Raw genomic sequence first — 57,671 nt, 5'->3', positions numbered from 1 at the left:
TCCTGCATCTGACGGGTGGTCCGGATCTGCCGCACGAAGGGCTTGTACAGCAGCGCCCTCAGGGTAAAAACCAGGAACATCACCGACAGCGCCCACGCGAAGAAGTTCGACGGTCCCAGCATCGAGGCGAACAGCTTGTACCAAGCCCACATGATCCACGACACCGGGTAGTAGACGAAGTCGAGGCTAAAGAAATCAAACAAGAGTTCCACTCTCCCCTCGCGCCGCCGGGCGGGCCCAAGCGTCGCTGGCATCTTCGAAGTTCACGTGACATCCCGAGCGCTCCGGTATCGGATCCCATCCGCCCCGATGCCATGGTCCGCACTTGGCAAGCCTGACCGCAGCCAACCAACTCCCCCGCATCAAGCCGTACTCGGTCAGCGCGTCGACCGCATACTGGCTGCACGTCGGCACGAAGCGACATGTCGCTGGCCGCAGGGGCGAAACCATGTGCCGGTACAGCTGGATCAGAGAGATCAGGCCCCGCACGGTTGCCGCGCCCAGCGTATGGATGGCGGCACGCGCCGGCGCGGTCACCCTTGCCGTCCCGCCGACTCGAGCGCCCGTCGCAAACCTCGGCGCAATTCCTGTGCCAACCGCTCCGACGACGCGGTCCGGCTGCCGGGCAGCGCCCGGATGACCAGCTGGTCGGAATCTTGGAGGTCACCCAAAGCGGATCGCGCCACATGCCGCAGCCGGCGTGATACTCGATGGCGTTCCACGGCCGAGCCCACCGACTTGCCGACAATCAATCCGACCCTCGGAGCCGTCGTCACATCGTGATCGCCCGCCCGCCGGACGTGGACCACGATGTCGGGCTGCGAGGCGCGGGCGCCGTGTTTCACCGTCGCGTCAAACTCCGTTGACCGCCTCATGCGGTTGCGTGCGGAAAGCACCGCCGAAAAACCTGACGTTGCGATCAGGCAGATAGCGCGCGGCGCCCCTTACGGCGCCGGCTCGACACAATCGAGCGTCCGGCGCGGGTTCGCATGCGCAACCGGAAGCCATGCACGCGGGCTCGGCGCCGGTTGTTCGGCTGGAAGGTCCGCTTGCCCTTGGCCACGACGTTCTCCTCGTTGTGTCTCGCATTTCCATCCGGCCGGCCAGACGTCTCGCTCAGGTTCGTCTGCGGGTCGGTCGGAGGTAATCTTGCTGCTGGCCGGCGCGGTCCCCAGGCAGACCTGGGTCGCAGCCGCATCGCCGACTTTCGGGCGACTGTTTGAGGGTACTGACCACGCTTCGCCTGGTCAAACCTGGCCTGCCCCAACGCACCCCCCGGTCGCGAGCGGCACCGGGCCCAAGCGACCCTAAACAACCCGATTGGAATGCAGCAGAACGGTTGGCAGCCGCACGGAAAACTGTTAGCTTCTGCCAGTGTCGTTTTAGACTGCAACGGCGCTCCACAACGAAGCAAGGATGGTGGGTCGACTAGCTGCCTAGACAGCCGTCAACGGTTTTCTTCCAGCGCGGAGATCGCAAGCCGTCGCCGGTAGGTTCGGGTTCGCATACGCTCATCCTGTCCACACCTGTGTATAACTATGTGGACAGTCGCTTTGTCACCAAGCGTGGTTGTAGCTTGACCCGGGATGCTCGAGAACCAGGGGGATGCGTCGTTGACCGATGACCCCGGTTCAGGTTTCACGACCGTGTGGAACGCGGTTGTTTCCGAACTCACCGGCGAATCCACCCCCGACGGGATAGCCGCCAACCGCACCACGCTGATTACTCCCCTGACACCACAGCAACGGGCCTGGCTGAACCTGGTGCAGCCGTTGACCATCGTCGAGGGATTCGCGCTGCTGTCGGTGCCGAGCAGTTTCGTCCAGAACGAAATCGAGCGTCATCTCCGCGCCCCCATCACCGACGCCCTCAGCCGCCGCCTCGGACAGCAGATCCAGCTCGGGGTGCGCATCGCGCCGCCCGACGACGACGCCGACGATGTTGTGATTCCGCAAGGTGAACCATTTCCCCAAGCCGAAGCGTCGTTCGCGGAAGACGACGCCATCGACACCGATGAGGCAGAGGAGAACGGCGACGGGGCCGAGGGTGCGCCGCAGAGTTGGCCGAACTACTTCACCGAGCGTCCGCATTCCGCCGATCCGGCGGTAGCCGGCGGTACGAGCCTGAACCGCCGCTACACCTTCGACACCTTCGTCATCGGAGCCTCCAATCGCTTCGCGCACGCCGCGGCTCTGGCCATCGCCGAGGCACCGGCGCGCGCTTACAACCCACTCTTCATCTGGGGTGAATCCGGTCTGGGGAAGACCCACCTGCTGCATGCCGCAGGGAACTACGCGCAGCGGTTGTTCCCCGGCATGCGGGTCAAATACGTCTCCACCGAGGAATTCACCAACGACTTCATCAACTCGCTGCGCGACGACCGCAAGGTCGCATTCAAGCGCAGCTACCGCGACGTCGACGTGCTGCTCGTCGATGACATTCAGTTCATCGAGGGCAAGGAAGGTATCCAGGAAGAGTTCTTCCATACCTTCAACACCCTGCATAACGCCAACAAGCAGATCGTCATCTCCTCGGACCGCCCCCCCAAACAACTCGCCACCCTCGAAGACCGCCTCCGCACCCGGTTCGAGTGGGGCTTGATCACCGACGTCCAGCCTCCCGAACTCGAGACCCGCATCGCCATCTTGCGTAAGAAGGCACAGATGGAGCGGCTCGCGGTTCCCGACGACGTCCTGGAGCTCATCGCCAGCAGCATCGAACGCAACATCCGCGAACTCGAGGGCGCCCTCATCCGCGTTACCGCGTTCGCCTCGTTGAACAAGACGCCGATCGATAAGGCGCTGGCCGAGATCGTGCTGCGCGATCTCATCGCCGATGCCAGCACGATGCAGATCAGCGCGGCGACCATCATGGCGGCGACGGCCGAATACTTCGACACCACCGTGGAAGAACTACGCGGCCCCGGCAAGACCCGCGCGCTGGCGCAGTCACGCCAGATCGCGATGTACCTGTGCCGGGAGCTCACCGACCTGTCGCTGCCCAAGATCGGCCAGGCATTCGGTCGTGACCACACCACGGTGATGTACGCGCAGCGCAAGATCTTGTCCGAGATGGCCGAGCGGCGTGAGGTCTTCGATCACGTCAAAGAGCTCACCACTCGCATCCGGCAACGCTCCAAGCGCTGACGCCGGGGCTCTCTGCGCCCTGCCCGCGCAATTAATTCCAAAAAACTTCTCGCACGTCTGTCACACCCGACACACCCACGGGTTGTGCGCAGGACTGTGCACAACGCAATCAAACACCCGTGTACTAAGCGGCGCCGCGTGCACAGCCGTCCTTCCTCCCCAGCGGCCCAACACTCGACACACAGTTGTCCACGCGGTGATGCACAGCCCGATCCCCTGCCCTAGCTGCATCAAACCGTCGCTGTCCCCAGTCTGCACAGGCCTTATTACTAGTACTGAGATCTCTTCGTCATTTCTTCTTTGAAATACAGCGTTGAGGACGCGTGCTCGAATGCCCGTCGAGGATCCGCCGGTAACCCAGCTTGTCGGGCTTCGCGATTAGCTTTCAAGATGGCCCCAGACGATCTACGGTTGTTCTTCGACTGCCGTTGCGGTCGCCGGTGGCATGACATGTCAGTGGCGTTCGTGGCGGAGCCCCAAGCTAGCGGGGAGAGGCTAGCCACTGACTTTTAAACGCTCGGCAGGTGAAGGGACGCTATGGACGCGGCGACGACAAGAGCTGGCCTCAGCGACTTGAAGTTTCGTTTGGTGCGGGAGTCCTTCGCCGACGCGGTGTCGTGGGTGGCGAAGAATCTGCCGACCCGGCCGGCGGTGCCGGTGCTGTCGGGAGTGTTGTTATCCGGGTCCGATGAGGGCTTGACCATCTCCGGATTCGACTACGAAGTTTCCGCCGAAGCGCAGGTTGCAGCGGAAATCGCTTCTCCCGGAAGTGTTTTGGTATCCGGACGGTTGTTGTCAGACATCACCCGGGCGTTGCCGAACAAGCCCGTTGACTTTTACGTCGACGGTAATCGCGTCGCCCTGAACTGCGGCAGCGCCAGATTCTCGCTGCCGACGATGGCTGTCGAGGATTACCCGACGCTGCCGGGCTTGCCGGAAGAGACGGGGATGCTGCCCGCTGAGCTCTTCGCGGAGGCGATCAGTCAAGTGGCCATTGCGGCCGGCCGCGACGACACGCTGCCGATGCTGACCGGGATCCGGGTCGAGATCTCGGGTAACACGGTGGTTTTGGCCGCCACCGATCGGTTCCGCCTCGCGGTGCGCGAGCTGACCTGGTCTGCGTCGTCGCCCGACATCGAAGCGGCCGTCCTGGTACCGGCGAAGACGTTGGCCGAGGCGGCGAGAGCGGGCGCTGACGGTGCCGAGGTCCGTTTGTCGCTGGGAGCAGGCAGTGGGGTCGGCAAAGACGGTCTGCTCGGCATCAGCGGGAACGGCAAGCGGAGTACGACGCGGCTCCTCGATGCGGAGTTCCCGAAGTTCCGCCAGCTGTTGCCGGCCGAGCACACGGCGGTGGCCACCATCAACGTGGCCGAGTTGACCGAGGCGATCAAGCTGGTTGCGTTGGTGGCCGATCGGGGCGCCCAGGTGCGGATGGAATTCTCCGAGGGCTCGCTGCGGCTGTCCGCGGGCGCCGACGATGTCGGCCGGGCTGAGGAGGATCTTGCGGTCGATTTCGTCGGCGAGCCGTTAACGATTGCGTTCAACCCGACGTACCTCACCGATGGCCTCGCGGCCGTTCATTCGGAGCGGGTGTCGTTCGGTTTCACGACGCCGGGTAAGCCGGCGTTGCTGCGGCCGGCTTCGGCCGACGACAGTCCGCCCACCGGCAACGGGCCCTTCGGGGCGTTGCCGACGGATTATGTCTATCTGTTGATGCCAGTTCGGTTGCCCGGATAGGTGTACGTCCGGCATTTGGGACTGCGCGATTTCCGGTCCTGGGCGCACGCCGACCTCGAACTGCAGCCGGGCCGGACGGTGTTCATCGGATCTAATGGATTCGGTAAGACGAATCTCATTGAGGCGCTGTGGTTTTCGACAACATTGGGTTCGCATCGAGTAGGCACCGATACACCGCTGATCCGGGTGGGTGCCGACCGCGCGGTGGTGTCGACGATCGTGGTCAACGAGGGCAGGGAATGCGCGATCGACCTGGAGATCGCGGCTGGGCGGGCCAACAAGGCGCGGTTGAATCGCTCACCGGTGCGTAGCACGCGCGAGGTGCTCGGAGTTTTACGCGCCGTGCTGTTTGCTCCCGAAGACTTGGCCTTGGTGCGCGGGGATCCCGCGGAGCGGCGCCGCTACCTGGATGACCTGGCGACGGTCCGGCGGCCGGCGGTGGCGGCGGTGCGCGCGGATTACGAGAAGGTTCTGCGCCAGCGCACCGCATTGCTGAAGTCCGCTGCCGGAATCCGGCACCGGGGTGACCGCGGCGCCCTGGACACCCTCGACGTGTGGGACAGCCGGTTGGCGGAGCACGGCGCGGAGTTGATGGCCGCGCGCATCGACCTGGTCAACCAGCTGGCGCCGGAGGTGGAGAAGGCTTATCAGTTGTTGGCCCCGGCGTCGCGGCCGGCGGCGATCGCGTATCGCACCAGCCTCGGCGGACACGCGGCGGCGGACGGGGGCGGCAACGACCGCGAGTTTCTGGAGGCGGCCCTGTTGGCCGCGCTGGCCGAACGCCGCGACGCGGAGTTGGATCGCGGAATGTGTCTGGTCGGGCCGCATCGCGACGATCTGGAGCTGTGGCTGGGTGATCAACCCGCGAAAGGCTTTGCCAGCCATGGGGAATCGTGGTCTTTCGCGGTGGCGCTGCGGTTGGCGTCGTACGAATTGCTGCGAGCCGACGGGAGTGAACCGGTGTTGCTGCTCGACGATGTGTTCGCCGAACTCGACGCGGCCCGCCGTCGAGCATTGGCGACGGTCGCGGAATCGGCGGAGCAGGTCCTGGTGACCGCCGCGGTGCTGGAAGACATTCCAGCGGACTGGGACACCACGCGGGTGCACATCGACTTGCGCGACGACGACCTCGGTCGGGTCTCGGTGGTGCGGTCGTGACCGACAGCGAGGAACAAAGTTCCGGCACCGCACATCCCGGTCCGTTGCGGGGCATCGATTTGGTCAGGCGCACCCTCGAGGAAGCCCGCGCCGCGGCCCGTGCGCAAGGGAAGGACGCCGGGCGGGGACGGTCGACCCCGCCGGCGACCCGACGGGTCGCGGGTCAGCGACGACGCTGGTCGGGCCCTGGGCCCGACGCCCGGGATCCCCAGCCGCTGGGCAGGTTGGCGCGCGACTTGGCGAAGAAGCGCGGTTGGTCGACGCAGGTCGCCGAGGGGACGGTGTTGGGCAACTGGTCGTCGGTAGTGGGCCAGCAGATCGCCGACCATGCGACGGCGACGGCGTTGAATGACGGGGTGCTGAGCGTGACCGCCGAATCCACGGCGTGGGCCACCCAGCTGCGGATGGTTCAGTCGCAGCTGTTGGCCAAGATCGCCGCGGCGGTCGGCAACGGGGTCGTGACGTCGCTGAAAATCACCGGCCCGGCCGCGCCGTCGTGGCGCAAGGGGCCCCGTCATATCGCCGGGAGGGGTCCGCGCGACACCTACGGCTAGCGCCTCGACCGGCGCCGACGATCCCCAGACACCGCTTTATCAACTGGCCGCTCAAAGCCGCCAGGACGACGTGAAGTGCCTTGACGCACGTCGGGACGCGGCGGGAATAGAGAAATCGTCCGCACGGCGCGGTTAGCTGGGTAGAAACGCGCCCAGAGAATCGGTGCGGACGGCCCATCACGGTAGACTGGTGGCATGCGGCTGATGCGGTGACTGGAACCGCCCGCATGAAACCCCAAGGAGAGCATTCCGACCGTGGCTGCCCAGAAGAAGAAGGCGCAAGACGAATACGGCGCTTCAGCGATCACCGTGCTCGAAGGGCTGGAGGCCGTCCGCAAACGCCCCGGCATGTACATCGGGTCCACCGGTGAGCGCGGGCTGCACCACCTCATCTGGGAGGTGGTCGACAACTCGGTCGACGAGGCGATGGCCGGTTACGCCAGCAAGGTCGATGTGCGGCTGCTCGATGACGGCAGCGTGGAGGTGACCGACGACGGGCGCGGCATTCCGGTGGCCATGCACGCCACCGGGGCCCCCACCGTTGACGTGGTGATGACCCAGCTGCACGCCGGCGGCAAGTTCGGTGGCGAGAACAGTGGCTACACCGTCAGTGGGGGGTTGCACGGCGTCGGCGTCTCGGTGGTCAACGCGCTGTCCACCCGCCTGGAAGTCAGCATCAAACGTGACGGCCACGAGTGGTTCCAGTACTACGACCGCGCCGTGCCCGGCACGCTCAAGCAAGGCGAGGCCACCAAGAAGACCGGCACCACGATCAGGTTCTGGGCCGATTCCGAGATCTTCGAGACCACGCAGTACGACTTCGAGACCGTGGCGCGGCGCCTCCAGGAGATGGCCTTCCTCAATAAAGGTCTCACGATCAATCTCACCGACGAACGAGTAGAGCAGGACGAGGTCGTCGACGAGGTGGTCAGCGACACCGCCGAGGCGCCCAAGTCCGCCGAGGAGAAGGCGGCGGAATCGACTGCGCCGCACAAGGTCAAGCACCGCACATTCCACTACCCGGGTGGGCTGGTCGATTTCGTCAAGCACATCAACCGCACCAAGAGCCCGATCCAGCAGAGCGTGATCGACTTCGACGGAAAAGGCCCGGGCCACGAAGTCGAAATCGCCATGCAGTGGAACGGCGGCTACTCGGAGTCGGTGCACACCTTCGCCAACACCATCAACACTCACGAGGGAGGAACCCACGAAGAGGGCTTCCGGAGCGCCTTGACCTCGGTGGTGAACAAATACGCGAAAGACAAGAAGCTGCTCAAGGACAAGGACCCCAACCTCACCGGCGACGACATCCGGGAAGGCTTGGCGGCGGTCATCTCGGTCAAGGTGGCCGAGCCCCAGTTCGAGGGCCAGACCAAGACGAAACTGGGCAACACCGAGGTCAAGTCGTTCGTGCAGAGGGTATGCAACGAACAGCTGACGCACTGGTTCGAGGCCAATCCCTCGGAGGCCAAAACCGTTGTGAACAAGGCGGTGTCGTCGGCGCAGGCGCGCATCGCGGCCCGTAAGGCACGAGAGCTGGTGCGCCGCAAGAGCGCCACCGACCTCGGCGGGCTGCCCGGCAAGCTCGCCGACTGCCGCTCCACCGACCCGCGCAAGTCGGAACTCTATGTGGTGGAGGGTGATTCGGCCGGCGGCTCGGCGAAGAGCGGTCGCGACTCGATGTTCCAGGCGATCCTTCCGTTGCGCGGCAAGATCATCAACGTCGAAAAGGCACGCATCGACCGGGTGCTGAAGAACACCGAAGTCCAGGCGATCATCACCGCGCTGGGTACCGGGATTCACGACGAGTTCGACCTCACCAAGCTGCGCTACCACAAGATCGTGCTGATGGCCGACGCAGACGTGGACGGCCAGCACATCTCGACCCTCCTGCTGACGCTGCTGTTCCGGTTTATGCGGCCGCTCATCGAGAACGGGCACGTGTTCTTGGCGCAGCCGCCGCTCTACAAGTTGAAGTGGCAGCGCACCGAACCCGAATTCGCCTACTCCGACCGCGAGCGCGATGGCCTGCTGGAGGCGGGACTGAAGTCCGGAAAGAAGATCAACAAAGAGGACGGCATCCAGCGGTACAAGGGTCTCGGTGAAATGGACGCGAAGGAGTTGTGGGAAACCACGATGGACCCGTCGGTGCGGGTGCTGCGTCAAGTCACCCTGGACGACGCCGCGGCGGCCGACGAGCTGTTCTCGATCCTGATGGGCGAAGACGTCGACGCGCGCCGCAGCTTCATCACCCGCAACGCCAAAGACGTTCGCTTCCTGGATGTCTGACCTTCCTAGCTGCCGAGTCAGGCACGCCAACCCACAAAGGGGAATAGATGACTGACACCACGCTGCCACCCGGCGACGAGGCGGGCGACCGCATCGAACCGGTCGACATTCAGCAGGAGATGCAGCGCAGCTACATCGATTACGCGATGAGCGTGATCGTGGGGCGCGCCCTGCCGGAGGTACGCGACGGTCTCAAGCCGGTACACCGGCGCGTGCTGTATGCGATGTACGACTCCGGATTCCGCCCGGACCGCAGCCACGCCAAGTCGGCCCGGTCGGTCGCCGAAACGATGGGCAACTACCACCCCCACGGTGACGCGTCGATCTACGACACCCTGGTCCGGATGGCGCAGCCCTGGTCGCTGCGGTACCCACTCGTCGACGGCCAGGGCAACTTCGGCTCACCGGGCAACGACCCGCCGGCCGCGATGCGGTACACCGAGGCGCGGCTGACCCCGCTGGCCATGGAGATGCTGCGTGAAATCGACGAGGAGACAGTCGATTTCATCCCGAACTACGACGGCCGGGTGCAGGAACCGACGGTGCTGCCCAGCCGGTTCCCCAACTTGCTGGCCAACGGCTCCGGCGGCATCGCGGTCGGCATGGCCACCAACATCCCACCGCACAACCTGCGCGAGCTCGCCGAGGCCGTCTTCTGGTGCCTGGAGAACCACGAGGCCGATGAGGAGGCCACGCTGGCCGCGGTGATGGAGCGGGTCAAAGGCCCCGACTTCCCCACCTACGGATTGATCGTGGGCAACCAGGGGATCTCCGACGCCTACAAGACCGGCCGCGGCTCCATCAGGATGCGCGGAGTCGTGGAGGTGGAAGAGGATTCACGCGGCCGAACTTCGCTGGTGATCACCGAGTTGCCGTATCAGGTCAACCACGACAACTTCATCACCTCGATCGCCGAGCAGGTGCGCGACGGCCGACTCGCGGGCATCGCCAACATCGAAGACCAGAGCAGCGATCGGGTGGGGCTGCGCATTGTCGTCGAGATCAAACGCGACGCGGTGGCCAAGGTGGTGCTCAACAATCTCTACAAGCACACCCAGCTGCAGACCAGCTTCGGCGCCAACATGTTGTCCATCGTCGACGGGGTTCCGCGCACCCTGCGGCTCGACCAGATGATCCGCCATTACGTCGCGCACCAGCTCGACGTCATCGTCCGCCGCACCACCTATCGGCTGCGCAAGGCCAACGAACGCGCCCACATCCTGCGCGGTCTCGTCAAGGCGCTCGACGCGCTGGACGAGGTCATCGCGCTGATCCGGGCGTCGGAAACGGTCGACATCGCCCGGGCCGGGCTGATCGAGTTGCTCGACATCGACGAGATCCAGGCCCAGGCGATCCTCGACATGCAGCTGCGTCGCCTGGCCGCCCTGGAGCGCCAGCGCATCGTCGACGACCTGGCCAAGATCGAGGCCGAGATCGCCGACCTGGAAGACATTTTGGCCAAGCCGGAGCGCCAGCGCGGCATCGTGCGCGACGAACTCGCCGAGATCGTCGAGAAGTACGGCGACGACCGCCGCACCCGGATCGTCGCGGCCGACGGCGAGGTCAGCGACGAGGACCTAATCGCCCGCGAGGACGTCGTCGTCACCATCACCGAGACCGGTTACGCCAAACGCACCAAGACCGACCTGTACCGGAGCCAGAAACGCGGCGGCAAGGGCGTACAGGGCGCCGGTCTCAAGCAAGACGACATCGTCAAGCACTTCTTCGTCAGCTCTACGCACGACTGGATCCTGTTCTTCACCACGCAGGGCCGGGTCTATCGCGCCAAGGCCTACGAACTGCCCGAGGCGTCCCGGACCGCCCGCGGCCAGCACGTCGCCAACCTGCTGGCCTTCCAGCCCGAGGAGCGCATCGCCCAGGTCATTCAGATCCGTGGCTACGAGGACGCCCCATACCTGGTGCTGGCCACCCGCAACGGCCTGGTCAAGAAGACCAAGCTGACCGACTTCGACTCCAACCGGTCCGGTGGAATCGTGGCGATCAACCTGCGCGACAACGACGAGTTGGTCGGCGCGGTGCTGTGCTCGTCGGAGGACGACCTGCTGCTGGTGTCGGCCAACGGCCAGTCCATCCGGTTTTCGGCGACCGACGAGGCGCTGCGGCCGATGGGACGCGCCACCTCCGGCGTGCAGGGCATGCGGTTCAATGCCGACGATTACCTGTTGTCGCTCAACGTGGTTCGCGAGGGCACCTACCTATTGGTGGCGACGTCCGGCGGCTACGCCAAGCGCACCGCGATCGAGGAGTATCCGGTGCAGGGCCGCGGCGGCAAGGGCGTGCTGACGGTGATGTTCGACCGGCGGCGCGGCAAGCTGGTGGGCGCGCTGATCGTCGACGACGACAGCGAGCTGTACGCCATCACCTCCGGGGGTGGGGTCATCCGCACCGCGGCGCGGCAGGTCCGCAAGGCGGGACGACAGACCAAGGGCGTTCGCCTGATGAACCTGGGCGACGACAACACGCTGCTGGCCATCGCCCGCAACGCCGAGGAAAACGCGGACGACGTCGTCGAGGAACCGGAAGGCGCCGCGGAGTCCGACGGCTAGTCGGTGACAATCCCGGGGGTCCGAGGAACAGCCGGGCAATTAGACTCGGCCCGACCAGACAAAATGTGACTGCCACCGCCCCGGGGGTCGTGGCAGGAGATCAAAGGAGTCGGGGTGAGCTCACCGAACGAGCCGGGTGCCCCCAAAAAGGGCGATGGCCTCAATGGGGACGGCTCGGCCGAGCGCGCCGGCATACACCGCGCGACGCCGCCCGCACAGCCCGGCCGCGCGCCGGACGGCGGGGAGTCGCCACCGTGGCAGCGTGGCGGGCCCAGGCCGCCGCAAGCGCCGCAGCGCCAGAGCGAGCCCCCGACCGAGGCGCGGCCGTCCGGCCCGCCCACCGGGGTCGAGGCCCGACTGAACCGGTTCATCTCCGGCACTGCGGCGCCGGGCGCCGGCACGCCCCAGCCGGCGAAGAACCCGCCGCACGAGACCGACGCCCCGCCGGGGCGCGGTGAAGGGCCGCCGGCGGAGGCGTACGCCAGCGAGTTGCCGGACCTGTCCGGCCCGACGCCCCGCGGCCCGCAGCGCAAGACGCCGGCCGACCGCACGCCGGAAGCGGCGAGCCCGCTGGGGTCCGGGCGGTCATCGGCCTCCGAAAACCGGGAGGGCCGGGAAGGCCGCGAAAGCCACACCCAGGTAACCCGGCGCCCGCGCGGCCCGGTGCGGGCCAGCATGCAGATCCGCCGGATCGATCCGTGGAGCACGCTCAAGGTCTCCCTGCTGCTCTCGGTCGCGCTGTTCTTCGTCTGGATGATCGCCGTGGCGTTCCTGTACCTGGTGCTCGGCGGCATGGGCGTGTGGTCGAAGCTGAACAGCAACGTCGGCGACCTGCTGAACAACACCAGCGGCAGCAGCGGCGAGCTCGTCTCCAGCGGCACCATCTTCGGCGGCGCCGTGTTGATCGGCTTGGTGAACATCGTGTTGTTGACCGCGATGGCCACCATCGCCGCGTTCGTCTACAACCTGACCACCGATCTGATCGGCGGTATCGAAGTGACGCTGGCGGACCGCGACTAGCGTTTTGGGGGTGGGGCGGCGATTGCGGTAATCTCGTCGCTCGGCCGTACCCCGAGTGCGGGCCTATAGCTCAGGCGGTTAGAGCGCTTCGCTGATAACGAAGAGGTCGGAGGTTCGAGTCCTCCTAGGCCCACAACCATGTGCCCGTCAAGACGTTGCGTAAGAGTTGCCCTGCCAATCACACTGATCGCTGTGGTGGCGGCGGTGGTGCGCTCGCGACGCGGGGTCGAGGTCTGGCACGTGGCGGTGGACGACGCAACCGGTCAGCCACCCAGTCACGTCGAGGGGCCTTAGCTCAGTTGGTAGAGCACCGCCTTTGCAAGGCGGGTGTCAGGGGTTCGATTCCCCTAGGCTCCACAGCTCGCGGGCGCCCGGTCATCGGGCATTGCGAAAGCGCATCGTGCTGATCGGCATAACGGCCGGCCGAAACCGATTTCAGGTAACTCACGCCACGCCGGGAATCGTCGTGCATTTAACGTCCCGACCGATAGTGATCCCGCTAACATGTGAAAACACCGATCGCGCGACCGGTGTATCGCAGCCGCTGTGGGGCGGTTGACCTGCGAGAAAGCCCAAGCCCGACCACACACCCCCAAGATCGACGTCGCAGTAGGCAGCCCGACGACGGCGAGGGTGCTAGCCAGCGATGAGGCGGCCCACGGCGCATCTCCACCTTTGCTGCGAGGAGGAAATTGCTTTGTTCGGGCCAATATCGAGCGGGGTGCGGACGAAGGATCGGCAATGTCTTCGTGTCCGTTAGGCACTCCCGTTGCGGTCATCGGCATGGCTTGCCGGCTGCCCGGAGGCATCGACTCACCAGAACGGTTGTGGGAGGCGTTGCTCCGCGGTGACGACCTGGTCACCGAAATTCCGCCCGATCGCTGGGACGCCGACGAGTTCTACGACCCCCAGCCCGGTGTGCCTGGCCGGTCGCTGTCAAAATGGGGCGCGTTCCTGGACGACGTCGCCGGCTTCGATCCCGAGTTTTTCGGCATCACCGAAAACGAAGCGACCGCGATGGATCCGCAGCATCGTTTGCTGCTGGAAACCTCCTGGGAGGCCATGGAGCACGCCGGTCTGACTCGCAACACGCTGGCCGGGTCGCGGACCGGCGTCTTCATGGGATTGATGCATGACGACTACCAGTTCGTGCATGCCGAGGCCAACGCCTTGGAGGGGCCGTATGGCTACATGGGCAACAGCTTCGCCATGGGCTCCGGGCGGATCGCCTACACGATGGGGCTGCGCGGCCCGGCGATGACCGTGGATACGGCTTGCTCGTCCGGACTGGCTGCGGTGCATCTGGCTTGCCGCAGCCTGCATGACGGTGAGAGCGATATCGCCCTGGCGGGTGGAGCCTCCGTGTCATTCGAACCACGAAAGTCCTGTTCGGGTTCAGCCATCGGAATGCTGTCTGCGACCGGGCGCTGCCATGCGTTCGACGTCGCCGCCGACGGGTTTGTGGCCGGGGAGGGCTGCGCCGTGCTTCTGCTCAAGCGGTTGCCGGATGCGCTGCGCGACGGCGACCGGATCTTGGCCGTGCTACGCGGCACGGCCGCCAACCAGGATGGCCGCACGGTGAATATCGTGACGCCATCGCGCGCCGCACAGGTCGAGGCCTACCGGGCCGCGTTGGCTGTGGCGGGCGTGGAAGCCCGCACCGTCGGCATGGTCGAGGCACACGGCCCCGGCACGCCGGTGGGCGATCCCATCGAATACGCCAGCCTGGCGGAGGTGTACGGGCTCGACGGGCCGTGCGCGCTCGCATCGGTTAAGACCAACTTCGGGCACACCCAGTCGGCCGCCGGAGCGCTGGGGCTGATGAAGGCGGTCCTCGCGGTGCAGCACGGTGTGATTCCGCGCAATCTGCACTTCACCCGGCTGCCCGATGAAATGGCGCAAATCGAAACCAATCTCTTTGTGCCCCAGGACAATACGCCGTGGCCCAGCAACGGTCACCACGGACCCCGCCGGGCGGCGGTCTCGTCTTACGGATTCTCGGGAACCAACGTGCACGCGATCGTGGAGCAAGCTCCCGAGGGGGGCGTACCCGAATACGCGCCAGCCTCGGACGGCGCCGCGGGCCCGCTGCTTTTCCCGCTGTCAGCCACGTCGGCCGACGGACTGCGGCGAACCGCGGGGCGGCTCGCCGACTGGATCGACGTACACGCCGAGGGGTTGACGGCGTCGGATCTGGCGTACACCCTTGCTCGCCGACGTGCGCACCGGACGGTGCGCACGTCTGTTATCGCGGACGATCTCGAGGAGCTGACCCGGGGTTTGGCCGAGGTCGCCGAAGGAGACTTCCCATATCAGCCAACGGTCGGGCAGGACGACCGAGGACCGGTATGGCTGTTCTCCGGGCAGGGTTCGCAGTGGGCGGCGATGGGCGCCGAACTGCTCGCGACCGAACCGGTGTTCGCCGCGACAGTGGCCAAGATGGAGCCGCTGATCGCCCGGGAGTCCGGATTCTCGGTGGCTGACGCGATTTCGGCGCCCTCCGCCGTGAGCGGGATCGACCGGATCCAGCCCGCGCTGTTCACGATGCAGGTCGCGCTGGCGGCGACGATGAGCGCCTACGGGGTGCGGCCGGGCGCCGTGATCGGTCACTCGATGGGCGAGGCCGCAGCCGCGGTTGTGGCGGGAGCGCTATCGCTGGAGGACGGGGTACGCGTCATCTGCCGCCGCTCGCGGCTGATGTCGACGATCGCAGGTTCCGGGGCGATGGCGTCGGTGGAACTGCCGGCCGAGCAAGTGCTGCTGGAACTGATGGCTCGCGGCGTCGATGACGTCGTACTGGCAGTGGTGGCCTCGCCGCAGTCCACGGTGATCGGCGGCGCGACCGCGGCGGTACGCGATCTGGTCGCAGCGTGGGAGCAACGGGACGTGTTGGCCCGCGAGATCGCTGTCGACGTCGCCTCGCACTCCCCACAGGTCGACCCGATCCTCGACGAGCTGTCCGACGTGCTGGCGGAGCTCAAACCCATGACACCGGAGGTGCCCTTCTACTCCGCGACCGCGTTCGACCCGCGGGAGGAACCCGTGTGCGACGCCTGGTACTGGTCGGACAATCTGCGCCACATGGTGCGTTTCGCCGCAGCCGTGCAGGCCGCGTTAGAGGACGGTTACCGGGTATTCGCGGAGTTGGCTCCGCATCCCCTACTCACCCACGCGGTCGAGCAGACTGCGGCCGGCCTCGGCATGCCGCTGGCCGCACTCGCGGCGATGCGCCGAGATCAGGAGCTGCCGCACGGACTGGGTGGCTTCCTAGCGGATCTGCACAGTGCCGGCGCGGCAATCGATTTCTCGGTGACGTGCCCGGAGGGACGGCTGGTGGACGCGCCACTACCGGCATGGAACCACCGCCAGCTGCTGTTGACCCGCAACGGTCAGGAGTCGCGGGCACGCGGTGTTTGCACCGTTCCGGTGCATCCATTGATGGGGCCGCATGTGCGATTGCACGAGCCGGAGCGCCATGTTTGGCAGGGTGAGGTCGGCACTGCGGCGCAACCCTGGCTGGGCGACCACCGGATTCACAATGTGCCCGTCCTGCCGGGGGCGGCCTATTGCGAGATGGCGTGGGCCGCAGCCCGTACCGTCCTCGGCGAGCGATCCGAGGTCCGGGACATCACTTTCGAGGCGACGCTGCTGCTGGACGACGAGACGCCGATATCCGCGGCCGCGTCGGTGACCTCACCGGGCGTCGTCGATTTCGTTGTGGAGACCTTCCGGGACGGCTCCCAGACTCGGCGGGCGACCGCCGTGCTCCATGCGGCAGCGGATGAGGACCCGCCACCGGCTTACGACATGCCCGCCCTAATCGCGGCCCACCCGCGCCGGCTGGAGGGGGCCGAGTTGCGGAAGCAGTTCGACGAGCACGGTTTGCAGTACGGTGCGGCTTTCGCCGGACTGGCCGCGGTGCACGGCGCGGACGAGGGGGTGGGCACACTGCTGGCCGAGGTCGGGCTGCCCGGCCCGATCCGCTCGCAACAGAGCGCCTACGGCGCGCATCCCGCCTTGCTGGATGCCTGCTTTCAGTCGGTGGCGGCACATTCCGCCGCCCGGGCCGCGGGTAGCTCCGGTCTGCTGCTACCGCTGCGCCTACACCGGATCCGTGTTTACGCTCCCGCCCGCGCCGCGCGCTACTGCTATACGAGGGTGACATGTGGCACCGGGCCCGGGTTGGAGGCCGACCTCGATGTGCTCGATGAGGACGGGACCGTCCTCGTCGCAGTGCGCGGGCTGCAAGTCGGCACCGGCGCCTCCGAGAAGGCCAACCGTGATCGCGTCCTGAACGAACGGCTGCTGACCATCGAGTGGGAACAGCGGACGCTGCCCACTGTGGACCACGTAGGGCCGGGAGCCTGCTTGTTGATCAGCACTTCTACCACGGCAGCGGTCATGGCCACGAGCCTGACCGATGCGTTGAAAGCCGAAGGCGCCGGCTGCATAACCATGACGTGGCCGCAGCATTCGGACCACCGGGCCAACTCCAAATTGCTCGCCTCCCATCTGGCTGGCCACGGGGTCGCCGGAGTAGTCATACTCACCGGTCCCCGGAACGGCAACCCGGACGAGGAGTGTGCCCTGCGCGGCGGGGACTACGTGCGTCACCTGGTGCGAATCGCCCGGGAGATCACCGAAATCGACTCAGAACCGCCGCGCCTGTACGTGGTGACGCGCGCCGCCCAGGCGGTGCTTCCCGGGGTCGCGACCAACCTGGAGCAGGCCGGGCTCCGCGGCCTGGTGCGAGCGATCAGCACCGAATATCCGCATCTGCGCGCCGCCCACATCGACATGGATGAGAACACCGACGCCGAGCAGCTGGCACGGCAGCTGCTGGGGCCCTCGGACGAGGACGAGACCGCCTGGCGCAACGGCCAGTGGTACGTGGCGCGCCTGATGCCCGCCCCGTTACGCCCTGAGGAACGGCGGACCGCCGTCGTGGACCACACGCGAGCCGGGATGCGCGTACAGATCCGCACGCCTGGTGACCTGGAAACTATGGAACTTGCCGCTTTCCAACGCGTTCCGACGGGGCCTGGACAGATCGAGGTCGCGGTGACCGCATCCAGCATCAACTTCGCCGATCTCCTCTTCGCCTCGGGCCAGGACTCCGGTAGGGACGGGGATGCACCACAGCTCGGCAAGGATTTTGCCGGCATTGTGAGCGCGGTCGGCCCGGACGTGACAACTCACCGGGTGGGTGACCGTGTCGGCGGGTTCTCCGAAAACGGTTGCTGGGCAACATTTGTCACCTGTGACGCCCGCCTCGCCGTGACATTGCCACCCGGCCTCGCCGATGACCAGGCGGCCGCCGTGAGCACACCGCACGCCATCGCCTGGTACGGGCTACACGATCAGGCGAGGATCGCCGCTGGCGACCGTGTCTTGATCCACCGCGCCACGGGCAGCGTCGGGCAGGCGGCGATCGCGATCGCCCGCGCCGCGGGAGCGGAGATCTTTGCCACCGCCGGCAGCCAGCAGCGGCGAAGGCTATTGCGCGACAGGGGCATCGAGCACGTCTACGACTCGCATAGCACCGCATTCGCAGAGCAGGTGCGCCGCGACACCGACGGCGTGGGCGTGGACATCGTGCTCAACTCCCTCACCGGTCCCGCACAGCGGGCCGGGCTGGAAGCGCTGGCGGCCGGCGGGCGATTCGTGGAGATCGGTAAGCACGATGGCCACGCGGACACGCAGCCGGTCCCCTTCCCGTTCCACCGCAACATGACGTTCCATCACATCGACCTGCCAATGCTGTCCGAGAGTCACTCGAACCGGATCAACGAACTGTTGGCCACGGTGTACCGGCACGTGGCAAACGGTGAATTGCCGTTACCTCAGATCGTTCATTACCCGATGGCTGCTGCGGCCACGGCTCTGCGCGTGAAGAGCGACGCGGAACGCACGGGCAAGTTCGTGCTCGACCCGCCCCAGTCCGGGCACACGAAAGTCGTGGTACCCCCCGAGCACGTCCCGGCTTTCCGTGCCGACGGCTCCTATATCGTGACCGGCGGTTTGGGCGGCATCGGCCTGTTCCTCGCCGAGAAGATGGCGGCGGCCGGTTGCGGCCGCATCGTGCTCAGTTCGCGCACCCAGCCCAATTCCAAGACGCTGGAAACGGTCGAGTTCATGCGAGCGATGGGCACCGACATCGAGGTGGAATGCGGCGACATCACCGAAGCCGGCACGGCGGCGCGCCTGGTCGCCGCCGCAACCGCGACCGGGCTTCCGGTGCGCGGGGTCCTGCACGCGGCAGCGGTGTTCGAAAACGCAATGCTGGCCAACATGACCGACGAGCTCATCGACCGCAATTGGGCGCCAAAGGTCCACGGGGCGTGGAACTTACACCAAGCCACGGTCGCTCTTGACCTGGACTGGTTCTGCTTGTTCTCCTCGGCGGTAGGTCTGGTGGGCTCGCCCGGGCAGGCGGCCTACGCCGCGGCGAACAGCTGGTTGGACGCCTTCGCGCGGTGGCGGCGCACCCAAGGCCTGCCCGCGACCGCGATCGGATGGGCGTTGTGGGGCGAGGTGGGTCGCGCCACCGAGCGCCGAGCCGAGGCGGGCGAAGATGTGCCCCCCGGACAGGGCGGCGAAGGCACCGCCCTGGCGCACTGGCGTGACACGGCTTTCACCGCCGATGAGGGGGCCCATGCGTTCCAGGCCCTGCTGTGCCACGACCGCCCGTATTCCGGATACGCAAGGATGACGGGAACGCCGTGGTTTGCTGGCTATGCGCAACGCAGTCGGTTCGCCGAACTGTTTCGGTCCAAGGACCAGACATCCGCGGGCAAGAGCGAATTGCTCAACGAGTTGTGCGCGCTGCCGCCGGAGGAGCGGCCCATCCGCCTTCGTCGAATGATTTCCGATGCCATCAGCCTGATCCTGCGGCGCACTATCGATCCGGATCACCCTCTCTCCGAATATGGCCTCGATTCGATGGGCAACCTTGAGCTGCGGACCCGCGTCGAGGCCGAAACAGGGATACGCGTCACCACGAACGACATCACCTCGATTCGGGGTCTCGCCGGGCTGCTGTCCGAAAAGCTGGAATCTCAATGGCCGGCAGCGGATGGTCCCGATACCCCGCACATCGAAACGTCCGCCGAGTCAGAGGATTGAGGGGAAAGGGTGTTCGTAGGTGCAGGCCCAGCGCGCGGGCTGTTCGTGGGAACGGTGCATGACTGGGTACCAGGGCCGGGCAGGCTCGTGTCTTGGCAAGCGTCGCCGGCCTCGGTTGAGAAGGTCCGGCAGGCCCCGATAAGCGACGTTCCGCTCAGTGCCATGCAAGAAGCCCATCTGCGCGGCTTTTCGCGGTATGCGGCCCGGGGCCTCGACTACGCCCGGCTAGTGATCGGCTCTGGTGACGAACCCGGGCGGTGCGATATCCGAGCCATGAGTTACGTCATCAACGCACACCTTCGCCGGCACAAGACGTATCACAGTTGGTTCGTATACCAAGACCCGGAAACCATTGTGCGGCATACCATCGATGATCCCGCCGACATCGCATTCATGCCAATCCGGCACGAGGAAATGACGCCAAGCGAGTGGCACCAGTTTGTGCTGTCCACCCCTGATCCGGTGCAGTGGGATTGCTTCAGGTTCGGCATCATTCAGTTTGCGGACCACTTCACGTTTTTCTCGATCGTCGATCACATCCACTGTGACCCGACGATTCTCTCGGGCTTGTACACCGAGATCCTGATGAACTACCGCGTCCTGGTTAAGGGCGGTGCGCTCGTTCAGTCACCACCCCCGGCCAGTCACGACGATTTCTGCATTCGGGAAAAGCAGCGGCTGTCGGCTTTGAGCCCGGCCTCTCCCGAGGTTCGTAAGTGGATCCAGTTCGCCGAAGACAACGGCGGGACCCTGCCGGACTTCCCCCTCCCCCTCGGTGACTTGTCTGTACCCACTGGTGGTGACCTCGCGGTGGAGCGGCTGATGGATCAGGACCAGACAGCCGAATTCGAATCCCTCTGCACGCAAGCGGGCGCCCGCTTCAGCGGTGGCTTGTTTGCAAGTGTGGCTCTCGCACAATATGAAATGACCGGCGCGGCAACGTATTACGGGCTTACCCCCACCGACAAACGCAGGTCGTTGGCGGAGTTCTCCACAATGGGGTGGTTCACCGGAGTGGTTCCATTGACTGTTCCCGTCAAGCCGACCTCTTTTGAAGAGACCGCCCGTGCGGCGCAGGCTTCCTTCGATTCGAATCTCGATCTGGCGGACGTGTCATTCAACGACGTATTGAAGTTGGCGCCGGGGCTCAGGCCGTGGGGTCCCAACTGCACCATGGTCAACTACATGGATACGGGGCTGCCGCCGTTCTCCGCGACCGTCGCCTCGCACATGAAGGATGCGAACATCCGGATCTACTGCGACCCAAGAGATCCAGCGCACGTGTATATCTCGGTGATTCGCCTCTTCGACGAGGTGTCGATATGGGTGAATTTCCCCAACAATCCCGTGGCAAGGGATTCGGTGACCCGATACCTGAATGCGTTGAAATCCGTCTTCAGCCGAGTCGTGAACGGTCGTCCCGGAGGTGCAGCACTGACAGCAGTCACGGACCTCGCCTACGCGGACGAGGACTGACGGGCCGGGTTGCGTCGATGAAAGTTGTCTTGGCCGCCCACGGCACCCGCGGCGACGTCGAGCCGTGCGCCGCCATGGGTCTGGAGCTGTTGCGGCGAGGGCACGAAGTGCGCATGGCCGTTCCGCCTAACCTGGTGGATTTCGTGGAGTCGGCCGGGCTTGGTGCGGTCGGGTACGGGCCGGATTCGGATAAGCAGGTGAACGCACTCGCGGATTTCCATCACCATGTCTTTACGCTGCAGAACCCGATCAACCTGGTCCGCGACGTCAGGGAGCTGTTCGTCGAGGGCTGGGCGCAGATGAGCACGACGCTGACTTCACTCGCGGACGGGGCCGACCTGCTGATAACAGGCCAGACTTACCATGGGGTCGTCGCCAATGTCGCCGAGTACTACGACATTCCGTGTGCGGCACTCCACCACATGCCGATCTGCGTCAACGGCCGGCTCGCCCTTCCGTCGATACCCTCGCCGGCTCCCCTGGTCCGCTCCACGTTGAGGGCGGCTTGGTGGCTGTATTGGCGCATCACCAAGGACGTCGACGATGCGCAACGTCGTGAACTGGGCCTACCGCGGACAGCGGCCCCCGCGGTGAAACGGATGGCACAACGCGGAGCGCTCGAAATCCAGGCCTACGACGCGGTTTGCTTTCCGGGTCTCGCGGCGGAATGGAACGGCCGACGACCCTTCGTCGGCGCGCTGACCATGAACTTGCCGACGGATGCCGACGGTGAGGTGGCTTCGTGGATCGCCGCGGGAACGTCGCCTATCTACTTCGGTTTCGGCAGCACACCGGTTCAAGCCCCCGCCGACACGATCGCGATGATCGCCGCAGTTTGCGCAGAGCTCGGCGAACGGGCCTTGATCTATTCCGGCGCGAGCGGCTCCCACTGCAGCTTGAATCCCGAACAGGTGAGACTTGTTGGCCCGCTGAACTATACGGCCGTCCTTCCGATCTGCCGCGCGATCGTCCACCACGGCGGCGGAGGCACCACGGCCGCAGGCCTGCGGGCAGGGATTCCTACGTTGATCCTCTGGGACGTGGCCGAGCAGCCGCTATGGGCGGCGCAGGTCATACGAATGCGAGTCGGCCGCGCCCGGCGCCTATCGACCACCACCGTGGGATCGCTGGTCGCGCACCTCCGCAAGCTGCTAGCCCCGCAATACGCTAACCGAGCCCGCGAAATCGCGAGGCACATGACCAAGCCTGCCGAAAGCGTCGCAGCCGCAGCCGATCTCCTTGAAGATGCCGTCCTCGGGGAGGGCGTTAGATGATGTGGGGCACGTTGTTGGCGATCGCACTTTGGGTGTCGCTCGACCCGACGCGTCTTGTCATCGGCGGAGTCTTGATGTCACGACCCCGCCCCCGGCACAACCTTCTCGCATACTGGGTGGGCGGCCTCGCAGCGGGCATTGCTCCAGGCTTTGCCGCTTTTGCACTGCTCGGCAATTCCCTACCGACGGTTATGGAAGGTATGAGGTCCACGGTCGCCCGCTTCACAGGCGGCTATTTTCAAATCGCCATCGGCGTGCTCGCGCTATTCATCGCGGCAGTAGCATCGGCGTACACGGGCGGACCGCCCGCGCCGGCTCTCAAACCGCTCACACCAAGCGCACCAGCACGTTTCAGGGCCCGCGTCCGTCGTGCGTTGCAAGGCGGGAATCCGTGGGTGGCGTTTGCGGTCGGTTTGCTATCGACGGTGCCACCTGTCGACTATCTCCTCGTGCTCATCATGATCGTCTCCTCGAGGGCCGCGATCGGCACCCAACTTGGCGCAGTCGTGATATTCACCCTCGTGGTGCTTGTTCTCGTCGAGGTCCCGCTCGTCAGCTATCTGGTGATGCCGGCAAGAACCCAGGCGGCCATGCTGCAGCTGGAGAAATGGGCTGTCGCCCATCGGCGGCGGATTCTCATCGTCGTCCCCGCTGTTGTGGGGCTAATGCTGGTGACCGCGGGTGTAAGCAGCATTTGAGCTGACGCCGTCGTTCATGTTGACCCTGCAGTCCTGGCCGAAAAGCCTTCGCGCGCTTCACGGCGTATCCACCTAGCCGTCGGGCTGGCATAGCCGCTGAACAGGGAGGGCGCTTTCCGGCCGAGCCTGTCGACGTTCGATTGGATCAGTTGGAAAGGATAGGCGGTGTGTTGCTCGATGACGTCGCGCATGCGTGCCATGGACGCATGCCACGGCATGTCATAGCGCGCCAGGTTCGTCTTGAGGAAGGGGAATCGGAAGTCCTCGATGAGGCTGTCCCACAAGTAAAGGGTGCCGTTGTTCCGCGCGGATCGTCTGCGGGCCCACGGATACGCCGATGAGGAGGGGTGGGCGGCTTCGATGGCGGCGGCGGAGACGAACGGTTTGACGCTTAGCCCTGCTCTACGAGCACGCGCGGAGATGCCGATCTCGTACCGCCAGATGACCATGCCTTTGTGGACGACGTACTGAAAATCGTCCCACAACTGGTTGAGGAACGGGCGGGTGCGCGAATTGAGATCCCAAGCCAGGAAAAATGATTGGAGATGGGTGATCATCTGGGTGTTTTCGATGGCACCGTACATGTCCGCGTCGTGGAACGAGTCCCACATCTCTTGAAGGGGAAAGAGCGGACCGAACACGCTGTCGTTGGCGACGACGAAACGGTCGAACTGATCGAGCGACCAGCCGTGGTGCCTGAGGATGGACCATGCGAGGTGCCACGAGCCGAAGTCGAGGGACAGCGTGCGGCGGGTGTAAATGCCGGCACAGAGGGAGCGGATGGAAGCGACCGATTCCGGCGTGAGGGTGGGTGACCCGGAGACGAAGACGATGGTCGCTCCGAGCTCGTGCAGCGCCTCGAGGTAATGGGCGACGTACGGATCGACGATCCCCTGGGGGTCGAAGTGAGCGAACAAAACGAGGGTGCGGCAACCGGCCGGAGGCTGCGAAGGAAGCTGCAGGTGGGTTTCGCAAATGAAGTGAGAGGTGTTGTGGTGTAGGTGATGCCGCACGGCGGCGACGGTGCGCTCCGATTCGGTGCGCAGCAGGTTCGGAAGTTTCACAACAACCCCGCGGTACTAGGCGTCCAAACGGGCGAACTGATTTTGCCGGTAGCGTTCGACGCAGGCCGCCCTCCGGACCTTGCCGCTGGTGGTGATGGGAATCGAACCGGGCGCTACCACAACAAGATCCGCGACGCTCAGTCCGTGCACGTTGGATATCGCAGAGGTGACGTTGCGTTTCACGGCGTCGAAGGCGTCAACCGCCGCTTCGTTGGAGTCGGTGCGGCTCTTGAACTCGATGATGGCGACGAGCTTTTCCGTGCCGACGTCCGGAACCGAGATCGCCGCGCATCGTCCCGGCGCGATGCTCTGAATCGTCGCCTCGAGATCGTCGGGAGAATGGTTACGCCCGTAGACGATCAGCAGATCCTTGATCCGGCCGATGATGAAAAGTTCTCCGTCGGAGAGGAATCCCATATCTCCGGTTCGTAGCCATGGCCCGTTGGGTGTGTCGACCGAGGGAGCGACGAGCGTTGCGCCGAATGTTTGCTCGGACTCGTGGGGTTTCTGCCAATAGCCCGCTCCGACGTTGCCGCCGTGCACCCAAATCTCGCCGGTCGCTCCGGCCGGGCACTCGTAACGGGTCTCGGGATCGACGATGCGGACCATCGGTGACCGGGGCGCGCCGTAACTGACCAGGGGCGTGCCGGTTCCGCTGGGGCAGCGCTTCGCCAGGCCCGCGGTCAGCTTTTCGGATTCAAAATCAACAACTCTGGGTGATTGACCCGCTTCGCGGGTCGCGACATAGAGGGTTGCTTCTGCCATTCCGTATGAGGGTCGCAACACCCGGTCGCGGAGGTTGAAGGAGGCGAACCGCTCGCTGAAGCGCTGCAGTGTCGCCGGCTGTACCCGCTCACTGCCGTTGAGGATGCTGAGCACGCTGCTGAGATCAAGCCCGGCCAGGTCGTCGTCGGATGTCTTCCGAGCCGCCAGATCGAAAGCAAAGTTGGGCCCTGCCGACAAGGCGTGAATGTTCCTTGCCAGCAATTGCATCCACCGGGCCGGCCGCTGCAGGAACGAGACGGGACTGGTGAGCACGGTGTGGAATCCCGTCAGAATGGGAAAGATGATTCCGAGATGCAAACCCATGTCGTGGTAGAACGGCAGCCAGGACACCACCGTGGTATCCGGAGGGGCAACACCCCCGTGGTCTCCGAAGAAGCCGGCATTGATCTGCTCGAAATTGGCCATGATGTTCGTGTACGAAACCATGACGCCCGCGGGGGTGCGGGTCGAGCCGGACGTGTACTGCAAATAGGCGGTGTCCGTCGAAATGTCGAACCGCGCCGCGGGCCCTTTCTTCGAGTCGAGTTCCAGCGAGTCGATTTCGATAATCGATGGAGCGGATTCACTCGACATCGAGCCGACATACTGGGCGATATCGGCCGCCAGGCTGGACGTCGTGAGAACGACGGAGGGCGATGCGTCTCGCAGCACCGCACCGACACGGTCGTCGCTGGCGCCGCCGAGGGGAACCGCGATGAGACCGGCCTGTAATGCGCCGACAAACGCGCTGACGTAGTCGAGTCCCTGTGGCGCCAAAATCACGGCGCGGTCACCTCTTGACCCGTGAAGCCTTAGCTCCTGCGCGAGGCTGAGCGCGCGGCGATACAGCTGCGACCAGGTCAGGCTCTCGGCAATGCCGGCCCGGTCTTGTTCGTAATTCATAAACGTGAACGCCGTCCGGTTGGGCTGCAGACTGGCGCGTTCAGCCAGCAGTGTCGGAATGGGACACTTAAGCATGGGCGTCAGGTTACCTCGGCCATTCCCGCCGCGCCGGGCTTGCGTTGAACACGATGACCGGCTGCGACGTACAACAACCGAAAGCCTGATCGAGCGGCTGAACCGCAACCCAATCTCGCTGCAGCTCTTGGATTTGCGCTTCAAATACGGTTATCGGTTGCTCAGCCGCCTGCTCACGAGGGACGACGTGCTCTTCCTCAATTACGGATATGAGGAGGATCCGCCGATGGCCTTGCCGCTAGCGGCCTCCGACGAGCCCGACCGATTCCCCATTCAGCTCTACCACCGCACCGCGACCCAAACGGATCTCGCCGGGAAACAGGTGCTGGAGGTCAGTTGCGGCCACGGCGGCGGTGCTTCATATCTGATGCGGACCCTGCACCCGGCCTCCTACACCGGCCTGGATCTCAACACGGTCGGCATAGAGTTCTGCCGGAAGCGGCACAAGCTACCCGGTCTGAACTTCGTGCAGGGCAATGCCGAGAGCCTGCCCTTCCCCGATCGTTCCTTCGACGCAGTGATCAATCTCGAAGCCGCGATCAACTACCAAAACGTCCCCCGGTTCTTCGCCGAGGTCGAACGAGTGCTGCGCCCGGGAGGAGACTTCCTGTACGCCGACATCCGCTACGCCGACCAGATCGCCGCCTGGGAGGCGGACCTCGCCGGCATCCCCTTGCGCCTGATATCGGGTAAGGCCATCAACGCGGAGGTCATGCGCGGCCTGGAGAAGAATCGATTCTTCGACCAGATCATCCGACGTCTGCCGAACATCGCCTTTCTGCGCGGCATAGCCCACGACTACGCAGGCGGACCCGGCTCGCTGATCTACCGCCGACTGGAATACGGCGAGGCCTCGTACCGGCTGTTCCGATTTGCTAAGGATTGAGGCGGCCGCTCCTTGATCCTGCGCGCCGGCGTAACCCGGAGTGAAGCCAACACCCCCTCGCGGAGCGTCCAACGGCCTATTCTTTGAGGACCCCGGCAAACGCGGGGCACGGGATTGGCGGAGGGGTCGGATGACGGCCGTAGCGGCGTGCGAGGCGTGCGGCATCGATCTCCTCGAGAATGCGCGGTTCTGTCACGGATGCGGCACGCCGGTTGCCGAGCCCGCCGCGCATGCGGAGTACAAGCAAGTGTCGGTGCTGTTCGCGGATGTAGTCCACTCCATGGACATCGCCACCGCCGTTGGTGCGGAGCGGTTGCGCGAGATCATGGCCGAACTGGTCAACCGTTGCACGGAGGTGGTGCACCGCTACGGGGGCACCGTGGACAAGTTCACCGGCGACGGAATCATGGCGGTGTTCGGTGCGCCCGTAGCAATGGAGGACCACGCTGTTCGTGCCTGCCTGGCAGCCTTGGGTATTCAGGACGAGATCAAGCGGCTCGCTCTCGATGTCCGGGATCGCGACGCTGTGGAGCTGCAGTTGCGGGTGGGGCTGAACTCCGGTCAGGTCATCGCCGGTGAAATCGGTTCCGGACCGTTCCGTTACACCGCAATCGGTGAGCAGGTCGGAATGGCGCAACGGATGGAATCGGTGGCGCCGCCGGGCGGAGTGATGCTCAGCGAATCCACCGCTCGACTCGTTCAGCACGCCACCGTGCTGGCCGATGCCGAGAAGGTTCACTTAAAGGGCAGCGACGTCCCGGTGCTGGCCCGCCGTCTGCTGAGCCTTTCCGATGGGCATGACGAACGCAGCCCGCTGCAGGGTGCGTTGGTAGGGCGAGACCTCGAACTCACTACGCTCACCGGCCTTTTGGATCGATCAGTGAGTGGCCGGGGATGTGTGGTTCGTGTCGTCGGACCGGCGGGTATCGGCAAGACGCGACTCGCCGGCGAGGCTGTCTCGATGGCCCGCCAGCGTGGTGTCGAAGTGTCGTCGGTGTTCTGCGAGTCGCATACGAGCGATGTCCCCTTCCTCGTGGCGGCGGGCCTGCTGCGCGACGTTGCGCGAATAACCGAGCTCGACGATGAGGCGGCGCGGGCGCAGGTGCGCGCGAGCGTGCCAGACGCATCCGATGAGGATGTGCTGCTGCTGTATGACCTGATGGGAATCAGAGACCCGGAGACGCCGCCCCCCACGATCCGTCCCGACGCGCGGCGCCGGCGGCTGACCGCATTGATCAACTCAATCTCGTTGACGCGCACCCAACCGGTTCTCTACGTCGTCGAGGATGCGCATTGGATCGATGAGGTTAGCGAGTCGCTGCTGGCCGAATTGCTCACCGTCATCCCCCAAACGCCGTCGATGGTGCTGATCACGTACCGACCCGAGTACCGCGGTGCGCTCGCCAATGTAGCTGGCGCGCAGACGATCTCGTTGGCGCCCTTGAGTGAGTCGGAAACCGCAACGTTGCTCGACGAGTTGTTGGGCGCCGATCCGTCGGTCACCGGGATCAAGTCGATTGTTGCCGAACGGGCCGGCGGGAACCCATTCTTCGCACAGGAGATAGTCCGCGAGCTCGCCGAGCGCGGAGTGCTCGAGGGCGACCGCGGCGGTTTCACGTGCGCCACAGACCTGGCCGACGTCACCGTTCCGGCGACCCTGCAGGCCACCATCGCCGCGCGCATCGACCGTCTGGATCCCGATGCCAAGCAGACCCTGAACGCCGCCGCGGTGATCGGTTCGCGCTTCACGCCCGAGTTGCTCGCCGCAGTGGGCAATGCCCCTGCCCTCGACGGGCTCCTCAGCGCCGCGCTGATTGATCAGGTCCGTTTCACTCCGGGAGCCGAGTTCGCGTTCCGCCACCCGCTGATCCGCACCGTGGCCTACGAATCACAACTGATATCCGACCGCGCCCAGATGCACCGGCGTCTGGCCGCCGCTATCGAGGCCCGCGAGCCCGAATCGGCCGACCAGAACGCGGCACTGATCGCCGAACACCTCGAAGCTGCGGGTGACCTGCGGGATGCCTACGGGTGGCACATGCGCGCGGCAATGTGGGCGACTTACCGCGACATCGCCGCGGCGCGTTTGGGTTGGGAAAGTGCCAGAAAGATCGCCGATGCATTACCCGCCGAGGACCCGGACCGAGCAGCCATGCGCATCGCACCGCGCACTATGTTGTGCGCGACCGCCTGGCGCGTCCGTATGAGCGTGGCTGGCGACCGTTTCGATGAATTGCGGAGGTTGTGCAACGCCGCAGGCGACAAGGCGTCGCTGGCCATCGCCATGGCAGCGCTAGTGGCTGATCACACGTACCAGGACCGGGTGCCCGAGGCGTCGCGGCTAGCTTCGGAGGCCATGACCCTCGTCGAGTCCATCGGCGATCCAACCTTGACGGTAGGGCTGTCCTTCACGCCCATCCGGGCCAAGATGGCAAGCGGTGAGTGGTCTGAGATGCTTCGCCTGTCCCAGCGGGTCATCGATCTGGCCGCCGGTGACCCCGCGAAGGGCAACCTCCTTTTCGGGTCTCCTCTGGCGCTCGGCTTCGCGCAGCGCGCCATCGCCCGCTATGCCCTGGGTCGTCCGGGATGGCAAGAGGACCTGCGGCGCGGCCTGGCCGTGGCGCAGGGCGCCGACTCCCTGTCCTATGTCACCCTCGTCAGCTATGTCTACTCCGCGGGGATACCGTCCGGCGCGCTGCGGCCCGACGATTCCGCGGTGCGGGAGATCGAGGATGCGTTAACCATTGCCGAACGGTCCGGCGACAACCTCCAGTTGGGTTTCGCCTGGTTGACCCTGGGGCTTGCGCTGGTGCACCGCCACACGGATAGCGAGCGTGATCGCGGGCAGAAGCTGCTGGCGGAAGTCCACGAAGTGTTCCTGCGCGGGGGGCACTTCTTGTGCGATCTACCGCTGCTTGACGCGTACGTGGCGCGTGAGACGGCCCGCCGAGCGGATCGCGACCAAGCGCTACCGCAGATGCGCGCCGCCGTCGACCATCTCGCCCGTGGCGGACAGTTGCTCTCATGGGGCATCCCGACTACGGGCGTTCTGGTGGAGACCCTGCTGGGCCGGGGGACCGAAGGTGACGTGGCCGAAGCCGAGGCCGCGATCGAGCGGTTAGCGGTCGCGCCGGCCGACGAGGGTCTGGCGATACGTGAGATTTGGCTGCAGCGGATGCGCGCTCTTCTGGCGCGGGCTCGATGCGATAGGGAGGCCTACTCGCATTTCAGAGATCGCTACCGGGAGATGGCGAGAACGCTTGGTTTCGAAGGGCACATCGACTGGGCCGAGGCGATGCCGTAGGGGCGGCCGGTCGTCAGGGGCGCGGCTGCACGTCGACGCTGGGCGGCCGCGACTGGGGCTCCTGAGGCTTCTCCCGCACCGAGCGCCGCACCACGCTGAACGCGACCGCGCCGCCGGCGAGGACCGCGACAGCGACTCCGGTGATCACCCACGGGCGCTTGCCGCGCCGCTGCCCCCGGCGCGCGTCCTGAAGAGCCTGAGGCAGTCCGGCGACCACCTCCTGCGCGGCGGCCAGCTCTTGGGCGAGCGTCTCTTGGGCTGCGGCGAGTTCCTTGGCCAGGCGCCCCTCTTGGTATTTGCGACGGATTTGCGATGCGGTCGACTGAGCCGACTGGACACTGAGGCCGACGACCCCCCGGGTGACGTCCACCGGTCCCAGTGTCGAGTAAGTCAGCCCGCGAGCCAGTCGCTCCCGCGGGGTCAGCCGGGGTTCCGCCTTTGTGCCCATCTGCCGCCTTTCTGTGCGTGCTGAACAGACTGCCAGCATAGGGACGCCGGCGAAACCGTTATGCGCGCGACGCAGTTTCGGCGGCGGCTCGACCTGAGCGACACCGGGTGCGGGCATGCCCACGCGTAGTGGCAGACTCTCATGCCGTGACCAACAGCCCCCATCAGACCGCTACCGCCACGCTCCACACCAACCGCGGCGACATCAAAGTCGCCCTGTTCGGAAACCACGCGCCCAAGACCGTCGCCAACTTCGTTGGCCTGGCGCAGGGCACCAAGGAGTACTCGACCCAGAACGCATCGGGCGGGTCCTCCGGTCCGTTCTACGATGGCGCGGTCTTCCACCGGGTGATCCAGGGCTTCATGATCCAGGGCGGCGACCCGACCGGCACCGGTCGCGGCGGCCCGGGTTACAAGTTCGCCGACGAGTTCCACCCCGAACTGCAATTCGACAAGCCGTACCTGCTGGCGATGGCGAACGCGGGCCCCGGCACCAACGGCTCCCAGTTCTTCATCACGGTCGGCAAGACACCCCACCTGAACCGTCGGCACACGATCTTCGGCGAAGTGACGGACCCGGAATCGCAGCGGGTGGTCGAGGCGATCGCGACGACGTCCACCGACGCCAACGACCGCCCGACCGAGCCGGTGGTCATCGAGTCGATCACCATCTCGTAAGCCGGGCCGGCGGCCGCTCTGATCAGTGCGGGTGACGGCCCGCATAACCGGCGGCGGTCAGCGCGTCGAGCACCTCCAGCGGGTCCGTCCCGAGGTCCCAGCGAGAGAACAGAACCAGCCCGCCGTCGGCGGTTTCGACCTCAAGTAGCCGGTTTTTGCGTCCGTAGCGGCGGAACTCGATGATTCGGATGATCTTGATGTCGTCGGGCCGTAATACCTGCGTCCGGAACCATCCCCGGAGCAACAAGCCGTCGGCGGTAATTGCCAGCTTGGGCCGCGCGCGCCACGTCGCGCCCGCAAACAAGAGCAGACCCACCGCGGCAATCCCTGTGAGAATCTGCCCCGGCGCGTCTGTGACCACCGTCACACTGGCGATAGCCATCAGAACACCGGCGGCCCCACAACCAGCGATTCCAGGCGTGCGGGGCTCCCATTGTGTTTGCTGCATGCGCCGCTCAGCCCCTCCCACCACGGCCTATAGAGTTATCCACAGACGCTATCAACAGTGGGGATAAATCACACGCGTGTGATTGGGGGGTGGGAATGTTGCTGGCGCAGTAACGGAGCAACCCGAAAATGAATTCATTCCGCGGCTGACGTCGCTCAGTGCCAGCGCATCGTCAGCAACAAACCGGTGATCATGAAAGCGAACGCGATGGCGTAGTTCCATGGCCCGAGTTGCGCCATCCAGTTGAGGGCGGTCGGCGCCTGGCTGCCCACGGCGGCTAGCTGAAACACCATCAACCAGACGAGCCCGATCAGCATGAGGCCGACGAACAAGGCGACGAACCACACGCTCGACGGTCCCACCTTGACCTTCACCGGCGTGCGGCTGACCGCACTGACGGCGAAGTCGTTCTTCTTGCGGACCTTGGACTTGGGCATGATTACCTCAACAAGACGGTGAGTGGGACGGGTGCAACGATAAGACCGCAGCTGCGCGCACAGCTTGGCTACGAGACTAACTCACACGGCACGCCGACCAGGAAATTGGAGAGCCGAATGAGCGACGGACGCCGGTCACCATGGCGCTTCGGCGTCCCGGTGGTGTGCCTGTCGGCGGGATTGCTCCTTGCGGCCACCCACGGGGTGTCCGGCGGCGCCGAGATCCGTCGCAGTGACGCCCCCCGGCTGGTTGATCTGGTTCGCGAGGCCCAAGCGTCGGTGAACCATCTCAACGCCCAACGCGACTCGCTCGCGGGCAAGCTCGATGCCGCGCACGGACGGTCCTCGGATCTGGCGTTGGCGGCGATGCTGCGCCGCTCCGCCGAGCTGGCCGCCGAGGCGGACATGAACCCGGTGCACGGGCCGGGCCTCGCTGTCACCCTGGACGACGCGCCGCGGGACGCCAACGGCCGTTTCCCGCGGGATGCGTCGCCCGACGACCTGGTGGTGCACCAGCAAGACATCGAGGCCGTCCTCAACGCGTTGTGGAGCGCCGGCGCGGAGGCGATCCAGATGCAGGACCAGCGCATCATCGCCACGTCCGTGCCCCGCTGCGTCGGCAACACGCTGCTGCTCAACGGGCGCACCTACAGCCCGCCCTACACGATCACCGCGATCGGCAACGCAGCCGCCATGCAAGCCGCCCTGGCCGCCGCTCCCCTGGTCACGCTGTACCGCCAGTACGTGGTCCGATTCGGGCTCGGTTACCGCGAAGAGGTCAAGCCCGACGTGCAGGTCGTCGGCCACACCGAGCCGGACCGGCTGCATTTCGCGCAGCCCATGGGAACCATCGGCTACTGATTTCCAGCTGACGGTAACCTGGCACGGTGCGGATCCTGGTCGTCGACAACTACGACAGCTTCGTGTTCAACCTGGTGCAGTACCTCGGCCAGCTGGGCGTCGAGGCCGAGGTGTGGCGCAACGACGACACCAAGCTTTCCGACGAGGCAGCCGTCGCCAAGCGGTTCGACGGTGTGCTGCTCAGCCCCGGTCCGGGCACCCCGGAACGTGCGGGCGCTTCGATCGGGCTGGTGGGCGCGTGTGCCGCCGAGCGCACCCCGCTGCTCGGGGTCTGCCTCGGACACCAAGCCATCGGCGTCGCCTTCGGCGCCACCGTGGACCGCGCGCCCGAGCTGCTGCACGGCAAGACCAGCAACGTCTTCCACACCAATACCGGTGTGCTGCAAGGGCTTCCGGATCCATTCACGGCGACCCGCTACCACTCGCTGACCATACTGCCGGAGTCGCTGCCCCCGGTGCTGGAGGTGACGGCGCGCACCCGCGGCGGCGTCATCATGGGGGTGCGGCACAGCGAGTTGCCGATTCACGGTGTGCAGTTCCATCCGGAGTCGATCCTGACCGAGGGCGGCCACCGGATGCTGGCGAACTGGCTCGCCTACTGCGGGTGGGCGCGCAACGACACGCTGGTCCGCCGGCTCGAGAACGAGGTGCGGGCCGCGGTGCAGCCCTATTTCCCGGCCGAACCGGCCGCTACTGGCCGAACTTCAGCGTGATGATCCCGTCCCGGTTGCACCCGGTGCCGGCCGGCGGGTTCTGATACACCACCCGGTGGGACTGCGAGCCACCCGCGTCCACGTCGGGCCCCTTGTCCAGCACCCCCGTCCAACCCAGCGCCCGTAGCCGCGGCTCGGCGTCCGCCCAGAACATGCCGCTCAGGTCGGGCATCACGAACTGGTTGCCCTTGGACACCTGGAGCTCGATCACCGAATCCACCGGAACCATCTGGCCCTTAGGCGGATTGGTGCCGATCACCTCACCGGCCGGCCGGTTGCTGTCCACCTGTGCCTGGGTGACCTTGGTGAACCCGTAGACGGTGAGATTCTTCTGCGCGACGTCGACGGTCTGGCCCGCTACGTCGGGCACCTGCTTGGTCTCCGGCCCCGAGCCGACGATGACGGTGATGACGTTGGTGATCGCCGATGTCTGGTTGGCCGGCGGGTTGGTGCCGATCACCTTGCCCAGCAGCTCCGGGCTCGACGGTGAATTGGCCTGCTTGAACTTGGTGAAGCCGGCTGTCTTGAGCTTGCTGATCGCGTCGGAGTAACCCAGCGAGGAGACGTCGGGCACTTCGCGTTGTTCGGGGCCGGTCGAGACGTTGATGGTGATCTCGTCGCCCGCGCTCACCGAGGCGTTGGCCCCGGGGTCGGTGCTGATGACGTGGTCGGGCGGGATCGTCGAATCGGGCTTTTGCAGGGTGCGCGTCTTGAAGCCGCGGTTCTGCAGCGCGGCAATGGCATCGGCGGAGACTTGGCCCCGCACGTCGGGCACCTGCACATCGCGGGTGGTGCCGCCGAAGGTGTTGAAGGCGATGACGACGACGATCGTCAGCACCGCCAGCGCGGCGACCGCGACGATCCAACGCCCGACCGAACCGCCGTTGCGGTCGTCGATGCGACGCAGGGGTTGGCGGTGCAGCGCGTCGGTGCGCGGGCCGGGCAGGTTTCCACCCGTCGCGAGCAGCGAGCTCCGGTCGGCGTCGGTGAGGACCTTGGGCGCCTCGGGCGGTTCGCCATTGTGCACCCGCACCAGATCGGCGCGCATCTCCGCGGCGGTCTGGTAGCGGTTGTCCGGGTTTTTGGCGAGCGCCTTGAGCACGACGGCGTCGAGGTCGGCGGAGATGCCCTCGTACCGGTGCGACGGCGGAATCGGGTCCTCCCGCACGTGCTGGTAGGCGACGGCGACCGGCGAGTCACCGGTGAAAGGCGGTTCGCCCGTGAGGATTTCGTAGAGCACGCAACCCAGCGAGTAGACGTCGGACCGGGCGTCCACGGTGTCGCCGCGGGCCTGCTCGGGCGACAGATACTGGGCCGTCCCGATCACCGCCGCGGTTTGGGTGACGCTGTTGCCGCTGTCGGCGATCGCGCGCGCGATGCCGAAGTCCATCACCTTGACCGCATTGGTGCTGCTGATCATGATGTTCGCCGGCTTGACGTCGCGGTGGATGATGCCGTTCTGGTGACTGAAGTTCAGCGCCTGGCACGCGTCGGCGATGATCTCGATGGCCCGCCGCGGGGGTAGCGGGCCGTCGGTGTGCACGATGTCGCGCAGCGTGACGCCGTCGACGTACTCCATGACGATGTACGGCAGCGGACCCGTCGGTGTCTCCGCCTCGCCGGTGTCGTAGACCGCGACGATCGAGGGGTGATTGAGGGCGGCGGCGTTTTGCGCCTCGCGGCGGAACCGCAGATAGAAGCTGGGATCGCGGGCCAGGTCGGCGCGCAGCACTTTGACCGCGACGTCGCGGTGCAACCGGACGTCGCGGGCCAGGTGAACCTCGGACATACCCCCGAATCCGAGGATTTCGCCCAGTTCATAGCGATCAGACAGGTGCTGAGGGGTGGTCATCGTGGCATCTCGTGTCGGGCCGGTGATGCGCTGAGCGTCGGTGGTTCACCCCACCCGCGCTCGGCCGGCCCTCGTTGCAGTCCAGAATTACTTATCGCCCCGCGGTCCGTCCAATTAAGCCGTGGCGCGGAGCCGCTGGGGGTGTTGCTCGCCGGCGGCGCGGGCGGGGTCCCGGTGTCGGTGACCGTCGGGGGTGGGGGCTGCTGCTGGGTGTCCGTGCGGGAGTTGATGACGATCAGCACCGCGATGATGATCGCCAGCGCTCCGAGGACCCCCGCGGCCCACAGCAACGCGCGCTGACCCGACGAGAAGGTGCGCCGCGCCGGGGGCGGGCGATGACCGCCGGTGGCCGGCCGGGATCGGCGCGGCGGCGCGCTCCGGGGGCTCGACACGGCGGCCGCCCGGGTCGTCGGGCTGGACGGAATGGCCGCCGGCGATGCCCGGCCGGGGGGCGGCGACTGGCTGGGCCGCGGCGGACGGCGGCCGGCGCGTACCGCCGACACGGCGTCGGCGAACGGCCCGCCGCTGCGGTAGCGCATCGCGGGATTCTTGACCAACGTGATCTCGATGAGTTCTCGCACGTTGGGCGGCAGCTCCGCGGGCAGCGGCGGCGGTGGCTCCTTGATGTGCTTCATCGCCACGGTCAGGGCGCCGTCACCGGTGAACGGCCGCTTGCCCGACACCACCTCGTAGCCGACGACGCCCAGGGAGTACACGTCGCTGGAGGGGGTCGCGTCGTGGCCGAGGGCCTGTTCGGGGGCGATGTACTGGGCGGTGCCCATCACCATGCCCGTCTGGGTGACGGGCGCGGCGTCGACCGCCTTGGCGATACCGAAGTCGGTGATCTTCACCTGGCCGGTCGGGGTGATCAGGATGTTGCCCGGCTTGACGTCGCGGTGCACCAAGCCGGCGGCGTGCGCGACCTGCAGGGCCCGGCCGGTCTGCTCGAGCATGTCCAGGGCATGCCGCAGCGACAGCCGGCCCGTGCGTTTGAGGACCGAGTTCAGCGGCTCGCCGTTCACCAGCTCCATCACCAGGTAGGCGGTGCGGCCTTCCCCGTCCAGCTGGCTCTCGCCGTAGTCGTGAACCTGGGCGATGCCGGGGTGATTGAGCATCGCGGTGGTGCGCGCCTCGGCGCGGAACCGCTCGATGAACTCCGGGTCCTGGGAGAACTCCTGTTTGAGCACCTTGACCGCGACGCGCCGGCCGAGCCGGCTGTCCACCGCCTCCCAGACCTGGCCCATGCCGCCGGTGGCGATCAGGCGCTGCAGGCGGTATCTGCCAGACAGCGTCACACCAACTCGCGGGCTCATGGTCCTCCCTGTAGCGCGGCTTGGATCACAGCCCGTCCGATCGGCGCGGCGAGTGCACCTCCCGTCGCGGACAGGCGGTCGCCGCCATTCTCTACCAACACTGCCACGGCGACTTTCGGCGTCTGCGCGGGCGCGAAGGCGATGTACCACGCGTGCGGCGGCGTATTACGCGGATCGGTGCCATGCTCTGCGGTACCCGTCTTGGATGCGATCTGCACGCCGGGAATGGCCCCTTTCTGCTGTGCGACCTTCTCGGCGCCGACCATCAGCTCTGTTAGCTTAGCGGCGACCTGGGGTGACACCGCGCGGCGCTGCTGATAGGGGGCGGTGGTGCTGATGTTGGCCAGGTCCGGGCCCTTGAGGCTGTCGATCAGGTAGGGCTGCATCGTGACGCCGTCGTTCGCGATGGTCGCCGCGATCTGGGCGTTCTCCAGCGGTGTCAGCGCAACGTCTTTCTGGCCGATGCTGGTCATGCCCAGCGCCGCGGCGTCGGGAATGATCCCGACGGTTGACTCGGCGACCTGTAGCGGGATCACGCTCGGGGTGGTGTCCAGGCCGAACGAGCGCGCCATGCTGCGCAGCGCATCGGATCCGGTGTGCATGCCGAGCTGGACGAACGCGGTGTTGCAGGACAGGGCGAACGCTTGCTTGAGCGGCACGGTGGGCTCGTTGCCGCAGGGCTGGCCGCCGTAGTTTTCCAACGTCGCGGTGCTGTCGGGCAGGACGATGGAGGACGCCGCGGTCAACTGCTCGGCGTCAGTCGCACCGGCCTGCAGCGCGGCCGCGGTGGTGATCACCTTGAAGGTGGACCCGGGCGGGTAGGTCTCGGAGATGGCGCGGTTGGTCAGCGGATTGTCGGGGTCGTCGCGGAGCCGCTGCCATGCTTGCGCCTGCACCTGGGGATCGTGCGACGCCAGCAGATTCGGGTCGTAGGACGGCGATGACACCATTGCCAAGATCTTGCCGGTGGACGGCTCGAGGGCGACGACGGCGCCCTTGCACGGCGGCCCACCACAGCCCTGCTGCATCGCGTCCCAGCCGGCCTGCTGGACCCGCGGTCTGATGGTGGTGTCGACGTTGCCGCCGCGCGGATCGCGGCCGGTGAAGAAATCGGCCAGCCGGCGCCCGAACAGCCGCTCGTCCGAGCCGTTCAACAGTGGGTCCTCGGCGCGCTCCAGGCCCGTGCTGGAATAACGCAGCGAGTAGAAGCCGGTGAGCGGCGCGTACACGGCCGGGTTCGGGTAGACCCGCAGAAAGCGGAAGCGGCTGTCGGTGGCCACCGAATAGGCCAGCAACTGGCCGCCGGCGATGATCTGGCCGCGCTGACGCGAATACTCGTCGAGCAGGACACGCTGATTGCGCGGGTCGGCGCGCAGCGAGTCGGCGGCGAACACCTGCGTCATCGTGGCGTTGAGCAGCAAGAGCACGATCAGCGCCATGACGGTGATCGAGATGCGGCGCAGAGAGGTGTTCATACCTTCTCGATCACCTCGGTCTTGGCCGCCGCGATCGGCGAGTCCTTGCGCTCTCGGCCGCGTAAGGGATGCCGGGCGCTGTGGGAGATGCGAGCGAGGATGGCCAGCAACACATAGTTCGCCAGCAATGACGATCCACCGTAGGACATCCATGGGGTGGTCAGACCTGTCAACGGGATGAGTTGCGTAACGCCGCCGACGACGATGAACAGCTGGATGGCCAGGGTCGAGGCCAGGCCCGCAGCCAGCAGCTTGCCGAAGCTGTCCCGCGTCGCGATCGCGGTGCGCATGCCGCGGACGATGACGATGGTGTAGAGCATCAAGATGCTGGCGAGCCCGACGAGCCCGAGTTCTTCACCGAAGGCGGCGATGATGAAGTCGGTCGACGCGGCCGGGACAGTATCGGGTTGCCCGTTTCCCAGCCCCGTGCCGAAGATCCCGCCGGTGGCGAAACTGAACAGGGACTGGACAATCTGGTAGCCGCTGCCGTCGGGGTCGGAGAACGGGTCCCACCACATCTGCACCCGGACTCGCACATGCGCGAAGACGAAATATGCGATGACGCTGCCCACCGCGAACAGCACCAGGCCGGTCACCACCCAGCTGAATCGTTGTGTCGCAAGGTAAACCACCACCAGAAACGACGCATACAGCAGCAGCGAGGTACCTAGGTCCTTTTCGAAGACCATCACACCGATGGAGATCACCCAGGCGGCCAGCAGTGGCGCGAGGTCGCGCGGACGCGGCAGGGTCAGGCCCATGAAATGCTTGCCGACGCTGGTGAACAGGCCCCGCTTGGCGATCAGCACGGCGGAGAAGAAGATCAGCAACAAGATCTTGGAAAATTCTGCGGGCTGAATCGAGAACCCGGGGAAGCGAATCCAGATTTTCGCGCCGTTCTGTTCGGACAGCGATGTCGGCAGCAGTGCGGGAATCACCAACAGCACCAGGCCGGTGATTCCGCAGATGTAGCCGTACCGCGCCAGCTGCCGATGGTCTTTGAGAAACGTGACCACCAGTGCGAACGCGACGACTCCGACGAGGGTCCACATCATCTGCTGGGTTGCGCTGGGGTGGTGGCGGCCGCTGAGCTGGTTGTCGACCAGGTCGAGCCGATGAATCATCACCAGGCCAAGTCCGTTGAGCAACGCCACAATTGGCAACAGCAGCGGATCGGTATAGGGGGCGAAACGCCTGATGGCCAGGTGCGCGGACCCGAACACGAGCATGAACACCAGCCCGTAGTTGATGACGTTCCAACGCAATTCGCGGTTCTGGTTCGCCTCCACGATCAGCAACGCGGCGACCGTGATCGCTGCGGCGAAGCACAGCAGCAGCAGCTCGGCGTTGCGACGGGTGGGCAGCGGGGGTGTGACCGCGACGGGCGGCTGGAGTTGTGTCGTCATGCCACCGTCCGGCAGTCAATGCCCGGTTGCAGTGGAGGTGCTGGAAGCGCGGTGACCGTTTGGGAAGTGGTCGGGGGGCCCACCGGCGACGTGGTCGCGGGGCCGGCTGTGGCGCTGGGGGGGCCGTTGGGGCCGGAAGAAGCGGTGGTCGGTGCGGTGGTGGGTGCTGGCGATGCCGCGACACTTGATTCGGGGGTGCCGCTCCCGGTGGGCGGGGAGCCCGGCGGTGACGTGGCGCGCGGGGACGGACAAGTAGGAAGCAGGTATTCAGCCAGCAACTGCCGTAACTGGGACTCGGCTTGGTCCAGGCTTCCGCCGGGCAGCCCGGTCTGAACCTGAACCTGTCCGGGCCGGCGAAGGTCGCGCAGCGTCATCAGTTGACAGTTCGGATGACCGGATTCGTCGTAACCGATCAGGGACAGCTCGTTGCGGGCGCTCAGGCAGGCCACCAGGTACGGCCGCTGCAGGGGCACGCCCAACAGGGACCCCTGAATGCCACGGACGACCGATACCTTGCCGTCGTATTCGGCGACGTAATAATTGCGCTGGATGACCCACCAGCTGATGGCCATGCCGGAGAGAACAAACAAAACCGCCAGTGTCACGGCGAAGAACATCCGCCGCCTGGGCCACCGCGGCCGGGCGGGTGTTTCCGGTTGTGGCACAACACGTTTGGCGGCCTCTTCGCGGGGCCTGATGGCGGAGGCGCGGCCCGCGGAGGTGTTGGGCAACGTCATCTGGTCGTCGTCGCCGGAAACCGCGCCCGCCAGAATCGGTTGGGTTTGGCCGTAGTCGTAGTCGACGACGTCGGCGACCACCACGGTCACGTTGTCCGGGCCGCCGCCGCGCAACGCCAGCTCGATGAGGCGGTAGGCGGCTTCGGCCACGTCGGGGATCTGCAGCGCCTCGAGGATGGTTTCGTCGCTCACCGGATCGCTGAGCCCATCGGAGCAAAGTAGGTAGCGATCACCGGCCCGCGCCTCGCGCATGGTCAGGGTCGGCTCCACCTCGTGTCCGGTCAGCGCGCGCATGATCAGCGACCGCTGTGGGTGGCTGTGTGCCTCTTCGCGGGTGATCCGGCCTTCGTCGACCAAGGTCTGGACGAACGTGTCGTCCTTGGTGATCTGGGTGAGTTCACCGTCGCGCAGCAGATAGCCGCGCGAGTCGCCGATGTGTACCAAGCCAATTCGGTCGCCCGCGAACAGGATTGCGGTGAGCGTCGTGCCCATCCCCTCGAGCTCGGGCTCGGCCTCCACCTGCGCGGCGATGGTCGCGTTGCCCGAGCGCACCGCGGCGTCGAGCTTGGCGAGCAGGTCGCCGCCGGGTTCGTCGTCGTCGAGATGGGCCAGCGCGGCGATCACCAGCTGGGAGGCCACTTCGCCGGCGGCGTGGCCGCCCATGCCGTCAGCCAGGGCGAGCAGCCGCGCACCGGCGTAGACGGAGTCTTCGTTATTGGCGCGCACCAGGCCGCGATCGCTGCGCGCGGCATATCGCAGAACCAGGGTCACGGGCGCAACTCGATCGCCGTTTTGCCGATCCGAATCGGCGTTCCTATTGGAACTCGTACCGCAGTGGTCACCTTTGCCCTGTCAAGGTAAGTGCCGTTGGTCGATCCTAGATCCTCGACATACCATTCCGAACCGCGCTGAGATAGCTGGGCGTGCCGCGTCGAGGCGTAGTCGTCGGTGAGCACCAGGGTCGAGTCGTCGGCTCTACCGATCAACACCGGCTGCCCGCTGAGTGTGATGCGCGCGCCCGCCAACGCCCCCTCGGTCACCACCAGGTAGCGCGCGGCATGGCGGCGCTGCCGCGAAGGCAGCAGGGTGCCGCGCAGCGCCAACCCCCGGCGGACCATGACGGCGCCGGTGGGCGCGTAGATGTCGGTCCGCAAGATCCGCAGCACGGACCAGATGAATACCCACAACAACATTAAAAATCCGGCACGCGTCAGCTGCAGTACGAGTCCCTGCATCTGGCGTCCTTTCCGTCCTGCGTCGTCCCCCTGGCGCCCGTGACCCCGAGCACATCGGCAACGTCACGATACTTGGACGGCGGTCGACGCGGGGCGAAGCACGGCAGCGTTGAGCCCAGCGCGTTTAGTGGATCCGGACGATGATCTCCGAGTGGCCCAGACGGATCACGTCGCCGTCCGCCAACTGCCACTCTTGCACCGGCGCGTTGTTCACAGTGGTGCCGTTGGTCGAGTTCAGGTCCGATAGGAGCGCGACCTGCCCGTCCCAGCGGATCTCGAGGTGACGCCGTGACACCCCGGTGTCGGGCAACCGGAACTGCGCGTCTTGTCCACGGCCCACGATGTTGGAGCCCTCACGCAGCTGATAAGTCCGGCCGCTGCCGTCGTCGAGCTGGAGGGTGACTGTCGTTCCGGCCGCGCCGTAGCCGCCGCCGTAACCGCCGTAGCCACCGGCCGGCTGCCCGTAGTCGGCGGGCTGGCCGTACTCACTCGGCTGGGCGTACTCGGCCTGCTGGCCATATTCGTAGTCGCGTTGGGCGGGCTCGGCGTATCCGCCTTGACCGGGGTATCCCCCGCCCGGCACGTTCTCGGAGTACTGCGTGTAATCCCCGGGGCCGTAGTCCTGCCGGCCGTATCCGCCGCCCTGCTGGTATCCCTGCTCGTAGCCGCCACCCTGCTCGTAGCCGCCACCCTGCTCGTAGCCGCCGCCCTGCTCGTACCCGGCACCCTGCTCGGGGTAGGCCGGCCGCTGCTCGGGCGGAGCGTAGCCACCCTCCTCGGGGCGGGCCGGTCCGCGCCCGTATTCGCCGTACCCGGCGTAGCCCTGCTGGCCGCCGCCGGCCTGACCGCCGGCAGGAGGGCCGTACGCACCGCCCTGGCGGTAGCCCTGGTCGTAGCCTTGGCCGCCGTACCCGCCGGGCGCGGGAGGCCGCTGCTCGTACTGCGGCGGGTAACCGCCCTGGCCCTGCTCGGGGTAGCCGCCCTGGCCGCCTTGATAGCCGCGCTGTTCGGGGTAACCGCCCTGGCCGGCTTGGTAGCCGCGTTGGTCGGGGTAGCCGCCGCCGGGGCCTTGGTAGCCACCTTGCTCGGGGTAGCCGCCCTGCTGCTCGGGGTAGCCGCCCTGCTGCTCGGGACGGGGTGGCGGGTAGCCCTGCTGCGGCGGATAGCCGCCCTGCTCGGGCGGATACCCACCGCGTGGATCAGGTCCCCCCTGCGGTTCCGGGCCACCCTCTTGCGGACGCCCATAGCGGTCGTCGTAATGCTCGTCGCTGGGCCGCCCCGGCCCCTGAGCCCCGCGGTAGCTCGAATCGTCAGTCATTGGTGCTACTCCTCGTTCTGCGCCGAACGCACTATTTGATTGTGGCCGGACGGGATCGTTGACCGTCGGGCGGGGCTGCACATCGGGGTTGACAGCACCACGGGCGCGGTACTGGCCGGTTCGCAGGCTCGACGACTGCTCGAACCGGACGACCACCTCACCATACGTTTGCCACCCCTGTTCATGGATGTAGTCGGCCAAGTACCTAGCGAAAGCGCCCGACGTGAGACCGGGGTCGGCGCCCACCTTCTCGAAGTCGTGCCTACCGAGGGTAATGATGTATTCGTTGGGGGCCAAAAGGCGATCGCCCTGCAGCGTCTGGACACCGTCGCGGGCTTCGCGGCGCAGCAACGCCTCCACCTCCTGCGGAACGATCGAGCCGCCGAAGACCCGGGCGAACGCGTTGTCGACGGTCGCCTCGAGCTTGCGCTCGATCCGCGCCGCCAGCCCCCGTTGGCTACTCATGCGCTGGCGTTCGCCCGCACTTGCCACGGCATGTCGCCGGCGCGCGGCAAACGATTCACGCGGTGAGCTCCCACTCCAGCATGGTATCGGGACAGCACCATGCGGCGGCACCGTCGAAACTCTGAGAACTGCGTCGGCCCTGTTCAGACGCGTTGTCCCCCAGCGCCCCACGGCTTCCAGGCCCGACCAGGCGGGTTGGGGAATGCGGCTATTAGAGTGGTATGGTCCATCGGTTGTTTTTCCGGGCGAGTGGCGGAATGGCAGACGCGCTGGCTTCAGGTGCCAGTGTCCTTCGGGACGTGGGGGTTCAAGTCCCCCTTCGCCCACATTGGAGCGGTTCCCCGAGCCGCATGCGCTGAGGTCACGAACTCCGCAAGGAGCTCGTGACCTTCGTGCTTTCCGGGCCGTGTTCTTCAGGGCGCAACTACGTCCTCAACGCAGCCGGCCGTCGCCGTGTTCGTCGTCCTCATCGTCCCAGTAGGCCCACTCGGGAAGCGGTGTATTCGGCATAGCGCCGTGCGCCGACGCCTCGTAACCGGGTTGGGCGCTGCGCCCCTTCCACCGCGGATCCAATCTGTTCGTCCGGGAACGCCTAATCGCGCGGGCAATCAGAACTCCGGTTCCTACGACGATGAAGGCGATCAACGCAACCTTGAGGACGAGCAACAACAGCGCCATATCTTTTTGACCCCCTAAACGCGCGTCGGCGAAGTGAATTGACGTCTCCGTTCCCGTTAGTAGCGTAATTGGCAGCTCAGGAGGGGTGGCAATGTTTGTCGCGGCTGTACGCCCGGGTTCGGCGGACCTTCATGCTTCGCGGCTCATTAGGCGAGACCTGCGTAGCGCCGCACAGCCACGGGCGGTGCTATGGGCCTGCCGTACATAGACATTGATGCGCTGATCGCTGAGGCCGGCGGTGACCCATGGGCGATCAACCGCAGCCTGCAGGTCGGCGATCCGTTGCAGATTTCCAATCTGGCCGAGGCCTTTCGCGAGGCCGGTCGTTGCACGGCAGAGGCCGACCACGCGTTCGAGCAAGCCCGCAGCCGTTTCGACGCCGCGTGGAACCATCAGACCGGCGACCACCCGATCAACGACACCGCCGAAGTGCAGCGGGTGACGAAATCGTTGGGAGCGCAGTCCCTTCAATTACCCAAGATCGGTGCCGATCTGGAGAACATCGCCGCCGGCTTGGCCGAAGCGCAACAAGCCGGCGCCGCACAGATCGCGAATTTGGACTCCCAGCTCCAGGCGATCTCCAACTTGCTGTGCCAAGCCGCCGCGATGTTGCAAGACAAACACCTCAGCGCGGCGGACGTGGATGCCCTGCACGCCTTCATCAGAACGTGTGAAGAAGACGCCCTGCGGGACACGAAAGCGGCTCTCGCTCAGATGTTGTCGATCCGCCACGGCTACTCCAACTCACTGCAGAAATCTCTGGATGGCTTGCACGCCGATGGGTACGACGGGGCCCCGCTGCATGGCCTCGATAGTGACGGCGTAGCCCCGCCGTCGGAGGAACAGCGCAATGCGCTCGCCAATATTCGGCAGATCACCGACCAGGCGGTGGTGGATCAGATGGGCAAGGTGCGTGCCGCGCAGACTGCCCTGGATAAGGCTATGGCGGACCTCTATGCGCACGGGCCTGGTTCTCCGGAAGGGGAAGCAGCCAGCGCCCGGCTTCCCAAGCTCAAGGCCGATCTAGCCAAAGCCCTCGACGACCTGGGCAAGATCCCCAACTACAACAGCATCGATCCGGCGTCGGTGAGCACCACTCCCGACGGCCATTTCATGTTCACCTACAAGGTCGACGGCCAGCCGGTGCAGGTTTTCGGCCAGCTCAAGGACGGCACGGGCGAATTCTTCGATCAAGCGACCGGGACGTCCTATGCGTTCAGCGGCGGCAAGTTGACCGGCATGCGCACACCGGATCCCGGGAAGGTGGAAGCCACCCCCGAGCCGCTGTGGAGCGCTATCACGCTGGCCGTCGGCGGGCCTGAACTCAAGGCCGGCGGGGAGGTGGCCTGGCAGGGCCTGAAGACACTCTTCAGTCGTGAAGCGCTGCAGGGCCTTTCCGCCGACAACGTCCTCCCCCGTGCACTAAGCGCGGCCGAGATCCGCGCGGCGATCGCCGAAGCGGACCTTCCCCCGCATGGCTCGCCACTACCTGATGTCAGCGGGCAGCCCGTGCCGGGCGCCGCCCATCCTGGGCCGCCACCCGTCGTTGAGCACGCGCCGCACCCGGGTGGTGGTGAGATTCCCGTCGAACATGCTCCCGCGGGTCCGCATGTACCTGTGGCGCCGGACATCCCCAGGCCTCCGGTACGCCCCGATGCACCGCCACCGCCGCCATTACCCCCTGAGCACGAGTTGTTCCACGGATACCACGCGGTCGAACCCGGCCCAGCATTCACCGAGGCTGACGGCAGTTTGTCCTACCCCGACGACATGCTGGCGACCAAACCATATGCCGTGCCGGGTACCGTCATTCCCGATGCGGCCCTTAAACCGGGCGCCATCCTCGGCCGTTTTGGTAGCCCTTTTGGGGCTTATTTGGCCCCCGAAGGAACGCCCTTCGCTGAACTGTCACTGCCGCCAGAAAGTGCTGTTAAGCCCTACTTTGAGTACGCCGTGGGGGACCCATCGCGCCTACCTCCTGGCTGGCACATCGAACAGTCTGAAGTAGCGCCTTGGTTCCATCAGCCTGGCGGCGGCCAACAATTCCGAATCATCAAACCAGACGGCACAAATGGTACGGTGCTTGAACTGCAACGTTATGGAGTATTGGTACGGGTACGGTGAAAATGGCGAACTTCTCTCGATTATCAAATAATTGGTTGTTGTGGGCGCCCCGGGCGGGGTTGACCAATCCGTCTACGTCGATGAGTTGTGACGACTGTGAGATCGCTTTCACATCTAGCGACTATTCAGTGCACCTTCGTGATGGCGACGGAGGTTGGAGTGTCGACACAGTTGACGACCGTGGGCAGCGGCGTAATGGCGTCGCTAAATTTTCGACATTCGAGTTGGTCGAGAAGTACCTAGTATGGGATTGGGTTACTTCCGCTCGTTCCGACCTCGCTTCAGGCGCACTCGGTGCCGATCTCTATGGGCTTGGGTACGCGCCTGATGTGCAAGTCGCTGAACTGGAAAAGGGCAATATCGAATTATACCGGGATGGCGCCTGCGCGGTACTTGTAATCGGGGACGCGACGATCTTTAGTCACATTATGAAATGGTCTGTGGAAGAGATCCTCGACCTAGCCAGTAAGGGCCTTTCATAGGACTAGGTCATGGTAAAAGCCGAACTCTGCTGAATTCACGACGACCGCACCCACCGCTGAATCTCAGGCGTAACGGCGTCGGTGATGTCGTCGAACTCGGGGTGCTTCTTGAGCACGGTGCCGATCATCGAGCACACGGGGACGATGCGCTTGCCTTCGCCGCGAGCCTCATTGAGCGCCTCCTCGACGAGGATGGTCGCCAGGCCGCGTCCGCCATACGCCGGGTCGATTTCGGTGTGGTAGAACACGCGCTGGTCGCCGCGGTCGGCGAAGTCGGCGAGGCCGACTTGCTTGCCTTCCACGGCAATTGTGTACCGGCCCTCCTCGAGGCTGACGGTCGCTTCTGCTCCGGTCTTATCGGCGGTCATGGTTGCTTTCCTTTCGTTGCGGTACGGGTCGAGGCCGCAGCCGCGTGGTCGGCAGCGGCGGGGCGGGCAATCGGGTGAGCGAACCCCGATAGCCGTGGACGGCGCCGAAGCGTTCGTCGCCGTCCTCCCACAGTTCGCGGTAACCCACGATGTCGTCGTGGCTTCGCCCGACGAAGTTCCACCACATCACTAGTTCTTCAGTGAACGGTGTGCCGCCGAGCAGGAGTACCCGGGCGGGCCGATCCCCCACGTTGCGCAGGTGCAGCGACGAAGCACCGGGGCTCAGGTAGGCGAGTTCGGCAACCGCCAGCGCGGTCTCCTCCACCCGCACGGCGCCCAGATCGCAGAGCACACCGTGCTCGAATGCCGGGTCGACATCGATGTCCAGGCGAGCGCCGGTGTCGAGATCGATCTGCGCGCCCAGCAGCGGCGTGAAGGTATGCACCGGTGACCGGCTGCCGGCCAGTCCGCCGAGGAACACTCGCGTCGTCGCGCCGGCAATCAACACCGGCTCGGGCACGTAGTGGGCGAAGTCGCAGCCGGTGTCGCGATCGGAATCGGGAAGCGCCACCCAGAGCTGGACACCGTGCAAGGCTGCCGGCGACGTCACCGACACCTCGGAATGACAGATACCGGCACCCGCAGTCATGAGGTTGAGCTCGCCCGGCCGTACTGCCGCATGCACGCCGGCGCTGTCGTTGTGCTCCACTTCCCCACTGAACAACCAACTGACCGTTTGTAGTCCGGTGTGCGGATGAGGTGGAACGTCCATGCGCGCCGACGTCGGGCCGTAATGGTCGATGAAACACCACGCCCCGATCAGCGAACGGTTCCGTTGCGGAAGCGTGCGCTGCACCCGCATGGCCCGCGGGCCGCCCAGTGGAACCTCCCTGGGCGTCAACACCTCGGTGCCCACGCCTGGCGAGGTAGCGCAGGCGAGTTCGACGGGCGCCGACTCAAGGTTGCTCATGGTCCATTCGACCGTACCCAAACCCCGTTACTTCCCCGGCGGTCGGAGCACCTTCATGGCCAGCCGCATGACGGGTTCGGGCACCCGGTCCTGCATGGAAAGCGCTGTGTCGGCGACGCGGGAGCGTAGCGGGGTGCCGCGACCGAAAACCCGGTTCAGCGGGCCGCCGGACGGCTCGAGCACCACATGCAGTGGCGGCGTGCCGACGGCGGCACCCAGCGCGTTCGCGATCACCATCCGCTGAATCTCGCTCGTGCCCTCAAAAATGGTGTATAGCTTGGCATCCCGATACCACTTCTCCACCGGGTGATCGGTGATGTAGCCCCAGCCGCCCATGGTTTGAATGGCGCGTTCGGTGGCCTTGACGGCGACCTCGCTGGCGGCCATCTTCGACATCGAGCCTTCCCCGCGCTCGAAGGCAACGTTGTTGGCTGCCATCCACGACGCCCGCCAGGTCAAGAGCCGCGCCGCGTCGATCTGGGTGGCCAGCTCGGCCAGCGGGAAGGCGATGCCTTGGTTGTCGATGATCGGTCCGCCGAACGCCTCGCGCTCCGTGGCGTACGCCGTCGCGTACTCGAGCGCGGCGCGCGCGATCCCGATGGCCTGGGCGGCCACCATCGGCCGCGTCTGCTCGAACGTGCCCAATGTCGCTGAGCCCGATCGCTTTGCGCCCGCAACTACTTCGCGCGCTTTGGCGAGTTTGTGCTCTAATTTATCCTGTCCCCCAAGCAAATTGGCGCCCGGTACGCGGACGCCTTCGAACAGCAACTCCGCGGTGTGTGACGCACGGCAGCCGAGCTTGTCCAGCTTGCGCACGAGTTTGAGCCCGGGGGTGCCACCGGGCACCACAAACAGCGCCTGACCACGATGGCCTAGTTCCTCGTCGACCACCGCGTTGACCACGTGCACGTTGGCAATCCCGCCGTTTCCGATCCACATCTTGTGGCCGTCGATGATCCAGTCGTCACCGTCGCGGCGCGCGTGAGTGCGCAGATTCCGTACGTCGCTGCCGCCCTCGGGTTCCGAGATCGCCAGCGCGGCAAGCTTGAGATCGCCTGGTGTGCCGAAGCATTCGGGCGCCCATTCCAACATCTGCTCCGGAGATGCTGCCTGCCCGATCGCCGAAAGAGCCAGCGCCGGCATCACGATCGCCAACCCGATCCCCGCGCAGCCCCAAAACAGCTCCTCCATGAACATCGGCAACGAGAGGCCGGTCGGATCGCCGATCAGGTCGCGGTAGAACAAGGGGCTGTAAAAGCCGCGCTGGGCCGCCTCCTCCAGGACCGGCCACGGAAACTCCTGCCGTTGGTCGTAGTGGAGCGCTACCGGGCGGATCACTTCTTCGGCGAACTCGTGGGTCCGCCGGGCCAGGTCGTGCTGCGCCGCCGTCGGGGTCAGGTCGAACGTCATGGATCCCGCCTTTGGTGGACAGACTCGTTCGTGCCGAAGCTCTACCCCGTGGGGTGAGTCAGCAAACGGCCATACCCGGGACGGAACGTCAGGCCGCGGAGCGGGGCCCCACTTGCGCCAGGGGCAGGTGCAACACCACCGCGGTCACCGGAACGGCCTCATGTTCGTGGTTGGCGAGCAGGGCCGCGTTCTCCGGTATCTGGCGTGAGTTGATCTCGCCGGACGCGATGCGCCGCAGGATGTCGTGGGCTTGGGCGAGCTGCTCGCGCTTGCGGTATTGACCCCCGGGAAGTTTGACGCCGGCCCACACGCCGTACTCCTCGCGGTGCGCGATGGCATGTTGGGCGCACCGACGCTGCTGCGCCAGCGGGCAGCGCCGCAGACACTGGATGCGCGCCTCGACGGCCGACCGCTCGTACGCACGGGCCTTGGCCGCGCCGTCGCCACCGTCGTCGTCGGGGTAGCCGAACCACAGTTCCGGGTTGGTAGCGCAGGGGTGTCCCATGTCGGTCTCCTTGTCGAGCTTGAAACGTAGGCAAAAGCGTATACAGACACAGCAGTGGAACGCAAGAGAAACGTGACAAAAACGTATATACAGAGCGATACGTTGCGCCCTGTGTACTATCCGGCCTATGGCCGGAGCCTGCTGTGAGCCGTGAATCGGCAGGTGCGGCGATCCGCGCTCTGCGAGAGTCGCGCGACTGGTCGCTAGCTGACCTCGCGGCCGCGACCGGTGTCAGCATCATGGGCCTGAGCTTTCTGGAGCGCGGTGCCCGTAAGCCGCATAAAAGCACAGTTCAGAAGGTCGAGAATGGCCTAGGCCTCCCCCCGGGCACCTATTCCCGGTTGTTGGTGGCGGCCGATCCGGACGCGGAACTGGCCCGGCTGATGGCCGCGCAACCGCCTGCCGCCGTCCCCGCCAGGCGCACCGGGCCTGTGGTTGTGGACCGTCACAGCGACACAGACGTGCTGGAAGGATATGCCGAAGCGCAACTGGAAGCGCTCAAATCCGTCATCGATCGCTTGCCTGCGACAACATCAAACGAATATGAGACGTATATTCTGTCTGTGATCGCTCAGTGCGTGAAAGCAGAGATGCTGGCCGCCGGCTCTTGGCGGGTCGCCGTGAACGCGGGCGCGGACTCGACGGACCGGCTGATGACGCACCTCCAAGCCCTAGAGGCGACGCGCACGGCCCTGCTGAAACGAATGCCGACCAGCTTGAGCGCCCGCTTCGACGGGGCATGTGTGCAGTCATCGTTGCCCGAGACGGTCATCGCTGCACTGGTGGGTGTCGACGTCGAGGAACTCTGGGACATCCGCAACCGGGGGGTGATCCCGCCGGGGGCACTCCCCCGCGTGCGCGCCTTCACCGACGCCGTGGAGTCGGGAGGCCAGCTGGGCGAGGGGGCGCCGTGACCCAAAGCGAGATCGAGGTGCTGAGCCGTGCTCATGACATGTTCGCCGGCGGCATCCGCCCGTCGTCGGTGGACGCTGGCACCGGGCATTACCGCAATCTGCTGCAGAGCGCGGCCGGGCTGAACGACGGAGTGGCACGCGGCGGCTATCGGCTCGCGGTGGACCACAGCCGGCAACGGCTCGCTGCCGCCGCCGCCACGGACGCCGCCGCGGCGGGCGTCATCGCCCGTGCCCAGCGGGATCGGGCCGAAGCTCGCGATCTGACCGGGGGTGTCCTTGACGAAGCGCGCGCCGCCGCCGTGGAGGCTCCGGCGACACCGATGGCGCAGCGCGAGGCGATGCGTCGTCGGGCGGCGCGACTGCGGGCCCAGCGCGCGCACGTCCTGTCGGCCCGCTTCAGGGCGCGTCGACGCCTCGCCGAACTGCGGGCGCTGCGCTACCAACTCCTGCGCTACCGCCCCGCCGGATTGAACGGGCGCGCCGCGATCGCGGTGCGCGCCGCACTGTCCCGCCTGGGCCGCCCCTACGTGTGGGGCGCGACGGGGCCCGAGCAGTTCGATTGTTCGGGGCTCGTCCAGTGGAGCTACGCGCAAGCGGGAATTCACTTGGACCGCATTACTTATCAGCAGATCAACGACGGGATCCCGGTGCCTCGTTCGCAAGTCCGGCCGGGCGACCTCGTCTTCCCGCACGCCGGGCATGTCCAGCTGGCCATCGGCAACAATCTGGTAGTCGAGGCGCCCTACTCGGGCGCCTCGGTGCGGATCAGCCCACTAGGCCCCAACGTTGCGATTCGCCGACCGCTATGACAAACAGGGTGAGCCGATGACGGAACAAGCAGGACCTTCGGTAGCCGCCATGCAGGCGCGGCAGTCGGCTCTGGCCGGCCAGCATGGCACGGCGGCCGACGCCGACCGCGTGCTGGCAGAGGTGCTCACCAGCGCGCATGCCGCGATGCGAGAGGGCGCCAGGCGTCTGGATGCCATCGCCGAGCAGATCGACCACGCCACCGTGCACCAAGCGAACCTCGCGGTCGATACGCCCATGGGCGCCCGCGAGTTTCAGCGATTCCTGCTGGCCAAACAACGCGAGATCACCGCGGTCGTCGAGGGTGCCCGCGAACTCAGCCGAGCGAAAAAGGCTGTGCTGGAAGGCCTCCGGGACCGGTACGCCGCTGGCAATGCCTAGCAAGGCGGCGATTTCGGTGTCATGCACAACGGCCTGGCATGGTGAATTGTTGGCGGGGATAAGCCTGGGTACTGTCGCCGGGCATGGAGGGGTCGCAACGCATCCCGCAAGGACGTGCGTAGCTGATGTCGGCGCACGAGGAGCTGCTTGCCGCGGTGAAATATGTCCGAGACCGCACCGGTGACCCGAACGCGTGGGTGGCGGGTCTGTCGCCCGGTGAGCTGGCCGCGGTGATCACCCCGACGACGCACCCCGAACAGCTGCAGGCGATCGCGGGCAAGATCCGCCAGCGAGATGCGGCCGCACCGGATCGGGAGCAGGGCGAGGCGGCGGAAGCGATCACGCACGCCGAAGCCGCTCTGTCACACCAGAATTCGGCAAGTTCTCAGCTGGATATGCAGGTGATCACGGCTATCTTGAACGCCCACCTCAACGCGGTCGAAGGCAGTCAGGCGCTGACCAAGTTGCAGCAAGACACCGAAGCCGCGGTGCGAACACGGTCGGACCTGGACACTCCGGCCGGAGCGCGCGACTTCCAGCGATTTCTGATCGGCAAGCTCAGAGACATTCGTGCGGTGGTCCTCAACGCGAGCCTCGACGACACGTCGAAGTCGGCGCTGATGGCCGCTTGGACATCGCTATATGACGCATCCAAGGGGCAACCGAGCAGTCCCGATGGACGGCCGTCGGCCCAGACGGTTGGCGCCGACGCGGCTACGACAGAGGATTCCGGGTGGGATCCGCTGCTGGATTCGTTGTTCGCCGACGATCCGGGCGCCGCAACCGATGATCTGTCGGGAGGCGCTGTGCCGGAGGTAGCGAGCGCTCCGGCGGCGCCCATGGCTCCTGTGCTGCCGCCCATGCCCAACTTTGGGTCGGGACTGCCGAGCTTCGGCGCGACGCCGGCCGGGCTGCCACTTCCCACCCTGCAGGGCGACGACACAACGGATCCGGCGCTGCAGGGCCTCGACGACGAAGGAGTGCCTGATTCCGAGGACCATGCGGATCCGAAGATCGACGCTTCGTCCGATCAACCGGGCGACACCGGCCAGGACGCTGCGGCAGTTGAGGGCGAATCGCCACCGGTTGGTCCCACCACGGTGACTTTGCCCGACGGTGAAACGGTGACGGCGGCCAGCCCCCAGCTGGCAGCGGCAATCAAAGCCGCGGTCGGCGGAGCGGCGATACCAGATGCCTTCCAACAGCAGGGAATAACGATTCCGCCGCCGGGCACCGCGGTGACCAACCCGATCGACGCCTCGCACGTCGCTCCGGCCGATATCGGAATGTTCATCGATCGGCACGCGCTTGCCCTCGGCCCAGGAAAAGCCCTACTCGATGGCCAAATTCAAGACATCGCCACCGTGAGCGGCCCGAGCTTCCTAGGCTGGGAACATCCGCCGGCCGCAGCCGCGACCGCGCCGGCGACGCCCGACACACCGACACCCACGCGGCCGGCGACCTCGTCGACCACCTGACAATAGTGATCTCGCCGGTCTGGCCGGCGGCCGTGAACAGGAGACAGCGGATGGCAGATTCGATCCATGTGGTCCCCGCGCACTTGCGTCAAGCCGCTGCGCGCCACCAGGAAACCTCCGATTACTTACGCACGGTCCCGTCGTCGCACGAGGCGATCCAGGAAAGTCTGGATTCGCTGGGCCCGATCTTCGGTGACCTTCGCGACGCAGGGCGGGAACTGCTTGAGCTCAGACGACAGTGCTACGAGCAGCAAGCGGCGGACCACGCCGACCTGGCAGACAAATTGGCGGCGTCGGCGACGATGTGGGAACAGCACGAGCAGGATGCGGCGCGCAGCCTCGGCGGCATCGCTGACCGCGGTCGATGACGGACGCGAATCCCGCTTTTGACACCGTTCACCCGAGTGGGCACATCCTGGTCCGCTCCTGCCGTGGCGGGTACATGCACAGCGTTGCGCTGAGCGAAGAGGCGATGGAGACCGACGCCGAGGCGCTGGCACGAGGCATTTTGCTGACCGCCGACGTGTCTTGCCTGAAGGCATTGCTGGAGATTCGCGACGAGATCGTGGCGGCCGGTCACACCCCCTCGGCCGAGGTTCCGACCCCGCGAGACCTCGATGCGGCGATCGAGAAGTTACTCGCGCATAAACTTCGCCGCCGTCACAGCGCTATCTAGAGGCCTACAACAGCCAGGTCTTGGCCGCCTCGGGATCTGGAGCGATGTCGGTGGGCGGCTCTACGGGGTTGGGGCCGAACAACTCTCGTGCGCGGGCGAGTAAGGCACGCACCTCATCGAGTTGCTGCTGCAGGGCAGATTCAGCCATATCTGCACGGTACTCAGGCCGTCAAAGCTGCACAATTCACTGACCGAATAAGCCATCCGGCAGATGCCGGTACGCTGAGCCGGTGGCGATCTTCGGTCGGATGACGGCGCGTCAGCGCCTCCGGAGAGCTACCCGGGAATCACTGGCGATGCCGGCCTTCAGCTCTCCCATCGATTGCACCCCGTGGGTGATCGGTGGGCTTTGGCCTGCCGAGCTGTCGACGATCACCGCCGAAAATGCCACGCTCGCAGACTATCTGAAGACGGACCTGCAGCGGATCGCCGACAGCGCCAACGAGCAGCTGAAAATGGTCAAGCGCGCGGGTTTGGCCGATTTTGCGCGTCAGGCGAAGGAAGCCCGGGTCATCGACGAGGCGCGGGCCCGCGCCGTCCGCCGCGTCGAATCGACGATTCGCCAGCTGCACGCGGCGAAGGCCGGGGTGACCGCTGGATATCTCCGCCCGCAGGCCACCGAGCCACAGTCATCGGACATGGACCAGACCCAGGTCATCCCTGCTGTCCCGAACTCGCGACCTTCCGAAGCACCCACCAGGGACGTGCGCCGGCCGCGCTGGCGGGTTGCCGACAAGCCGGCCCCTTCCGTGCCGCAAGGCGGGGACGAGGCCGAGGCACCTGTCCGTGACACCGCCGTCGAACAGAGCGCCGGCGCGCCGGATATGGAGGAGACGCAAGTCATTCCTGCTGTCACGCAGGTGGAGCCCGTCGTCGACGCGCCGACCGAGAATGCCGAGCCCGATTGGGAGCCCGTCGCCAACGGTCGTCACCACCTGGGGGTGGAGGAGCCGGCGACCGAGCAGGACCAGCCCGAACGAGGGTCCGACATCGATGCCGCGGACGGCGTCGCGGGGGCGCCGATGGAGGAGACGCAGGTCATCCCCGCGATCACCGATTCCGAGCCGGTGGTTGACGAGCCGGACAGCCACCCCATCGCCGAGGACGACACCCCGGCGACCTCGATGGAGGAGACGCAGGTCATCCCCGCCATCACCGAGGCCGAACCCGTGGTCGACGAACCCGTCGCGAACGGTCGTCACCACGCCGTGTCCGAAGAGCCGGCACCGGCCCAGGACGAGGCGCAACAGCTGGCACAGCAGCCGGAGCCCGTCGAGGACTCGATGGCCTCGATGGAGGAGACACAGATCATCCCCGCGATCACCGAGCCCGAGCCCGTGGTTGACGAGCCGGCCGAGGGCCCGGCGAGCCAGGACGAGCCGGATGCACCCCAGGAGCCCGCCGCTCGGCCCAGCAGGCAAAAGGACACCGCCGCAACGAGTTTCGACACGGACCGGCTGAATCGGCTCCTCGAATTCGTGGTCCGGCAGGAGTCGCGGCTGAATTGGGCGGTCGGCGAACTCTTGGATGGCACGACCGTCCTGGTCACCGACCTCGCGCACGGCTGGATACCGGCAGGTATCAACCTTCCGGCTGGGGTGCGGTTGTTGGAACCCGAGCGACGCACCGGCAGGGTGTCCGCCTTGATCGGCGATGCGGCGCGCGTGGTGACCTACGCTCCTGGTGATTCGCTGCGCCGCTCGCCCGACTTCACCGCCACGAAATCGTCGTTGGAACCACGCGAGCTGCCGCTTATAAGCGATCTGGCCAGGGTGCTGAGCGAGACCACGCGCCGGTTTGACGGACTCCCTCGCATCGTGCAGAGGTTGGCGGACGCGGCCGCCGCGGAAGCGGTTGTCATCGACCAAGAGGTCGACGTGCTGCGCGTGCACCTCGATACGGCGCGCTACCAACTTTTGGTCCAGTACCCGACCGTGAACCCGGCTCTCCTGCTCAAGTGTCTGTTGATGGCCGCCACCGAAGGCATCGCGAGCGGAGACGCGGTATCGGCGAACTATCACCTCGCCTGGTACCAGAAACTCGCCGCCCAGGCGCCCGCCCCCTAGCCGCCATGGGGTGCACCGGTCACCCGCGAGTTTGAATTGACGCTGGTTGGAGGGGGCGACGATACTGTGATCGTGTCGGATTCGGGCGGTCGCGCGAATCTCAGCGACAAGGACCTCGTCGAATCAGTTCTCCGCGAACTGAGCGAGGCGGCCGACAAGTGGGAAGCCCTGGTTGCCCAGGCCGAGGCCGTCACCTACAGCGTCGACCTCGGTGACATTCATGCCGTGGCGAATTCCGACGGCCGATTGCTCAAGCTGACTCTGCACCCCGGCGTGATGACCGGATATGCCCACGGCGAGCTTGCCGACAGGCTGAACCTTGCGATCTCGGCGCTGCGCGAAGAGGCGGAAGCCGAGAACCGGGCAACGTACGGCGGGCCGCTGCAATAACTTCGCGCGCGCTCATCGACCGGCGCTTGCGTCGGATGGGCGCCGGCTCTCTTCGCGCGCTCGCGCGCTCATCGACCGGCGCTTGTGTCGGATGGGCGCCAGCTCTCTTCGCGCGCTCGCGCGCTCATCGACCGGCGCCGGGAGGGCCCGCGAAGGCTTGCGCAATCTCCAGCCAGCGCTGCGCGTCGGGCCCATCGGCGGTGAGGTCGAGGGCGCTGAGCGGTCGCCGTTGAGTGACCAGAAAGCAGAAGTCTTCGGCGGAACCGGTGACCCGTTGCGCCGCATCCGGCGATCCCCAGCTCCAGGTGTCGCCGCCGGGTCCGCGCAGCTCGACCAGGAACGGCTCGGCCGGAGCGGGGAGATTGTTGACGAAAAAGGCGTAGTCGCGCGTGCGCACCCCCAGGTGGGCGATCGAGCGCAGCCGGTCGGTGGCCACCCGTTTGACGCCCAGCGCGTCGGCGACGTCCAAGCCATGCGCCCAGGTCTCCATCAACCGCGCGGTGGCCATCGACGCCGCACTCATCGGCGGCCCGAACCATGGGAGCTTGCGCCCCGCGGGAACCATCAGCAGCTCTTCGTGCAACCGGGAACGGGTCGACCGCCAGTCGGCGAGCAGCTCGGCCGGCGCCAGAGCCGCCAACTCTTCGGCACCCGCGTCGACGAAGCCCGTCGGGTCCGCAGCGGCGGCCTTCAGCTCTTCGGCGAAGCCGGTCTCATCGGTGACCGAGGTCAGCGCGACCCGGTCGGTCCACAACAGGTGCCCGATCTGATGCGCGATGGTCCAACCCGGCGCGGGCGTCGGTTCGGCCCAGCGTTCGGCTGGCAGCGGCGCTACCAGGGCGTCAAGCTCGTCGCTTTCGGCGCGTAGGTCGGCCACAATCGGTTCCGGACCCGCCATCATTGCCTCCGATCGTCGGTTGCCCCCGCCGGGTAGCGATTATTCGCCTGTTCGCCGCGCCGGCCCAGGATGCCGTGCATGGCCAGGCCGGCCAGGTA

The 57,671-nt window shown here is 66.1% G+C and carries 49 protein-coding genes and 3 tRNA genes (2 of these 52 cut by a window edge); 28 read left to right on the top strand and 24 right to left on the bottom strand.

What is annotated here, in order from left to right; translation table 11 throughout:
• The 4 genes in view from yidC to rpmH are tightly spaced (at most 23 nt apart) and all read right to left on the bottom strand, a layout consistent with a single transcriptional unit that may run on beyond the window.
• Positions 1–212, bottom strand: the 5' portion of a protein-coding gene (gene yidC, locus A5781_RS17190; RefSeq protein ID WP_156624736.1) for a membrane protein insertase YidC. 898 nt of this gene lie to the left of the window's left edge; only the first 212 of its 1,110 coding nucleotides appear in the window; the start codon lies at positions 210–212; the stop codon falls past the left edge of the window.
• On the bottom strand, positions 196–537 hold the full coding sequence (gene yidD, locus A5781_RS25135) for a membrane protein insertion efficiency factor YidD (protein WP_082939399.1): 342 nt from the start codon (positions 535–537) through the stop codon (positions 196–198). Before yidD ends, yidC begins: the two co-directional genes overlap by 17 nt.
• Positions 534–896 (bottom strand): ribonuclease P protein component, encoded by a 363-nt coding sequence (rnpA, locus tag A5781_RS17185; RefSeq protein WP_067208690.1) that lies wholly within the window; start codon positions 894–896, stop codon positions 534–536. Before rnpA ends, yidD begins: the two co-directional genes overlap by 4 nt.
• Before the next feature lie 23 nt (positions 897–919).
• Positions 920–1,063 carry a 50S ribosomal protein L34 gene (gene rpmH / locus A5781_RS25130; protein WP_073880743.1) on the bottom strand — a complete coding sequence of 48 codons (144 nt, stop codon included), beginning with the start codon at positions 1,061–1,063 and terminating at the stop codon, positions 920–922.
• A 550-nt stretch (positions 1,064–1,613) separates the two neighbouring features.
• On the opposite strand from rpmH, the gene dnaA reads away from it, so the two are divergent.
• From dnaA to A5781_RS17120, 13 genes are all read left to right on the top strand, one after another.
• Positions 1,614–3,146 carry a chromosomal replication initiator protein DnaA gene (gene dnaA, locus A5781_RS17180; protein ID WP_067208775.1) on the top strand — a complete coding sequence of 511 codons (1,533 nt, stop codon included), beginning with the start codon at positions 1,614–1,616 and terminating at the stop codon, positions 3,144–3,146.
• Between the two features lie 537 nt (positions 3,147–3,683).
• Positions 3,684–4,883, top strand: coding sequence for a DNA polymerase III subunit beta (gene dnaN, locus A5781_RS17175; RefSeq protein WP_067208686.1), 1,200 nt, complete (start codon positions 3,684–3,686; stop codon positions 4,881–4,883).
• On the top strand, positions 4,884–6,041 hold the full coding sequence (gene recF / locus A5781_RS17170; RefSeq protein ID WP_067208683.1) for a DNA replication/repair protein RecF: 1,158 nt from the start codon (positions 4,884–4,886) through the stop codon (positions 6,039–6,041).
• Entirely contained in the window at positions 6,038–6,595 is a 558-nt protein-coding gene (locus tag A5781_RS17165) for a DUF721 family protein (protein ID WP_067208674.1), read from the top strand. Before recF ends, A5781_RS17165 begins: the two co-directional genes overlap by 4 nt.
• Before the next feature lie 255 nt (positions 6,596–6,850).
• Entirely contained in the window at positions 6,851–8,884 is a 2,034-nt protein-coding gene (gyrB, locus tag A5781_RS17160; RefSeq protein WP_067208671.1) for a DNA topoisomerase (ATP-hydrolyzing) subunit B, read from the top strand.
• Positions 8,885–8,931: 47 nt separating this feature from the next.
• Complete coding sequence (gyrA, locus tag A5781_RS17155) at positions 8,932–11,451, top strand: DNA gyrase subunit A (RefSeq protein WP_067208667.1); 2,520 nt, start codon at positions 8,932–8,934, stop codon at positions 11,449–11,451.
• Between the two features lie 114 nt (positions 11,452–11,565).
• Positions 11,566–12,471, top strand: coding sequence for a DUF3566 domain-containing protein (locus A5781_RS17150; protein ID WP_067208663.1), 906 nt, complete (start codon positions 11,566–11,568; stop codon positions 12,469–12,471).
• Positions 12,472–12,530: 59 nt separating this feature from the next.
• Positions 12,531–12,604, top strand: a tRNA-Ile gene (locus tag A5781_RS17145).
• A 151-nt stretch (positions 12,605–12,755) separates the two neighbouring features.
• A tRNA-Ala gene (locus A5781_RS17140) sits at positions 12,756–12,828 on the top strand.
• 384 nt (positions 12,829–13,212) lie between these two features.
• Entirely contained in the window at positions 13,213–19,596 is a 6,384-nt protein-coding gene (gene pks2 / locus A5781_RS17135; RefSeq protein WP_082939398.1) for a type I polyketide synthase, read from the top strand.
• A 162-nt stretch (positions 19,597–19,758) separates the two neighbouring features.
• Complete coding sequence (locus A5781_RS17130; protein ID WP_304441379.1) at positions 19,759–21,072, top strand: condensation domain-containing protein; 1,314 nt, start codon at positions 19,759–19,761, stop codon at positions 21,070–21,072.
• Positions 21,073–21,089: 17 nt separating this feature from the next.
• Positions 21,090–22,346 carry a glycosyltransferase gene (locus tag A5781_RS17125; protein ID WP_067208652.1) on the top strand — a complete coding sequence of 419 codons (1,257 nt, stop codon included), beginning with the start codon at positions 21,090–21,092 and terminating at the stop codon, positions 22,344–22,346.
• Complete coding sequence (locus A5781_RS17120) at positions 22,343–23,044, top strand: GAP family protein (RefSeq protein ID WP_082939397.1); 702 nt, start codon at positions 22,343–22,345, stop codon at positions 23,042–23,044. Before A5781_RS17125 ends, A5781_RS17120 begins: the two co-directional genes overlap by 4 nt.
• A 14-nt stretch (positions 23,045–23,058) precedes the next feature.
• Here A5781_RS17120 and A5781_RS17115 read toward each other — a convergent pair whose 3' ends face one another.
• A complete protein-coding gene (locus A5781_RS17115) occupies positions 23,059–24,108 on the bottom strand; it encodes a rhamnan synthesis F family protein (RefSeq protein ID WP_067208649.1) in 1,050 nt (349 codons plus the stop codon).
• Positions 24,109–24,123: 15 nt separating this feature from the next.
• On the bottom strand, positions 24,124–25,851 hold the full coding sequence (locus A5781_RS17110; protein WP_067208646.1) for an AMP-binding protein: 1,728 nt from the start codon (positions 25,849–25,851) through the stop codon (positions 24,124–24,126).
• A gap of 85 nt (positions 25,852–25,936) precedes the next feature.
• Between A5781_RS17110 and A5781_RS17105 the strand changes: the two genes are divergently transcribed.
• Both A5781_RS17105 and A5781_RS17100 read left to right on the top strand, forming a co-directional pair.
• Positions 25,937–26,737: a phthiotriol/phenolphthiotriol dimycocerosates methyltransferase gene (locus tag A5781_RS17105; protein WP_369817746.1), complete on the top strand. Its 801-nt coding sequence runs from the start codon at positions 25,937–25,939 to the stop codon at positions 26,735–26,737.
• Between the two features lie 130 nt (positions 26,738–26,867).
• Entirely contained in the window at positions 26,868–30,041 is a 3,174-nt protein-coding gene (locus tag A5781_RS17100; RefSeq protein WP_067208643.1) for an adenylate/guanylate cyclase domain-containing protein, read from the top strand.
• Positions 30,042–30,054: 13 nt separating this feature from the next.
• Here A5781_RS17100 and cwsA read toward each other — a convergent pair whose 3' ends face one another.
• Complete coding sequence (gene cwsA / locus A5781_RS17095) at positions 30,055–30,489, bottom strand: cell wall synthesis protein CwsA (protein ID WP_067208640.1); 435 nt, start codon at positions 30,487–30,489, stop codon at positions 30,055–30,057.
• A 128-nt stretch (positions 30,490–30,617) separates the two neighbouring features.
• Between cwsA and A5781_RS17090 the strand changes: the two genes are divergently transcribed.
• On the top strand, positions 30,618–31,166 hold the full coding sequence (locus A5781_RS17090) for a peptidylprolyl isomerase (RefSeq protein WP_067208637.1): 549 nt from the start codon (positions 30,618–30,620) through the stop codon (positions 31,164–31,166).
• Positions 31,167–31,188: 22 nt separating this feature from the next.
• On the opposite strand, the gene A5781_RS17085 is transcribed toward A5781_RS17090, so the two are convergent.
• Both A5781_RS17085 and crgA read right to left on the bottom strand, forming a co-directional pair.
• Positions 31,189–31,614, bottom strand: a complete 426-nt coding sequence (locus A5781_RS17085; RefSeq protein WP_067208765.1) for a PH domain-containing protein — start codon at positions 31,612–31,614, stop codon at positions 31,189–31,191.
• 155 nt (positions 31,615–31,769) lie between these two features.
• Positions 31,770–32,051: a cell division protein CrgA gene (crgA, locus tag A5781_RS17080; protein ID WP_067208633.1), complete on the bottom strand. Its 282-nt coding sequence runs from the start codon at positions 32,049–32,051 to the stop codon at positions 31,770–31,772.
• 117 nt (positions 32,052–32,168) lie between these two features.
• On the opposite strand from crgA, the gene A5781_RS17075 reads away from it, so the two are divergent.
• Together A5781_RS17075 and A5781_RS17070 are read left to right on the top strand one after the other, a co-directional pair.
• Positions 32,169–32,912 (top strand): DUF881 domain-containing protein, encoded by a 744-nt coding sequence (locus A5781_RS17075; RefSeq protein WP_067208629.1) that lies wholly within the window; start codon positions 32,169–32,171, stop codon positions 32,910–32,912.
• Between the two features lie 26 nt (positions 32,913–32,938).
• Positions 32,939–33,625 (top strand): aminodeoxychorismate/anthranilate synthase component II, encoded by a 687-nt coding sequence (locus A5781_RS17070; RefSeq protein ID WP_067208626.1) that lies wholly within the window; start codon positions 32,939–32,941, stop codon positions 33,623–33,625.
• On the opposite strand, the gene pknB is transcribed toward A5781_RS17070, so the two are convergent.
• The 7 genes from pknB to A5781_RS17035 all read right to left on the bottom strand — a co-directional run bounded on the left by pknB (position 33,603) and on the right by A5781_RS17035 (position 43,426).
• Positions 33,603–35,477 carry a Stk1 family PASTA domain-containing Ser/Thr kinase gene (gene pknB, locus A5781_RS17065; protein WP_067208622.1) on the bottom strand — a complete coding sequence of 625 codons (1,875 nt, stop codon included), beginning with the start codon at positions 35,475–35,477 and terminating at the stop codon, positions 33,603–33,605. The genes A5781_RS17070 and pknB overlap by 23 nt on opposite strands.
• Positions 35,474–36,790 (bottom strand): serine/threonine-protein kinase, encoded by a 1,317-nt coding sequence (locus A5781_RS17060; protein WP_067208620.1) that lies wholly within the window; start codon positions 36,788–36,790, stop codon positions 35,474–35,476. The genes pknB and A5781_RS17060 overlap by 4 nt, the downstream gene beginning before the upstream one ends.
• Entirely contained in the window at positions 36,787–38,265 is a 1,479-nt protein-coding gene (gene pbpA / locus A5781_RS17055) for a D,D-transpeptidase PbpA (protein ID WP_067208617.1), read from the bottom strand. Before pbpA ends, A5781_RS17060 begins: the two co-directional genes overlap by 4 nt.
• Positions 38,262–39,671: an FtsW/RodA/SpoVE family cell cycle protein gene (locus A5781_RS17050; protein WP_067208614.1), complete on the bottom strand. Its 1,410-nt coding sequence runs from the start codon at positions 39,669–39,671 to the stop codon at positions 38,262–38,264. The genes pbpA and A5781_RS17050 overlap by 4 nt, the downstream gene beginning before the upstream one ends.
• Positions 39,668–41,179: a PP2C family serine/threonine-protein phosphatase gene (locus A5781_RS17045; RefSeq protein ID WP_067208611.1), complete on the bottom strand. Its 1,512-nt coding sequence runs from the start codon at positions 41,177–41,179 to the stop codon at positions 39,668–39,670. The genes A5781_RS17050 and A5781_RS17045 overlap by 4 nt, the downstream gene beginning before the upstream one ends.
• Entirely contained in the window at positions 41,176–41,643 is a 468-nt protein-coding gene (locus A5781_RS17040; RefSeq protein WP_067208608.1) for an FHA domain-containing protein, read from the bottom strand. Before A5781_RS17040 ends, A5781_RS17045 begins: the two co-directional genes overlap by 4 nt.
• A 124-nt stretch (positions 41,644–41,767) precedes the next feature.
• Positions 41,768–43,426, bottom strand: coding sequence for a DUF3662 and FHA domain-containing protein (locus tag A5781_RS17035; protein ID WP_067208762.1), 1,659 nt, complete (start codon positions 43,424–43,426; stop codon positions 41,768–41,770).
• A 243-nt stretch (positions 43,427–43,669) separates the two neighbouring features.
• Between A5781_RS17035 and A5781_RS17030 the strand changes: the two genes are divergently transcribed.
• Positions 43,670–43,752 (top strand) — tRNA-Leu (locus A5781_RS17030).
• Between the two features lie 106 nt (positions 43,753–43,858).
• Here A5781_RS17030 and A5781_RS17025 read toward each other — a convergent pair.
• Entirely contained in the window at positions 43,859–44,104 is a 246-nt protein-coding gene (locus A5781_RS17025) for a hypothetical protein (protein WP_067208605.1), read from the bottom strand.
• Between the two features lie 189 nt (positions 44,105–44,293).
• On the opposite strand from A5781_RS17025, the gene A5781_RS17020 reads away from it, so the two are divergent.
• A complete protein-coding gene (locus tag A5781_RS17020) occupies positions 44,294–46,228 on the top strand; it encodes a TNT domain-containing protein (RefSeq protein WP_067208601.1) in 1,935 nt (644 codons plus the stop codon).
• 517 nt (positions 46,229–46,745) lie between these two features.
• Here A5781_RS17020 and A5781_RS17015 read toward each other — a convergent pair.
• The 4 genes from A5781_RS17015 to A5781_RS17000 all read right to left on the bottom strand — a co-directional run bounded on the left by A5781_RS17015 (position 46,746) and on the right by A5781_RS17000 (position 49,963).
• Entirely contained in the window at positions 46,746–47,078 is a 333-nt protein-coding gene (locus A5781_RS17015; protein WP_067208598.1) for a GNAT family N-acetyltransferase, read from the bottom strand.
• A complete protein-coding gene (locus tag A5781_RS17010) occupies positions 47,065–48,048 on the bottom strand; it encodes a pirin family protein (RefSeq protein WP_067208596.1) in 984 nt (327 codons plus the stop codon). The genes A5781_RS17015 and A5781_RS17010 overlap by 14 nt, the downstream gene beginning before the upstream one ends.
• Positions 48,049–48,075: 27 nt before the next feature.
• The gene (locus A5781_RS17005) at positions 48,076–49,458 is read right to left on the bottom strand and encodes an acyl-CoA dehydrogenase family protein (RefSeq protein WP_067208593.1); all 1,383 of its coding nucleotides are present in this window, start codon (positions 49,456–49,458) and stop codon (positions 48,076–48,078) included.
• An 88-nt stretch (positions 49,459–49,546) separates the two neighbouring features.
• On the bottom strand, positions 49,547–49,963 hold the full coding sequence (locus tag A5781_RS17000) for a WhiB family transcriptional regulator (RefSeq protein ID WP_067208591.1): 417 nt from the start codon (positions 49,961–49,963) through the stop codon (positions 49,547–49,549).
• Between the two features lie 143 nt (positions 49,964–50,106).
• Here A5781_RS17000 and A5781_RS16995 point away from each other — a divergent pair, with 143 nt between their 5' ends.
• The 6 genes from A5781_RS16995 (at position 50,107) to A5781_RS16970 (ending at position 54,219) form a co-directional block, all read left to right on the top strand.
• A complete protein-coding gene (locus tag A5781_RS16995) occupies positions 50,107–50,877 on the top strand; it encodes a helix-turn-helix domain-containing protein (protein WP_067208590.1) in 771 nt (256 codons plus the stop codon).
• Positions 50,874–51,686 carry a C40 family peptidase gene (locus A5781_RS16990; RefSeq protein WP_067208585.1) on the top strand — a complete coding sequence of 271 codons (813 nt, stop codon included), beginning with the start codon at positions 50,874–50,876 and terminating at the stop codon, positions 51,684–51,686. The genes A5781_RS16995 and A5781_RS16990 overlap by 4 nt, the downstream gene beginning before the upstream one ends.
• Positions 51,687–51,702: 16 nt before the next feature.
• Entirely contained in the window at positions 51,703–52,065 is a 363-nt protein-coding gene (locus tag A5781_RS16985; RefSeq protein ID WP_066951365.1) for a DUF4226 domain-containing protein, read from the top strand.
• Positions 52,066–52,190: 125 nt separating this feature from the next.
• Positions 52,191–53,543 (top strand): DUF4226 domain-containing protein, encoded by a 1,353-nt coding sequence (locus A5781_RS16980; protein ID WP_067208584.1) that lies wholly within the window; start codon positions 52,191–52,193, stop codon positions 53,541–53,543.
• Positions 53,544–53,593: 50 nt separating this feature from the next.
• Positions 53,594–53,911: an ESX-1 secretion-associated protein gene (locus A5781_RS16975; RefSeq protein ID WP_067208759.1), complete on the top strand. Its 318-nt coding sequence runs from the start codon at positions 53,594–53,596 to the stop codon at positions 53,909–53,911.
• Positions 53,908–54,219, top strand: coding sequence for a DUF2694 family protein (locus A5781_RS16970; RefSeq protein WP_067208579.1), 312 nt, complete (start codon positions 53,908–53,910; stop codon positions 54,217–54,219). Before A5781_RS16975 ends, A5781_RS16970 begins: the two co-directional genes overlap by 4 nt.
• A 4-nt stretch (positions 54,220–54,223) precedes the next feature.
• On the opposite strand, the gene A5781_RS25915 is transcribed toward A5781_RS16970, so the two are convergent.
• The gene (locus tag A5781_RS25915) at positions 54,224–54,367 is read right to left on the bottom strand and encodes a hypothetical protein (RefSeq protein WP_167374087.1); all 144 of its coding nucleotides are present in this window, start codon (positions 54,365–54,367) and stop codon (positions 54,224–54,226) included.
• 82 nt (positions 54,368–54,449) lie between these two features.
• On the opposite strand from A5781_RS25915, the gene A5781_RS16965 reads away from it, so the two are divergent.
• Both A5781_RS16965 and A5781_RS16960 read left to right on the top strand, forming a co-directional pair.
• Entirely contained in the window at positions 54,450–56,285 is a 1,836-nt protein-coding gene (locus tag A5781_RS16965; RefSeq protein ID WP_067208577.1) for a DUF5631 domain-containing protein, read from the top strand.
• Positions 56,286–56,354: 69 nt separating this feature from the next.
• Positions 56,355–56,675, top strand: coding sequence for a DUF2710 family protein (locus tag A5781_RS16960; protein WP_369817744.1), 321 nt, complete (start codon positions 56,355–56,357; stop codon positions 56,673–56,675).
• A gap of 124 nt (positions 56,676–56,799) precedes the next feature.
• Here A5781_RS16960 and A5781_RS16955 read toward each other — a convergent pair whose 3' ends face one another.
• On the bottom strand, positions 56,800–57,573 hold the full coding sequence (locus tag A5781_RS16955) for a TIGR03084 family metal-binding protein (protein WP_067208753.1): 774 nt from the start codon (positions 57,571–57,573) through the stop codon (positions 56,800–56,802).
• Positions 57,573–57,671 carry the 3' portion of an MFS transporter gene (locus tag A5781_RS16950; RefSeq protein ID WP_067208574.1) on the bottom strand. The gene runs 1,221 nt beyond the window's last position, so only the last 99 of its 1,320 coding nucleotides appear in the window; the start codon falls outside the window, past its right edge; its stop codon occupies positions 57,573–57,575. The genes A5781_RS16955 and A5781_RS16950 overlap by 1 nt, the downstream gene beginning before the upstream one ends.

This window comes from Mycobacterium sp. 852002-30065_SCH5024008, from assembly GCF_001665645.1.
Classification (GTDB): domain Bacteria; phylum Actinomycetota; class Actinomycetes; order Mycobacteriales; family Mycobacteriaceae; genus Mycobacterium; species Mycobacterium paraffinicum.
The sequence above is the reverse complement of the archived record's forward strand: the minus strand, read 5'-3'. Positions and strand labels throughout refer to the sequence as shown.

Coding starts and splice junctions, on each gene's coding strand:
- dnaN (WP_067208686.1), top strand. CDS start 3,684: ATGGACGCGGCGACGACAAGAGCTGGCCTCAGCGACTTGAAGTTTCGT.
- gyrA (WP_067208667.1), top strand. CDS start 8,932: ATGACTGACACCACGCTGCCACCCGGCGACGAGGCGGGCGACCGCATC.
- pks2 (WP_082939398.1), top strand. CDS start 13,213: ATGTCTTCGTGTCCGTTAGGCACTCCCGTTGCGGTCATCGGCATGGCT.
- A5781_RS17130 (WP_304441379.1), top strand. CDS start 19,759: ATGCAAGAAGCCCATCTGCGCGGCTTTTCGCGGTATGCGGCCCGGGGC.
- A5781_RS17125 (WP_067208652.1), top strand. CDS start 21,090: ATGAAAGTTGTCTTGGCCGCCCACGGCACCCGCGGCGACGTCGAGCCG.
- A5781_RS17120 (WP_082939397.1), top strand. CDS start 22,343: ATGATGTGGGGCACGTTGTTGGCGATCGCACTTTGGGTGTCGCTCGAC.
- A5781_RS17110 (WP_067208646.1), bottom strand. CDS start 25,851: ATGCTTAAGTGTCCCATTCCGACACTGCTGGCTGAACGCGCCAGTCTG.
- A5781_RS17100 (WP_067208643.1), top strand. CDS start 26,868: ATGACGGCCGTAGCGGCGTGCGAGGCGTGCGGCATCGATCTCCTCGAG.
- cwsA (WP_067208640.1), bottom strand. CDS start 30,489: ATGGGCACAAAGGCGGAACCCCGGCTGACCCCGCGGGAGCGACTGGCT.
- A5781_RS17085 (WP_067208765.1), bottom strand. CDS start 31,614: ATGCAGCAAACACAATGGGAGCCCCGCACGCCTGGAATCGCTGGTTGT.
- crgA (WP_067208633.1), bottom strand. CDS start 32,051: ATGCCCAAGTCCAAGGTCCGCAAGAAGAACGACTTCGCCGTCAGTGCG.
- A5781_RS17075 (WP_067208629.1), top strand. CDS start 32,169: ATGAGCGACGGACGCCGGTCACCATGGCGCTTCGGCGTCCCGGTGGTG.
- pknB (WP_067208622.1), bottom strand. CDS start 35,477: ATGACCACCCCTCAGCACCTGTCTGATCGCTATGAACTGGGCGAAATC.
- A5781_RS17060 (WP_067208620.1), bottom strand. CDS start 36,790: ATGAGCCCGCGAGTTGGTGTGACGCTGTCTGGCAGATACCGCCTGCAG.
- pbpA (WP_067208617.1), bottom strand. CDS start 38,265: ATGAACACCTCTCTGCGCCGCATCTCGATCACCGTCATGGCGCTGATC.
- A5781_RS17050 (WP_067208614.1), bottom strand. CDS start 39,671: ATGACGACACAACTCCAGCCGCCCGTCGCGGTCACACCCCCGCTGCCC.
- A5781_RS17040 (WP_067208608.1), bottom strand. CDS start 41,643: ATGCAGGGACTCGTACTGCAGCTGACGCGTGCCGGATTTTTAATGTTG.
- A5781_RS17035 (WP_067208762.1), bottom strand. CDS start 43,426: ATGAGTAGCCAACGGGGGCTGGCGGCGCGGATCGAGCGCAAGCTCGAG.
- A5781_RS17025 (WP_067208605.1), bottom strand. CDS start 44,104: ATGGCGCTGTTGTTGCTCGTCCTCAAGGTTGCGTTGATCGCCTTCATC.
- A5781_RS17020 (WP_067208601.1), top strand. CDS start 44,294: ATGGGCCTGCCGTACATAGACATTGATGCGCTGATCGCTGAGGCCGGC.
- A5781_RS17015 (WP_067208598.1), bottom strand. CDS start 47,078: ATGACCGCCGATAAGACCGGAGCAGAAGCGACCGTCAGCCTCGAGGAG.
- A5781_RS17010 (WP_067208596.1), bottom strand. CDS start 48,048: ATGAGCAACCTTGAGTCGGCGCCCGTCGAACTCGCCTGCGCTACCTCG.
- A5781_RS17005 (WP_067208593.1), bottom strand. CDS start 49,458: ATGACGTTCGACCTGACCCCGACGGCGGCGCAGCACGACCTGGCCCGG.
- A5781_RS17000 (WP_067208591.1), bottom strand. CDS start 49,963: ATGGGACACCCCTGCGCTACCAACCCGGAACTGTGGTTCGGCTACCCC.
- A5781_RS16985 (WP_066951365.1), top strand. CDS start 51,703: ATGACGGAACAAGCAGGACCTTCGGTAGCCGCCATGCAGGCGCGGCAG.
- A5781_RS16980 (WP_067208584.1), top strand. CDS start 52,191: ATGTCGGCGCACGAGGAGCTGCTTGCCGCGGTGAAATATGTCCGAGAC.
- A5781_RS16975 (WP_067208759.1), top strand. CDS start 53,594: ATGGCAGATTCGATCCATGTGGTCCCCGCGCACTTGCGTCAAGCCGCT.
- A5781_RS16970 (WP_067208579.1), top strand. CDS start 53,908: ATGACGGACGCGAATCCCGCTTTTGACACCGTTCACCCGAGTGGGCAC.
- A5781_RS25915 (WP_167374087.1), bottom strand. CDS start 54,367: ATGGCTGAATCTGCCCTGCAGCAGCAACTCGATGAGGTGCGTGCCTTA.
- A5781_RS16955 (WP_067208753.1), bottom strand. CDS start 57,573: ATGGCGGGTCCGGAACCGATTGTGGCCGACCTACGCGCCGAAAGCGAC.